This window comes from Streptomyces sp. NPDC002602, from assembly GCF_042889445.1.
In the GTDB taxonomy this organism is placed as follows: Bacteria; Actinomycetota; Actinomycetes; order Streptomycetales; family Streptomycetaceae; genus Streptomyces.
The window spans coordinates 546,692-604,362 of sequence record NZ_JBIAQX010000003.1 but is presented as its reverse complement, the minus strand read 5'-3'; the positions used below and the strand labels follow the sequence as shown (position 1 = coordinate 604,362).

General features: G+C 72.8%; 44 protein-coding genes and 1 pseudogene (2 of these 45 running past the window's edge). 27 read left to right on the top strand and 18 right to left on the bottom strand.

Features of this window, described 5'->3' with window-relative positions; translation table 11 throughout:
* The 4 genes from ACFYW3_RS12050 to ACFYW3_RS12035 all read right to left on the bottom strand — a co-directional run.
* Window positions 1-732, bottom strand: partial view of an LCP family protein gene (locus ACFYW3_RS12050; RefSeq protein WP_389386183.1) — the 5' portion only. Its footprint begins 423 nt before the window's first position; 732 of the gene's 1,155 nt are visible here — the first part of the coding sequence; its start codon is at window positions 730-732; its stop codon lies beyond the left edge, outside the window.
* Window positions 623-2,290 (bottom strand): sensor histidine kinase, encoded by a 1,668-nt coding sequence (locus ACFYW3_RS12045; RefSeq protein WP_389386182.1) that lies wholly within the window; start codon window positions 2,288-2,290, stop codon window positions 623-625. Before ACFYW3_RS12045 ends, ACFYW3_RS12050 begins: the two co-directional genes overlap by 110 nt.
* Complete coding sequence (locus tag ACFYW3_RS12040; protein ID WP_351754484.1) at window positions 2,283-2,963, bottom strand: response regulator transcription factor; 681 nt, start codon at window positions 2,961-2,963, stop codon at window positions 2,283-2,285. The genes ACFYW3_RS12045 and ACFYW3_RS12040 overlap by 8 nt, the downstream gene beginning before the upstream one ends.
* Before the next feature lie 109 nt (window positions 2,964-3,072).
* On the bottom strand, window positions 3,073-3,570 hold the full coding sequence (locus tag ACFYW3_RS12035) for a hypothetical protein (RefSeq protein ID WP_351754482.1): 498 nt from the start codon (window positions 3,568-3,570) through the stop codon (window positions 3,073-3,075).
* Between the two features lie 321 nt (window positions 3,571-3,891).
* Here ACFYW3_RS12035 and groES point away from each other — a divergent pair, with 321 nt between their 5' ends.
* On the top strand, window positions 3,892-4,200 hold the full coding sequence (gene groES / locus ACFYW3_RS12030; protein ID WP_053682586.1) for a co-chaperone GroES: 309 nt from the start codon (window positions 3,892-3,894) through the stop codon (window positions 4,198-4,200).
* Between the two features lie 145 nt (window positions 4,201-4,345).
* On the top strand, window positions 4,346-5,974 hold the full coding sequence (gene groL / locus ACFYW3_RS12025; protein ID WP_053682585.1) for a chaperonin GroEL: 1,629 nt from the start codon (window positions 4,346-4,348) through the stop codon (window positions 5,972-5,974).
* A 128-nt stretch (window positions 5,975-6,102) separates the two neighbouring features.
* On the opposite strand, the gene ACFYW3_RS12020 is transcribed toward groL, so the two are convergent.
* Together ACFYW3_RS12020 and ACFYW3_RS12015 are read right to left on the bottom strand one after the other, a co-directional pair.
* A complete protein-coding gene (locus tag ACFYW3_RS12020) occupies window positions 6,103-6,804 on the bottom strand; it encodes an ester cyclase (protein WP_389386181.1) in 702 nt (233 codons plus the stop codon).
* A 120-nt stretch (window positions 6,805-6,924) separates the two neighbouring features.
* Complete coding sequence (locus ACFYW3_RS12015) at window positions 6,925-7,698, bottom strand: SDR family oxidoreductase (protein ID WP_351754479.1); 774 nt, start codon at window positions 7,696-7,698, stop codon at window positions 6,925-6,927.
* Window positions 7,699-7,962: 264 nt separating this feature from the next.
* Between ACFYW3_RS12015 and ACFYW3_RS12010 the strand changes: the two genes are divergently transcribed.
* Window positions 7,963-8,862 carry a LysR family transcriptional regulator gene (locus ACFYW3_RS12010; protein WP_351754477.1) on the top strand — a complete coding sequence of 300 codons (900 nt, stop codon included), beginning with the start codon at window positions 7,963-7,965 and terminating at the stop codon, window positions 8,860-8,862.
* A 180-nt stretch (window positions 8,863-9,042) separates the two neighbouring features.
* Here the strand turns inward: ACFYW3_RS12010 and ACFYW3_RS12005 are convergent, their stop codons facing one another.
* Window positions 9,043-9,369, bottom strand: a complete 327-nt coding sequence (locus ACFYW3_RS12005; RefSeq protein WP_030230767.1) for a WhiB family transcriptional regulator — start codon at window positions 9,367-9,369, stop codon at window positions 9,043-9,045.
* A 380-nt stretch (window positions 9,370-9,749) separates the two neighbouring features.
* On the opposite strand from ACFYW3_RS12005, the gene ACFYW3_RS12000 reads away from it, so the two are divergent.
* From ACFYW3_RS12000 to ACFYW3_RS11985, 4 genes are all read left to right on the top strand, one after another.
* Window positions 9,750-10,361 carry a response regulator transcription factor gene (locus ACFYW3_RS12000; RefSeq protein WP_003948568.1) on the top strand — a complete coding sequence of 204 codons (612 nt, stop codon included), beginning with the start codon at window positions 9,750-9,752 and terminating at the stop codon, window positions 10,359-10,361.
* 264 nt (window positions 10,362-10,625) lie between these two features.
* A complete protein-coding gene (locus ACFYW3_RS11995; RefSeq protein ID WP_078999499.1) occupies window positions 10,626-11,255 on the top strand; it encodes a sigma-70 family RNA polymerase sigma factor in 630 nt (209 codons plus the stop codon).
* 154 nt (window positions 11,256-11,409) lie between these two features.
* Window positions 11,410-12,915, top strand: a complete 1,506-nt coding sequence (gene guaB / locus ACFYW3_RS11990; protein ID WP_351754475.1) for an IMP dehydrogenase — start codon at window positions 11,410-11,412, stop codon at window positions 12,913-12,915.
* Between the two features lie 182 nt (window positions 12,916-13,097).
* On the top strand, window positions 13,098-14,222 hold the full coding sequence (locus ACFYW3_RS11985; RefSeq protein WP_351754474.1) for a GuaB3 family IMP dehydrogenase-related protein: 1,125 nt from the start codon (window positions 13,098-13,100) through the stop codon (window positions 14,220-14,222).
* A 76-nt stretch (window positions 14,223-14,298) separates the two neighbouring features.
* Here the strand turns inward: ACFYW3_RS11985 and ACFYW3_RS11980 are convergent, their stop codons facing one another.
* Both ACFYW3_RS11980 and ACFYW3_RS11975 read right to left on the bottom strand, forming a co-directional pair.
* Window positions 14,299-14,772: a hypothetical protein gene (locus ACFYW3_RS11980; RefSeq protein ID WP_389386180.1), complete on the bottom strand. Its 474-nt coding sequence runs from the start codon at window positions 14,770-14,772 to the stop codon at window positions 14,299-14,301.
* Window positions 14,773-14,962: 190 nt separating this feature from the next.
* Window positions 14,963-16,192 (bottom strand): nucleotide sugar dehydrogenase, encoded by a 1,230-nt coding sequence (locus tag ACFYW3_RS11975; RefSeq protein WP_351754472.1) that lies wholly within the window; start codon window positions 16,190-16,192, stop codon window positions 14,963-14,965.
* 251 nt (window positions 16,193-16,443) lie between these two features.
* Between ACFYW3_RS11975 and ACFYW3_RS11970 the strand changes: the two genes are divergently transcribed.
* From ACFYW3_RS11970 to ACFYW3_RS11935, 8 genes and pseudogenes are all read left to right on the top strand, one after another.
* Window positions 16,444-18,150 carry a glycerol-3-phosphate dehydrogenase/oxidase gene (locus tag ACFYW3_RS11970; RefSeq protein ID WP_053682577.1) on the top strand — a complete coding sequence of 569 codons (1,707 nt, stop codon included), beginning with the start codon at window positions 16,444-16,446 and terminating at the stop codon, window positions 18,148-18,150.
* Between the two features lie 148 nt (window positions 18,151-18,298).
* Window positions 18,299-21,394 carry a protein kinase gene (locus ACFYW3_RS11965; RefSeq protein ID WP_389386179.1) on the top strand — a complete coding sequence of 1,032 codons (3,096 nt, stop codon included), beginning with the start codon at window positions 18,299-18,301 and terminating at the stop codon, window positions 21,392-21,394.
* 117 nt (window positions 21,395-21,511) lie between these two features.
* Window positions 21,512-24,391: a protein kinase gene (locus ACFYW3_RS11960; RefSeq protein WP_389386178.1), complete on the top strand. Its 2,880-nt coding sequence runs from the start codon at window positions 21,512-21,514 to the stop codon at window positions 24,389-24,391.
* 125 nt (window positions 24,392-24,516) lie between these two features.
* Complete coding sequence (locus ACFYW3_RS11955; RefSeq protein WP_389386177.1) at window positions 24,517-26,169, top strand: protein kinase; 1,653 nt, start codon at window positions 24,517-24,519, stop codon at window positions 26,167-26,169.
* A gap of 126 nt (window positions 26,170-26,295) precedes the next feature.
* Complete coding sequence (locus ACFYW3_RS11950) at window positions 26,296-27,927, top strand: succinic semialdehyde dehydrogenase (RefSeq protein WP_351760622.1); 1,632 nt, start codon at window positions 26,296-26,298, stop codon at window positions 27,925-27,927.
* 25 nt (window positions 27,928-27,952) lie between these two features.
* Window positions 27,953-29,734 carry a GMC family oxidoreductase N-terminal domain-containing protein gene (locus tag ACFYW3_RS11945; protein ID WP_389386176.1) on the top strand — a complete coding sequence of 594 codons (1,782 nt, stop codon included), beginning with the start codon at window positions 27,953-27,955 and terminating at the stop codon, window positions 29,732-29,734.
* 189 nt (window positions 29,735-29,923) lie between these two features.
* On the top strand, window positions 29,924-31,594 hold the full coding sequence (locus tag ACFYW3_RS11940; RefSeq protein ID WP_389386175.1) for a peptidase: 1,671 nt from the start codon (window positions 29,924-29,926) through the stop codon (window positions 31,592-31,594).
* A 49-nt stretch (window positions 31,595-31,643) separates the two neighbouring features.
* Window positions 31,644-31,964, top strand: a pseudogene (locus ACFYW3_RS11935) (pentapeptide repeat-containing protein); the annotation flags it as partial.
* Window positions 31,965-32,007: 43 nt separating this feature from the next.
* Here the strand turns inward: ACFYW3_RS11935 and ACFYW3_RS11930 are convergent.
* Window positions 32,008-32,265: a chorismate mutase gene (locus tag ACFYW3_RS11930; RefSeq protein WP_053682571.1), complete on the bottom strand. Its 258-nt coding sequence runs from the start codon at window positions 32,263-32,265 to the stop codon at window positions 32,008-32,010.
* A 294-nt stretch (window positions 32,266-32,559) separates the two neighbouring features.
* On the opposite strand from ACFYW3_RS11930, the gene guaA reads away from it, so the two are divergent.
* The 4 genes from guaA (at window position 32,560) to ACFYW3_RS11910 (ending at window position 36,999) form a co-directional block, all read left to right on the top strand.
* Window positions 32,560-34,146, top strand: coding sequence for a glutamine-hydrolyzing GMP synthase (gene guaA / locus ACFYW3_RS11925; protein WP_053682570.1), 1,587 nt, complete (start codon window positions 32,560-32,562; stop codon window positions 34,144-34,146).
* Between the two features lie 127 nt (window positions 34,147-34,273).
* The gene (locus ACFYW3_RS11920) at window positions 34,274-35,071 is read left to right on the top strand and encodes a class II aldolase/adducin family protein (RefSeq protein ID WP_389386174.1); all 798 of its coding nucleotides are present in this window, start codon (window positions 34,274-34,276) and stop codon (window positions 35,069-35,071) included.
* Window positions 35,072-35,187: 116 nt separating this feature from the next.
* A complete protein-coding gene (locus ACFYW3_RS11915; RefSeq protein ID WP_351760609.1) occupies window positions 35,188-36,453 on the top strand; it encodes a hypothetical protein in 1,266 nt (421 codons plus the stop codon).
* Between the two features lie 42 nt (window positions 36,454-36,495).
* Window positions 36,496-36,999 carry a DoxX family membrane protein gene (locus tag ACFYW3_RS11910; protein WP_389386173.1) on the top strand — a complete coding sequence of 168 codons (504 nt, stop codon included), beginning with the start codon at window positions 36,496-36,498 and terminating at the stop codon, window positions 36,997-36,999.
* Here the strand turns inward: ACFYW3_RS11910 and ACFYW3_RS11905 are convergent.
* A complete protein-coding gene (locus ACFYW3_RS11905) occupies window positions 36,945-37,169 on the bottom strand; it encodes a hypothetical protein (RefSeq protein WP_351760607.1) in 225 nt (74 codons plus the stop codon). The two genes, ACFYW3_RS11910 and ACFYW3_RS11905, sit on opposite strands and share 55 nt — an antisense overlap.
* Entirely contained in the window at window positions 37,156-38,442 is a 1,287-nt protein-coding gene (locus tag ACFYW3_RS11900; RefSeq protein WP_351760604.1) for a PspC domain-containing protein, read from the bottom strand. The genes ACFYW3_RS11905 and ACFYW3_RS11900 overlap by 14 nt, the downstream gene beginning before the upstream one ends.
* Before the next feature lie 131 nt (window positions 38,443-38,573).
* Between ACFYW3_RS11900 and ACFYW3_RS11895 the strand changes: the two genes are divergently transcribed.
* On the top strand, window positions 38,574-39,878 hold the full coding sequence (locus ACFYW3_RS11895) for a PspC domain-containing protein (protein WP_351760602.1): 1,305 nt from the start codon (window positions 38,574-38,576) through the stop codon (window positions 39,876-39,878).
* A complete protein-coding gene (locus ACFYW3_RS11890; protein ID WP_267796806.1) occupies window positions 39,875-40,594 on the top strand; it encodes a response regulator transcription factor in 720 nt (239 codons plus the stop codon). Before ACFYW3_RS11895 ends, ACFYW3_RS11890 begins: the two co-directional genes overlap by 4 nt.
* A gap of 153 nt (window positions 40,595-40,747) precedes the next feature.
* Here the strand turns inward: ACFYW3_RS11890 and ACFYW3_RS11885 are convergent, their stop codons facing one another.
* Together ACFYW3_RS11885 and ACFYW3_RS11880 are read right to left on the bottom strand one after the other, a co-directional pair.
* Entirely contained in the window at window positions 40,748-41,824 is a 1,077-nt protein-coding gene (locus ACFYW3_RS11885; protein ID WP_389386172.1) for an NlpC/P60 family protein, read from the bottom strand.
* 98 nt (window positions 41,825-41,922) lie between these two features.
* Window positions 41,923-42,276 (bottom strand): hypothetical protein, encoded by a 354-nt coding sequence (locus tag ACFYW3_RS11880; protein WP_351760596.1) that lies wholly within the window; start codon window positions 42,274-42,276, stop codon window positions 41,923-41,925.
* A gap of 100 nt (window positions 42,277-42,376) precedes the next feature.
* Here ACFYW3_RS11880 and ACFYW3_RS11875 point away from each other — a divergent pair, with 100 nt between their 5' ends.
* Complete coding sequence (locus ACFYW3_RS11875; RefSeq protein ID WP_389386171.1) at window positions 42,377-42,760, top strand: ArsR/SmtB family transcription factor; 384 nt, start codon at window positions 42,377-42,379, stop codon at window positions 42,758-42,760.
* 103 nt (window positions 42,761-42,863) lie between these two features.
* Window positions 42,864-45,455: an ATP-dependent DNA helicase gene (locus tag ACFYW3_RS11870; RefSeq protein WP_389386170.1), complete on the top strand. Its 2,592-nt coding sequence runs from the start codon at window positions 42,864-42,866 to the stop codon at window positions 45,453-45,455.
* Window positions 45,456-45,612: 157 nt separating this feature from the next.
* On the opposite strand, the gene ACFYW3_RS11865 is transcribed toward ACFYW3_RS11870, so the two are convergent.
* A complete protein-coding gene (locus tag ACFYW3_RS11865; RefSeq protein WP_389386169.1) occupies window positions 45,613-47,262 on the bottom strand; it encodes a peptidoglycan DD-metalloendopeptidase family protein in 1,650 nt (549 codons plus the stop codon).
* Window positions 47,263-47,652: 390 nt separating this feature from the next.
* Window positions 47,653-48,522: an esterase/lipase family protein gene (locus ACFYW3_RS11860; protein ID WP_389386269.1), complete on the bottom strand. Its 870-nt coding sequence runs from the start codon at window positions 48,520-48,522 to the stop codon at window positions 47,653-47,655.
* Between the two features lie 496 nt (window positions 48,523-49,018).
* Between ACFYW3_RS11860 and ACFYW3_RS11855 the strand changes: the two genes are divergently transcribed.
* A complete protein-coding gene (locus ACFYW3_RS11855) occupies window positions 49,019-49,423 on the top strand; it encodes a cobalamin B12-binding domain-containing protein (RefSeq protein WP_053682557.1) in 405 nt (134 codons plus the stop codon).
* Window positions 49,424-50,484: 1,061 nt separating this feature from the next.
* Here the strand turns inward: ACFYW3_RS11855 and ACFYW3_RS11850 are convergent.
* A complete protein-coding gene (locus tag ACFYW3_RS11850; protein WP_389386168.1) occupies window positions 50,485-52,044 on the bottom strand; it encodes a DUF5691 domain-containing protein in 1,560 nt (519 codons plus the stop codon).
* A gap of 246 nt (window positions 52,045-52,290) precedes the next feature.
* Window positions 52,291-53,634, bottom strand: a complete 1,344-nt coding sequence (locus ACFYW3_RS11845; RefSeq protein WP_351760585.1) for an SWIM zinc finger family protein — start codon at window positions 53,632-53,634, stop codon at window positions 52,291-52,293.
* 134 nt (window positions 53,635-53,768) lie between these two features.
* Here ACFYW3_RS11845 and ACFYW3_RS11840 point away from each other — a divergent pair, with 134 nt between their 5' ends.
* The 3 genes from ACFYW3_RS11840 to ACFYW3_RS11830 form a co-directional block, all read left to right on the top strand.
* Window positions 53,769-54,875, top strand: a complete 1,107-nt coding sequence (locus tag ACFYW3_RS11840) for an AAA family ATPase (RefSeq protein WP_351760582.1) — start codon at window positions 53,769-53,771, stop codon at window positions 54,873-54,875.
* A complete protein-coding gene (locus ACFYW3_RS11835) occupies window positions 54,872-57,133 on the top strand; it encodes a DUF5682 family protein (RefSeq protein WP_389386167.1) in 2,262 nt (753 codons plus the stop codon). The genes ACFYW3_RS11840 and ACFYW3_RS11835 overlap by 4 nt, the downstream gene beginning before the upstream one ends.
* A 173-nt stretch (window positions 57,134-57,306) precedes the next feature.
* Window positions 57,307-57,671, top strand: the start of a protein-coding gene (locus ACFYW3_RS11830) for a VWA domain-containing protein (RefSeq protein WP_389386166.1). The gene runs 853 nt beyond the window's last position; the window shows 365 of its 1,218 coding nt (coding positions 1-365); its start codon is at window positions 57,307-57,309; its stop codon lies beyond the right edge, outside the window.

The following is a 57,671-nucleotide window of genomic DNA, read 5'->3' as shown; positions in this document are numbered from 1 at the left end:
CGCCTGCTGTCGCTTCGTCCGGTCCAGGTCGCCGCCCGGGAGTCCGTGCCGCTGCCGCACGAAGGCCAGGGACTGCTGCCCGTTCAGCGTCTGCGGGCCGGCGGGGAAGTCCGCACCCGAGTACCTGTCCTTCACCGCCTTGTTCAGACACACCGGCACCCCGCCCAGGGCCTCGGCCAGGTGGTGGAAACCGGCCAGGTTCAGCTCGGCGAAATGATCGACCGGCACCCCCAGGAAGGTCCGTACGGTCTCGATCTCGGTCTTGCGTCCCGCCTCCCGGCCCTCCCGCTCCAGCCGCCGCCGGTCCTTGACCCCCTCGCCCGCGAGCTGCTCCTCGCGCAGCGCCTTCGCCCGCCCGTAGGCCTCCTTGATCTTGGCCTTGCCGGCGGCCGTGCCCGGCGCCCGGCCCGGCATCCCGTGCAGTTCCACGTAGTCGTCGCGCGGGATCGAGAACGCCCGGGCCCGACTTCCGTCGCCGGGTACGTGGAGCAGGATCAGGGTGTTGGTGTTGTAGCCGCCGATGTCGGAACCGCCCGCGTGCAGCTTGTCGAGGATCGATTCCGGGAGCGGCTCGCCGTTCTGGTCGCGGCGGCTGTCCAGCCCCATGAGCAGGATGTTCGTGTCACCGTGCGCCGACTTCCGCGCTCCCTCCAGGGCCTTGGAACTGCCGATGCTCGACGACAGGTCCCGGTAGACGTACCAGGCGGTGCCGCCGGCCAGGACCGTCAGCACACAGCCGGCGGTCAGCAGGGTGCGGCCGAGGCGGCGCCGCCTCGGCAGGCGGCGGCTGGTCTTCCTGCGGTGCGCGCTCATGCCTGTCGATGCTGGGGGAGCCACGCTGAAGGAAACCTGAGGGTCCTGAAGCCGCCTTCAGGCCGGGCCGGGCGCGGGACCGGGGACGCCGCCTCTCAGGCCGGCCGGACCCGTGCCCCGGGCCGGACCCGTGCCCCCCGCCGGGGATCCGGAGCATCAGGCGGGCGCCACCGCCCGGCGCGATCCCCGCCCGGACGTCACCGCCGTGGGCGCGGGCGATCTCGCGGGCGATGGGCAGGCCCAGGCCCGTGCCGCCGCTCGCCCGCCCGCGGTCCGCGTCCAGCCGGACGAACCGCGCGAACACCCGCTCCCGGTCCGCCTCCGCGATTCCCGGGCCGTCGTCGGACACCTCCAGCACCCGCCACGCCCCCTCCGAGGCCGCCCGTACGACGACCCCCGCACGGGCATGGCGCAGCGCGTTGTCCACCAGGTTGGCCAGCGCCCGCTCCAGCCGCGCCGGATCCCCGTACGCGGGTACGGCCGCCCCGGCCTCCAGCCGCACCGGCACCCGGGGCGCCGGCCTGCGCGCCACGTCCTCCGCCGCCAGCAGTGCCAGGTCCAGCGGTTCGGACCGGGGCGGCGGACCCCCGTCGAGGCGGGCCAGCAGCAACAGGTCCGCCGCGATCCGCTGGAGCCGCTCGGTGTCGGCCAACGCGGCCGCCACCGACGCCCGGTCGGGCCGCTCCAGGGCCACCTCCAGCCGGGACCGCACGGCCGCGAGGGGGTTGCGCAGCTCGTGCGAGGCGTCCGCCGTGAACTGCCGCTGCCGGGCGTCGGAACGCTCCAGCCGGGCGAGGGTGTCGTTGACGGTCCGGGCGAGCCGCGCGATCTCGTCGGCCCCGCCCGGATCCGGGACCCGGCGACCCGGCTCGCTCGCGGTGACGGCCGCCAACCCGGTGCGGATCGCCGTGACCGGGCGCAGCGCCTGCCCCGTCACCCACCAGGCCAGCGCCGCCGCGAAGGCGATCAACGGGGGCGCGCCGGCGAGCAGCCCGACCCCGATGGCCCGCGTCGCGTCGTCCACGTCGCGCAGGACGGTCATGGCGTACACGGTGTACGGGCCCCCGCCCCCGGGCGGCCCGGGGGAGCGGACCACCACCGCCGCGCCCCGCTCCGAACCGGCGGGCCCGACGGGCACCACGGCCGATCGGGAGTCCTCCCCGGCCGCCGGGCGCAGCCCGTCGAGGTCCGGGGCGCCGCGCGGGTCCCGGTTGCCGGCGACGGTCCGCCCGGCCGCGTCCCGGACGAGGACCAGGTCCACCCCGCCCTCGGGTGCGGCCAGTCGGCCGCCGGGCGGCAGGGTCCGGGTGTCGAGCTGCGCGACGACCTTCCGTGCGGCCAGCTCCGTGCGCCCGGTGGTGTTGTCGAGCAGGTTGGCCCGCAGCAGCGTGTAGAGCCACAGCCCGCCGGCGCCGAGCACCGCGGCCATGGCGAGGGCGGCGGCCGCGGCAGCCCTCGCCCGGAGGGTCCTAACCACCGTCGGGTGCCATCCGGTAGCCGGTCCCGTGCACGGTGAGGATCGAGCGGCGCCCGAACGGCGCGTCGATCTTCCGGCGCAGCGAGGACACGTACACCTCGACGATGTTCGGGTCGATGGCGTGCGGGACGTCCCAGACCTCGTCGAGGATGTCCTGCTTGGCGACCGCCCGGCCCGGCTGCTGCATCAGGCAGGCGAGCACGCCGAGCTCGCGCGCGGTGAGTTCGATGTCCCGCTCGCCGCGCCGGCAGCGGCGACCGGACGGATCCAGGACGAGATCGCCGGCCCGCAGGACGCCGACCCGCGGGGTGGCGGCGCGGCGGGCGAGCGCGCGCAGCCGCGCGGCCAGCACGACGAACGAGAACGGCTTGGTGAGGTAGTCGTCGGCGCCCGCGTCGAGCCCGTCGGCCTCGTCGTGCTCGCCGTCCTTGGCGGTCAGCATCAGCACGGGCGTGCGGTCGCCGTGGGCGCGCATGCGGGTGCAGATCTCGTGGCCGCCGAGGCCGGGGAGCATCAGGTCGAGGAGCACGGCGTCGTACGGCCCGCCGGTGAGCGCCAGGTCGAGGCCGCGGTGTCCGTCGTGGGCGACCTCGACCCAGTGCCCGTCGGCGGACAGGCCGAGCCGCAGGGACTCGGCCAGCCCCTCTTCGTCTTCGACCACCAGGATGCGCACGGCCCAAGCGTCACATATCGGTCGCCGGAGCCGATGTCGGGCCCGGAGCCCGGAGCCCGGAGCCCGGAGCGCGGGGCCCGACCCGACACGAGGTCGCGTCGCGCGGACCTCAGACGGCCGGCGTCGGCGCGGTCGCGGAACCGGGCCGGACCTCCGGGCCGCGACGGGCGGTGCGGGCGAGGGTGCGGAGGTTCCAGAGGCCGAAGCCGAGGACGATCAGGCCGGTGACGCCGGGGACGACCGACTTCTTCAGGTCCCGGGATACGGCGCCCGTCGCGTCCGGACCGTCGACGAGGGCCTTGACCGGCTCGGTCGGGGCCTTGTCGAAGGTGGTGTCGACGGCCAGGTCGGCGATGGTGAAGGAGTTGTCCGCGGCGGTGAAGGAGCCGCTGCACAGGACGGAGCGCTTGCCGCTGTCCGGGTCGTAGAGCTTGCAGGAGCGTGCGGTGAAGGAGCCCTCGACGCCCGTCAACTGGGTCGCCATGCGCGGGATGACGAAACCGGTGAGGAGCAGGCCGCCGACGAGGGCGGTCAGGATGGCGAAGGAGCGCTTGAAGCCGGCGGCGCGTATCGCCGCGCCCCAGCCCACCCCCGTGGTGTTGTTCATGGTCGGCACCTTAACGCCCGCCGAACGCCTGCCCGAAGGAGCGAGTCGGGTGACTTCCGAGGGGGTCGGGCGCAAGGGCCCCGCCCCCCCCGCGCACAGGGCCGGCCCGTCCCCGGCGGCCGGCTCGAAGCGCGCCTCGCCGGGAGGCAAATTGGCACTCCGCTTGACCGAGTGCTAATCGCCGGAATAGTGTCGCACCTGGCACTCGCCCCTGGTGAGTGCCAACACAGCGACAGGCAGGTCCGGCACCCGCGACGACGGATCGACCTGGTCGCCACCTCAGACAGTTAACCCCGGATCTCCGAAGGGGGAGGTCGGATCGTGACGACCACCAGCTCCAAGGTTGCCATCAAGCCGCTCGAGGACCGCATCGTGGTCCAGCCGCTCGACGCCGAGCAGACCACGGCTTCCGGCCTGGTCATCCCGGACACCGCGAAGGAGAAGCCCCAGGAGGGCGTCGTCCTCGCGGTCGGTCCGGGTCGCTTCGAGGACGGCCAGCGTCTCCCGCTGGACGTCAGCGTCGGCGACATCGTGCTGTACAGCAAGTACGGCGGCACCGAAGTGAAGTACAGCGGCGAGGAGTACCTCGTCCTCTCGGCTCGCGACGTACTCGCGATCGTCGAGAAGTAAGTCGAACGAAGCAGGCAAGAGGAGCGATCCTCTTCCTCTTCACCAGTTTTGCTTTGAGCTGCGCCCCTGGTCACCCCGCTGATTGCCGGGCGGCGAGGGGCGCAGTTCGTTGAACCCGAGTTATCGAGAGGGCTGAACCGCTTCCATGCCGAAGATTCTGAAGTTCGACGAGGACGCCCGTCGTGCCCTTGAGCGCGGCGTCAACAAGCTTGCCGACACGGTCAAGGTGACGATCGGCCCCAAGGGCCGCAACGTCGTCATCGACAAGAAGTTCGGCGCCCCCACCATCACCAACGACGGTGTCACCATCGCCCGCGAGGTCGAGCTGGACGACCCGTACGAGAACCTGGGCGCGCAGCTCGTGAAGGAGGTGGCGACCAAGACCAACGACATCGCGGGTGACGGCACCACCACCGCCACCGTGCTGGCCCAGGCGCTGGTCCGCGAAGGTCTGCGCAACGTCGCCGCCGGCGCCTCCCCGGCCGCCCTGAAGAAGGGCATCGACGCCGCCGTCAAGGCCGTGTCCGAGGAGCTCCTCGCGACCGCGCGTCCGATCGAGGACAAGTCCGACATCGCCGCCGTGGCCGCGCTCTCCGCGCAGGACACCCAGGTCGGCGAGCTCATCGCCGAGGCGATGGACAAGGTCGGCAAGGACGGTGTCATCACCGTCGAGGAGTCCAACACCTTCGGCCTGGAGCTGGAGTTCACCGAGGGCATGGCCTTCGACAAGGGCTACCTCTCGCCGTACATGGTCTCCGACCAGGAGCGTATGGAGGCCGTCCTCGACGACCCGTACATCCTGATCAACCAGGGCAAGATCTCCTCCATCCAGGACCTCCTGCCGCTGCTGGAGAAGGTCATCCAGGCCGGCGCCTCGAAGCCGCTGCTGATCATCGCCGAGGACGTCGAGGGCGAGGCGCTCTCCACCCTCGTCGTCAACAAGATCCGCGGCACCTTCAACGCGGTCGCCGTCAAGGCCCCCGGCTTCGGTGACCGTCGCAAGGCGATGCTCCAGGACATGGCCACCCTCACCGGTGCCACCGTCATCGCCGAGGAGGTCGGCCTCAAGCTCGACCAGGCCGGTCTGGACGTACTGGGCACCGCGCGCCGCGTGACCATCTCCAAGGACGACACCACCATCGTCGACGGTGGCGGCAGCTCCGAAGAGGTCCTCGGCCGCGTCAACCAGATCAAGGCCGAGATCGAGTCCACCGACTCGGACTGGGACCGCGAGAAGCTGCAGGAGCGCCTGGCGAAGCTCGCCGGTGGCGTCTGCGTCATCAAGGTCGGCGCCGCCACCGAGGTGGAGCTCAAGGAGAAGAAGCACCGCCTCGAGGACGCCATCTCGGCGACCCGCGCCGCGGTCGAGGAGGGCATCGTCTCCGGCGGTGGCTCCGCCCTCGTCCACGCCGTGAAGGTGCTCGAGGGCAACCTCGGCCTCTCCGGCGACGAGGCCACCGGTGTCTCCGTGGTCCGCCGCGCCGCCGTCGAGCCGCTCCGCTGGATCGCCGAGAACGCCGGCCTCGAGGGCTACGTCATCACGGCGAAGGTGGCCGAGCTCGACAAGGGCCAGGGCTTCAACGCCGCCACCGGCGAGTACGGCGACCTGGTCAAGGCCGGCGTCATCGACCCGGTCAAGGTCACCCGCTCCGCGCTGGAGAACGCCGCTTCCATCGCCTCGCTGCTGCTCACGACCGAGACCCTGGTCGTCGAGAAGCCGGCCGAGGAAGAGGGCGACGCCGGTCACGGCCACGGTCACGGCCACAGCCACTGAGGTTGAGCCGCAGGGCGCCCGCCGCTTCGGCGGGTCCCCGCTGATCCGAGGGAAGGCCCCGGTCACCACCGCCCAGCGGTGGTGACCGGGGCCTTCCCCGTGTCCGGGTCCTTCCGGCTTCGGACGGCCTACGAGGCGTCCGTCATGCCCATCTGCCGCATGAGCCCCGGCGCGTCGTAGTACCACCAGCCCTCCGCCACCTGGCCGTTCTCGATGCGGAAGGTGGTGCAGCCCGACATCGTGACGTCCTTCCCGGTCGGCGGGACGCCCATGAACTCGCCCTTCTGGGTGCCGGTCCAGGTCCACAGCGTGGAGACGCAGTCGCCCTCGGCGATCTGACGGTGCAGGTCGAACGAGAAGTCGAACGCGTCGCGCCACATGCCCATCGTCCGCTTCATGCCCTGCCGACCGTCGCCCGTGCCGGGCGCCGCCATGATGTCGTGGTCGACGTAGTCGGCCGCGACGCACTCGTCGACGACCGCGAAATCACCCTTCTCCGCGACGTCCTCGAAGATCCGGTTCACGACGAGCTTGTCGAGGTACTCGTTGCGGACCACGTCCAGGTTCATGAACTTCGGCATGCCCTCGCAGAGGGCCACCATCTCCTGGAACATCCCGTCCGTCTCCGGGAGTCGGGAGTTCCTCATGGCGTCCTCGTACGAGGGGAACTCGACGAGGTCGAGGTAGTGCGTCCGCGCTTCGCGGTCCCGGCCGATCATGGTGTGCGTGACCGTGCGACGACCGCTCGCCCGCTGCGCCCAGCGGTCGATGAGGTCGTTCATCTCCTCGAACCGCGTGGTTTCGTAATCGATTACCTGTACGAATGTCATGGCGTCGCCTCCCGCACTGGATGGGACAGGTCCAGTTTAGGGAGATTTCACCCGTTTGGTGGGTTTGGTTGGTTCAGATGTGTCCCGTCGAGGCGGCCGTCCACGTCACCGCGGGCCGTGCTACTGCGGGCCGTACTTGCGACCCGTACGGGAGGACATGCCGCCGAGCAGCCCGCGCGGAGTCAGCTTCACCACGCCCATCAGCGCCTTGTAGCGGGGATCCGGGATCGAGACGGTCTTGCCGCGCGCCAGGTCGGCCAGCGCCGAGGCCACCAGCTTGTCGGCGTCCAGCCAGAGCCAGCCCGGGATGTTGTCCGTGCCCATGCCGGCCCGCTCGTGGAACTCCGTGCGCACGAAGCCCGGGCACAGCGCCATCAGGCGCACCCCGGAACCCGCCAGGTCCTTCGCCGCGCCCTGGGTGAACTGCACGACCCAGGCCTTGCTCGCCCCGTACGTGCCGCGCGGCAGGAAGGCGGCGACCGAGGCCACGTTGATCACGCCCCCGCGCCCGCGCGAGCGCATCGACTCCCCGGCGGCCGAGGTCAGCCGCAGCACCGCCTCGACGTGCACCTTCACCATGGTCAACTCGTCGGCCATGGAGACGTCGAGGTAGCGGCCCTTGTTGCCGAAGCCCGCGTTGTTGACCAGCAGGTCCACGGGGTGGGTGCGGTCGCCGAGGCGGGTCTCGACCGCCGCGATGCCCTCGTCGGTGGAGAGGTCGGCCGTCAGCACCTCGGCCTCGATGCCGTGGCGGTCGTGCAACTCGGTGGCCTGCTCCGCGAGTCGCTTGGTGTCGCGGGCCACCAGCACGAGGTTGTGGCCCTGGGCGGCGAGCCGCCGGGCGAAGGCGGCGCCGATGCCCGCCGTGGATCCCGTAATCAACGCAGTCGTCATGTGCGCAACCTAGTCGTCGCCGCGGGGCCCTGTCGTCAGGGTCCCGTCCGGTTCGTCGCACCCCGCGTCAGGGCCCGCCCGTCGTAACGGAGTCGGGCCGCGCCCCGGTGGAACCGTGTCGCGGCCCGTCCGCCGCCGGCGCCCGTCGAGCCGTGCCGCGTTCAGGTCGACGCCGATCGGGCGCATGCGGACGCACCGGCCGAGGTCCTCAAAGAGTCGACCGAATATTGGCGCCACAATCAAAGATGCCCTTATGCTCGAAGAGTGATCGAAGCACGTCATCTCCGGGTCCTGCGCGCCGTCGCCGGGACCGGCTCCTTCTCCGCCGCCGCCCGCGAGCTGGGCTGCACCCAACCGGCCGTGTCCCAGCAGATGAAGGCGTTGGAGCAGTCCGCCGGCACCCCGCTGCTGATCCGCACGGGTCGGGAGATGCGGTTGACCCAGGCGGGTGAGGCCCTGGTCCGACACGCGGCCGGAATCCTGGCCGGCCTGACCGCCGCCGAGGAGGAGGTCGCGGCCATCGCCGGGCTTCGCGCCGGCCGGGTGCGGCTGGTCTCCTTCCCCAGCGGCAGTTCCACACTGGTGCCGACCGCGCTGGCGGCCATGCGCGCCGAGCACCCGGGCACCCGGATCTCCCTGGTCGAGGCCGAGCCGCCGCGTTCGGTCGAGATGCTCCGCGAGGGCGACTGCGACGTGGCGCTGGCCTTCCGGTACGGGGGCTCGTCGACCTCCGCGGCCGAATGGGAGGACCTGGTGGTGCGCCCGCTGCTCACCGACCGTCTCGTGGGGCTGGTCCCCGAGGGGCACCGACTGGCCGGGGCCGAGCGGGTGGGCATCGCCGAACTGGCCGACGAGCCCTGGATCGCGGGCTGCCCGCGCTGCCGCCGGCACCTGGTGGAGGTCTGCGAGGACGCGGGTTTCACCCCGCGCATCGACTTCGCCACCGACGACTACCCGGCCGTGGTCGGCCTGGTGGGCGCGGGGCTCGGCGTGGCGGTGCTGCCCGAGCTCGCCGTGGAGTCGGTACGGGCCAAGGGCGTGAGCACCGTGGCGGTGGAGCCCGCCGTGGAGCGGGAGGTCGTGGCGCTGACCCTGACCGACCTGGCGAGGGTCCCCGCGGTGGCGGCGACGCTGACCCAACTGGAGCGGGCCGCGACGCGTTGACGTACGGCAGGCGCCCGACGGCCGTGGGCGGGCCGCGGGGCCCCCGCCGGGCGGTCCGTCGGGCCTGCCGTACGGCGGTACGGCCGGGCGGGTGACGGACCGGGCCCGGGGGGTCCGTGACGCGCACGTGAGCGTCACGGATTCGAGGAAACGTTCCTTCGGGCGTTTCGCGCGAACCGGCTAGTGCGGTGCGATCGGGCCGATCGTGCTCGACGCGGGGATCAGGCGGTGCCGGGCTCGACCCATCAGCTCTTCGCGTTCGTCCTCGGTGAGGCCGCCCCACACCCCGTAGGGCTCGCGGACGGCGAGGGCGTGCGCGGCGCATTCCGAACGGACCGGGCAGCGCATGCAGACCTCTTTAGCCGAGGCCTCGCGCGCGCTCCTGGCCGCGCCCCGCTCGCCTTCCGGGTGGAAGAAGAGGGAGCTGTCGACCCCGCGGCAGGCAGCCAGCAGCTGCCAGTCCCAGAGGTCGGCGTTCGGTCCGGGGAGGCGGGAGAAATCTGCCATTGGTAGTCCCTCTTGGTGCCGGTACTGAGGCGGATACGGTCCATGTCTCCACACCTACTGTCGGAGTAGATGTAAATATGACTCATTGGGAATCTAGCCTCAGACACGTGCCAAACGGAAGGAAAGCCGCCAAATAGGGCATAGCTCCAGATGGAGGACAGGCCGTCCGCGCCTCCGACGTCGTGATCGCTTCCTCACGTAGAGTGCCGAAGGTGTCCGTCCGACCCGTAACTCTTTCGAGTGACCATCGTTGAGAGTGCGAAGGCGGTTGAACCAATAAGTTCTCGGACAGGTGTCCGGGGGCATCGACCGCACAGGTGACGATACGTACCAGCCTGGAGGCTCAAGGTGACGCGCATCAGCAGCTGCGGAGGGCGGTCATGACATCCGTCCTCGTCTGCGACGACTCCCCGCTTGCCCGAGAGGCGCTCCGTCGCGCGGTTGCCACCGTGCCCGGCGTCGAGCGTGTGACGACGGCAGCCAACGGCGAGGAAGTCCTCCGCCGCTGGGGTGCCGACCGCTCCGATCTGATTCTGATGGATGTACGGATGCCCGGCCTGGGCGGTGTCGAGACGGTCCGTCGGCTGCTCTCGGCCGATCCCGGCGCCCGCATCATCATGCTGACGGTCGCCGAGGACCTGGACGGCGTGGCCCTCGCGGTCGCCGCCGGCGCCCGGGGATACCTGCACAAGGACGCCTCGCGCGCCGAACTGCGGGCCACGGTCACCCAGGCCCTCGCCGACCCCACCTGGCGACTGGCCCCGCGCCGGCTCCGCTCGGCCGAGATGGGCGCCGCGCCCACGCTCACCGCGCGCGAGATCCAGGTGCTGGAGGGCATGAGCCACGGCCGGTCCAACGCGGAGATCGGGCGAGAGCTCTTCCTCTCCGAGGACACGGTCAAGACGCACGCCCGTCGGCTGTTCAAGAAGCTGGGCGCCTCGGACCGGGCGCACGCCGTGGCGCTCGGGTTCCGATGGGGCCTGGTCCGCTGATCGCGGACCGTTGAGAGTGTCCCGCCCGGACCCGGTGCGAAACCGGGGATTGGCGGGGCACAATCCGGGGGACGTGTCGCTTCGTGCGCGATGCCGCATCCTTGAGGGTGTGCCGCATTCTCGAAGATGTGGCCTAGGGACCATTCGGGCCGAGCGGAGGGGAGGGCGCAGGCGATGAGTTCTGGCGCACCCGCTCATAACGCTTCGACGTACAACAAGGACCACGGTGCCGCGAATGCACCCGCGCCAAGGCACCATGGATTGATGCGCGACGACGAGGCCCCGGGCTCACCCGCGGCCACAGGCTCCACCGGCACCGCCAAAGGCGGCGGAGCCGGGGCCGTCAGCGCTCTCGTCCGCCGGGCCGTGGACGGCGACGAGCAGGCCACGCACGATCTGCTGGCCTTCGTCCACCCCCTCGCGATCCGCTACTGCCGCACCCGGCTGTCGCGCCTTCCGGGTGACGCTCGCCACTTCGTCGAGGACCTGGCGCAAGAGGTCTGTGTCGCCGTCCTGATGGCGCTGCCGCGCTACCGGGACACCGGACGACCCTTCGAGGCCTTCGTCTTCGCCATCGCGGCGCACAAGGTCGCCGACCTCCAGCGGGCCGCCATGCGGCATCCGGGGAGCACGGCGGTCCCGTCGGACGAGATGCCCGAGCGGCCCGACGACTCGCTCGGCCCGGAGGAGCGGGCGCTGCTCAGCAGCGACGCCGCCTGGGCCAAGAAGCTGCTGGCCAACCTGCCCGAGAACCAGCGCGAACTGCTCGTGCTGCGGGTGGCCGTCGGCCTGACCGCCGAGGAGACCGGGCAGATGCTCGGGATGTCCCCCGGAGCGGTGCGCGTGGCCCAGCACAGGGCGCTCAGTCGGCTCCGGGCACTCGCGGAGCAGTAGAGCGCCGACCGCGCGGTCCGGGGCGGGGTCCGGCAGGGGAGTCCAGTAGTAGGAAACGACGAAACTTCTGCTTGACCTTGGTCGTGGAATGAGACGCGTCGCGATCCCGTTAGCATGGACATCCGCGCTGAGCAAGACCATTTGGGAAGGTGTCATGACTGTGAACGCCGATGGAGTGCCCGACAAATTCGCCACACTCGGCCTCACGTATGACGACGTGCTGCTGCTCCCCGGCGTGTCGGACATGGCGCCGGACCAGATCGACACCTCCTCCCTCATCTCCCGCAACGTCCGCGTCAACGTCCCGCTGCTGTCCGCGGCCATGGACAAGGTCACCGAGGCGCGGATGGCCATCGCGATGGCCCGCCAGGGCGGCGTCGGCGTCCTGCACCGCAACCTCTCCATCGTCGACCAGGCGAACCAGGTCGACCTCGTGAAGCGCTCCGAGTCCGGCATGGTCACCGACCCGATCACCGTGCACCCGGACGCCACCCTCGGCGAGGCCGACCAGCTCTGCGCCAAGTTCCGCATCTCCGGCGTCCCGGTCACCGACGGGGCGGGCAGGCTCCTCGGCATCGTCACCAACCGCGACATGGCCTTCGAGTCGGACCGCAGCCGCCAGGTGCGCGAGGTCATGACCCCGATGCCGCTGGTCACCGGCAAGGTCGGCATCTCCGGCGTGGACGCCATGGAGCTGCTGCGCCGCCACAAGATCGAGAAGCTGCCGCTGGTCGACGAGGCGGGCATCCTCAAGGGCCTGATCACGGTCAAGGACTTCGTCAAGGCGGAGAAGTACCCGAACGCGGCCAAGGACAAGGAAGGCCGGCTGCTCGTCGGCGCGGCCGTCGGTGTCGCGGGCGACGCGTACGAGCGGGCCCAGGCCCTGATCGAGGCGGGCGCCGACTTCATCGTCGTCGACACCGCCCACGGCCACTCCCGTCTCGTCGGCGACATGGTCTCCAAGATCAAGTCGAACTCCTCCGTCGACGTCATCGGCGGCAACATCGCCACCCGCGACGGCGCCCAGGCGCTCATCGACGCCGGCTGCGACGGCATCAAGGTCGGCGTCGGCCCCGGCTCCATCTGCACCACCCGCGTCGTCGCCGGCATCGGCGTCCCGCAGGTCACCGCGATCTACGAGGCCTCCCTGGCCGCCAAGGCCGCGGGCGTCCCGGTCATCGGCGACGGCGGCCTCCAGTACTCCGGCGACATCGCCAAGGCCCTGGTCGCGGGCGCCGACACGGTGATGCTGGGCTCCCTGCTCGCGGGCTGCGAGGAGTCCCCGGGCGAGCTGCTCTTCATCAACGGCAAGCAGTTCAAGTCCTACCGGGGCATGGGCTCGCTGGGCGCGATGCAGTCCCGCGGCGAGCAGAAGTCCTTCTCCAAGGACCGCTACTTCCAGGAGGGAGTGGGCGGCGACGACAAGCTCATCCCCGAGGGCATCGAGGGCCAGGTCCCGTACCGCGGCCCGCTCTCCGCGGTCGTGCACCAGCTCGTCGGCGGCCTGCGCCAGTCGATGTTCTACGTCGGCGGCCGCACGGTTCCCGAGCTGCAGGACCGCGGCCGGTTCGTCCGGATCACCTCGGCGGGCCTCAAGGAGAGCCACCCGCACGACATCCAGATGACGGTCGAGGCGCCGAACTACTCCCGCAAGGGCTGAGCGGCCCGCGCACACGCGTGAACTGGGCGGTTCCGGTCGATCCGGGCCGCCCTTCACCATTCCCGGAAGCCGGGATTCCGTCCGAGCCCGGGCGGACCGCGTCCGTACGGCGGTCACCGGAACGCGGGCCCCCGGGGTTCGGGGATACTGGACGGGCAGACCCAGAGGAAAGGCCACCACACGTGACTGAGATCGAGATCGGGCGCGGCAAGCGCGGCCGCAGGGCGTACGCGTTCGACGACATCGCCATCGTCCCGAGCCGGCGTACGCGGGACCCGAAGGAGGTCTCGATCGCCTGGCAGATCGACGCGTACCGCTTCGAGCTCCCCTTCCTGGCCGCCCCCATGGACTCCGTGGTCTCCCCGCAGACCGCCATCCGGATCGGCGAGCTCGGCGGCCTCGGCGTGCTGAACCTCGAAGGTCTGTGGACCCGGTACGAGGACCCGCAGCCGCTGCTCGACGAGATCAACGAGCTGGACCAGGAGGCCGCCACCCGCCGCCTCCAGGAGATCTACGCCGCGCCGATCCAGGCCGACCTGATCCGGCAGCGCATCAAGGAGGTGCGCGACTCCGGCGTCGTCACCGCCGCCGCGCTGTCCCCGCAGCGCACGGCCGAGTTCTCCAAGGTCGTCGTCGACGCGGGCGTGGACATCTTCGTGATCCGCGGCACCACGGTGTCGGCCGAGCACGTCTCCGGCGCCGCCGAGCCGCTGAACCTCAAGCAGTTCATCTACGAACTGGACGTCCCGGTCATCGTCGGCGGCTGCGCCACCTACACCGCGGCCCTGCACCTCATGCGCACCGGCGCGGCCGGTGTGCTGGTGGGCTTCGGCGGCGGCGCCGCGCACACCACGCGCAACGTGCTCGGCATCCAGGTCCCGATGGCCACCGCCGTCGCCGACGTGGCCGCGGCCCGCCGCGACTACATGGACGAGTCCGGTGGCCGCTACGTGCACGTCATCGCCGACGGCGGCGTGGGCTGGTCGGGCGACATCCCGAAGGCCGTCGCCTGTGGTGCGGACGCCGTGATGATGGGCTCCCCGCTGGCCCGTGCCACGGACGCGCCCGGCAAGGGCAACCACTGGGGCATGGAGGCCGTCCACGAGGACGTGCCGCGCGGCAAGAAGGTCGACCTCGGCACGGTGGGCACCACCGAGGAGATCCTGACCGGCCCGTCGCACTCCCCGGACGGCTCGATGAACATCTTCGGCGCGCTGCGCCGCTCGATGGCCACCACCGGCTACAGCGAACTCAAGGAGTTCCAGCGGGTCGAGGTCACGGTCGCGGACTCGCAGCACAGCCGCTGACCGGCCGCCACACCTGTACGCCGGAGGGCCGGCACCCCGCTCGGGGTGCCGGCCCTCCGGCGTGTGTGGGCCGGTGTCAGTCGCTGACCTTCTTGGCAGCGCCGAAGGCGACGAAGCCGCCGATGCCGAGGAAGAGGTAGTCCATGGCCTCGGCCGACTCCTTCCAGATGTCGTTCAGGGCGCCGATGCCCGGGTCGCTCAGCACGTCGGCGACGCCGATGTGGGCGTAGTCGGCGAGCGCGAGCGCGACGAAGAACAACTGGCCGAGGTAGACGGCGCCGATCGAGAGGATCGCGCTGACCACGGGGAGCACCGGGTTCCTGCCGCCGACCTTGCCCGCGGCGAGGCCGACGAGGAGCCCCACGCCGACCGCGGCGTAGCCGACCTGGCGATCGATGGCGTTCATGATGCCGCCGTACGCACCCGCGGCGGCCAGGGCGACGACGACGGCCGCGAGGATGCCGAGGCCGAGGTTTCCGACGCGCGCCGGGGCCGGGGCGGGCGCGGCGGTGTAGGAATCGGGCGCGGGCGGCTGGAACTGCTGGCTCAAGAGAAATCCCCCCAGGGAAAACGGCACACGTCTGGGTCAACCGGTGTCCACCGGCGACGTATGCGCGAGATAAGAACGCCGCAGGTTAACAGCGGGCCCTGACATTCGGCGGGGGGTTTATCGGCGGGACCCCGTCCGCCGGCCCCCGGAGCGGCCGGCGAGGGCCGCTCCGGGGGCCGGCGGACGGGCGTCAGAGACGGTGCGCCGCGCCGATCGGGCTGGCGCCCCGGGTGTCCAGCAGGAGCTGCGCCTTGACCGCCAGGCCCTGCAGGTCGTAGGTGCGGTGGTGCTGGAGCAGGATCGTCAGGTCGGCGTTGGCGGCGGCCTCGTACAGCGAGTCGGCGCGCGGGACGGGCCTGTCGCGGACCCGCCAGGCCGGGATGTACGGGTCGTGGTAGCTGATCTGGGCCCCGAGATCGATGAGCCGGCTGGCGATCTCGCGCGCCGGCGAGCCCTCCTGGTCGGCGAGGTCCGGCTTGTACGTCACCCCGAGCAGCAGGACCCGGGCGCCGCGGGCGGACTTACCGTGCTCGTTCAGCAGGGCGGCGGAGCGCTGGATGACGTACTGCGGCATCCGGTTGTTGATCTCCTGGGCCAGGCCGACCATGCGCAGCGGGTGACCGGGGGTGCGGGTGGTGTGGGGGAGGTAGTTCGGGTCGAGCGGGACGCCATGGCCGCCGACGCCGGGACCGGGGCGGAACGCCTGGAACCCGTACGGCTTCGTCTCGGCGCACCGGATGACGTCCCACAGGTCGACCCCGAGGTCGTGGCAGAGGACGGCCATCTCGTTCATGAGCGCGATGTTCACGTGCCGGTAGTTGGTCTCCAGCAGTTGCACGGTCTCCGCCTCGCGCAGGCCGCGGGCGCGCACCACCTTCTCGGTGAGGCGGGCGTAGAAGGCGTGCGCGGACTCGGTGCAGGCGGGGGTGAGGCCGCCGATCACCTTGGGGGTGTTGGAGATCCCGTGCGTCCGGTTGCCCGGGTCGTGCCGGCTGGGGGAGTAGGCCAGGTGGAAGTCCCGGCCCGCGCGCAGCCCGGATCCGGCTTCGAGGATCGGGCGCAGGTAGTCCTCGGTGACCCCCGGGTGGGCGGCGGACTCCAGGATGACGGTGGTGTGCGGGCGCAGCCGGGCGGCGAGCGCGCGGCCCGCGTCGCCGACCGAGGTGAGATCGAGCGCACGATCGGCGCCGAGCTGGGTAGGGGCGCAGATGACGGCGGTACGGACCCGGCCCAGTTCGGCGGGGTTGGTGGTGACCCGGAAGCCGGCCGCCGACATGCGGCGGATCTCGGCGGCGGTGAGGGTGCTGTCCGTGGTCGGACCGCTGTCGAAGCCGACGGTCTCGATTCCGGCGGCGACGGCCGCCTGAGCGAGAGGGAGGCCGAGGTGGCCGAGTCCGATGACGGCGAGATCTGCGGGCATGGAGGTGCCGTCCCTTCCCTTCCCTTGCATGAGGGGGCTGGGCGCGCAAGTCCTGTGGAGGGCTGGAGCAGGCGCAATGTCAGACTAGGCGTATATATGACAGATATGTCGCATTGTGAGGTGGTGGCTGCCGTTGTGTTGTCCACAGGCGGTGGCCGATGTGAGTACGGAAGGTCAGAATCAACAGCGGGGAATGTGAGCGGGATCACCCGCATCGAGCGGGGATCCCCCCGCAGCAACGGGAGGCAGCCGTGAGGACAGCGACACTGGGACCGGTTCAGCGGGCCGAGGCACTTGCCCGGATGGCCGAACGGGAGCTGGACGTGCTGGTCGTCGGCGCGGGAGTGGTCGGCGCCGGCACCGCGCTCGACGCGGCCACCAGAGGCCTGTCCACCGGGCTGGTCGAGGCGCGGGACTGGGCCTCGGGCACGTCGAGCCGCTCCAGCAAGCTGATCCACGGCGGACTGCGCTACCTGGAGATGCTCGACTTCGCCCTCGTCCGCGAGGCCCTCAAGGAACGCGGGCTGCTGCTGGAGCGGCTCGCGCCGCACCTGGTCAAGCCGGTGCCGTTCCTGTACCCGCTCCAGCACAAGGGCTGGGAGCGCCTCTACGCCGGCTCGGGCGTGGCCCTGTACGACGCGATGTCCTTCTCCAGCGGGCACGGGCGCGGGCTGCCGACCCACCGGCACCTCTCGCGCAAGCACGCGCTGCGGGTCGCCCCGGCGCTGCGCAAGGACGCCCTGGTGGGCGCCCTGCAGTACTACGACGCCCAGATGGACGACGCCCGGTACGTCACCACATTGGTCCGAACGGCCTCCGCGTACGGGGCGCAGTGCGCCAACGGCGCGAGGGTGGTCGGCTTCCTCCGCGAGGGCGAACGGGTGGTCGGAGCGCTGGTGCGGGACGTGGAGGGCGGCGGCGAGTACGAGATCCGCGCGAAGCAGGTCGTCAACGCCACCGGGGTGTGGACGGACGACACCCAGGCCCTGATCGGGGAGCGCGGCCAGTTCCACGTACGGGCCTCGAAGGGCATCCACCTGGTCGTCCCGAAGGACCGGATCCACTCCTCCACCGGGCTGATCCTGCGCACGGAGAAGTCCGTGCTGTTCGTCATCCCCTGGGGACGCCACTGGATCGTCGGCACCACGGACACGGACTGGGACCTCGACAAGGCGCACCCGGCGGCGTCCAGCGCGGACATCGACTACCTGCTGGAGCACGTGAACTCGGTGCTGGCGGTTCCCCTGACGCGCGACGACGTCCAGGGCGTCTACGCGGGCCTGCGGCCCCTGCTGGCCGGCGAGTCCGACGCGACCAGCAAGCTCTCGCGCGAACACACGGTGGCACACCCGGTGCCGGGGCTGGTCGTGGTGGCGGGCGGCAAGTACACGACGTACCGGGTGATGGCCAAGGACGCCGTGGACGAGGCGGTGCACGGGCTGGACCAACGGGTCGCCGAGTGCGTGACCGAGGACGTCCCGCTGGTGGGCGCGGAGGGGTACCGGGCCCTGTGGAACGGCCGTGCCCGGATCGCCGCGCGCACGGGCATCCACGTGGCGCGGGTGGAGCACCTGCTCAACCGGTACGGGTCGCTGACGGAGGAACTGCTCGACCTGATCGTCGCGGATCCGGGGTTGGCCGAGCCGCTCACGGGGGCAGAGGACTATCTGCGCGCGGAAGTCGTCTACGCGGCTTCGCACGAAGGGGCCAGGCACCTGGACGACGTGTTGACGCGTCGGACGCGGATCTCGATCGAGACCTTCGACCGGGGCACGCGATCGGCGCGGGAGTGTGCGGAATTGATGGCTCCGGTGCTGGGCTGGGACAAGAAGCAGATCGAGAACGAGGTCGAGCACTACGAGAAGAGAGTGCAAGCGGAACGGGAATCGCAGCGCCAACCGGACGACCTGACGGCGGACGCGGCCAGGCTGGGAGCTCCCGACATCGTTCCGTTGTAACTCCGGGATGCGGAGGGGGGAACCGTTGCCCCGGGGCGCCCGTCCGTTGCGGAGTGAGCAACAATGAGGTTTCTGCCGGGGCGGGTTACCGTGCCCCTCGGCGGCTGCCGGGGCAGCCGGGCAGGCTGCACGATCGCAGAGGGGACGCATGTCGAAGCCGGAGCACACCGAGTCGCCGGATTCCGCGGGTAAGGCGCCGAGCGCCGAACCGAGCACCGAGCCGGCGGGTGTGAAGCCGAGCCCGCGCAAGGCCGAGCCCGCGGCGGAACCCGAGGGTGTGAAGCCCGAGGGTGTGAAGCCCGACGCCGCGAGGCCCGGCGCGAGGCCCGGCGGCGCCGCGAAGCCGAAGCCGAACCCGGCCGGGGCCGCCGCCGCGAAGGCGGACACCCCGGCGGGTGACGGGTCGCGGGGCGCGAAGCCCGCCGCGGCGAAGCCGGGTCCGTCCGGGGCGAAGTCCACCCCGGCACGGCCGAGCCTGGCCAAGTCGCCCGCGCCGAAGGCGGAACCCGCGGACGCCGTGCCGGTGGACGGGTCCGAGCCGAGCGCATCCGAGCCGAGCGCATCCGCGCGGGCCGGGTCCGCGCGGGCCGGGTCCGCGCCGGGTGCGGGCGCGCCCGCCACCCCGGCGGCGAAGCCCGACCTCGCCAAGGCCACCCCCACCGCCGACGCGGAGTCCGACGGGCCGCGGGACGCGAAGTCCACCGCCCCGGCGGACGCGAAGCAGGCGACCCCTGCCGACGCGAAGTCCACGACCCCGGCGGACGCGAAGGCCGCCGCCCCGGCGGACGCGAAGCAGGCGACCCCTGCCGACGCGAAGTCCGCGACCTCGGCGGACGCGAAGTCCACCGCCCCGGCGGACGCGAAGTCCACGATCCCCGCCGCCGCGAAGCCCGTCCCGAAGCCGCGTACGGCCAAGGCCGTGCCCGCGAACGCGCCCGCCGGCAGGCCCGCGTCGGGTGGCGAGAAGTCCGCGTCCTCCGCCGCTTCCGACCCGGCCACGGCCGCTCCCGCCGCGAAGGCGGGATCCGCGTCGGCCGTCAAGGTGGCCTCCGTCGAGCCCGAGGACGCCAAACCCGAGGACGCCAAGCCCCAGGGCGCCAAGCCCGAGGCCGCCAAGCCCGCCCCGGCGAAGCCGGACCCGGTCAGGACTGGCGCCGGGAGGTCCGAGGTCGTGCCCGCACAGCGGACGCCCGAGGGCGCGAAGAGCGCCGCGGCCACCGCGGAATCCGGTCAGGACGAAGGGCGGTTGCTCGCCCGCCGGTACCGGCTCGGGTCCGTCCTCGGCAAGGGCGGCATGGGCACCGTGTGGCGCGCCGAGGACGAGATCCTCGGGCGGACGGTCGCCGTCAAGGAACTCCGCTTCAGCATGGGCGTGGACGAGGACGAGAAGCGCCGCCTCATCACCCGTACCCTCCGCGAGGCCAAGGCGATCGCGCGGATCCGCAGCGGCGGCGCCGTCACCGTCTACGACGTCGTGGACGAGGACGGCCGCCCGTGGATCGTCATGGAACTCATCGAGGGCCCCTCCCTCGCCGAGTTCGTGCGCGAGCGCGGCCCGCTGACGCCCCGCCGCGCGGCCGAGGTCGGCCTCGCCGTTCTCGACGTACTGCGCGCCGCCCACGACCAGGGCATCCTGCACCGTGACGTGAAGCCGTCCAACGTGCTCATAGCGGACAACGGCCGTGTCGTGCTCACCGACTTCGGCATCGCGCAGGTCGAGGGCGACCCCTCCGTCACCTCCACCGGCATGCTCGTCGGCGCCCCCTCCTACATCTCTCCCGAGCGCGCCCGGGGCCAGAAGCCCGGCCCGCCCGCCGACATGTGGTCGCTCGGCGGCCTGCTGTACGCCTGCGTCGAGGGCGTGCCCCCGTACGACAAGGGCTCCGCCCTCGCCACCCTCACCGCGGTGATGACCGAGCCGGTGGAACCGCCCAAGAACGCCGGTCCGTTGACCGAGGTCATCTACGGCCTGCTGGTCAAGGACCCGGCCGGGCGGCTCGACGACGACCGCGCCCGGGCGATGCTGAAGGCGGTGCTCGACGCCCCCGAGCCCGCGCCGGCGATGCCCCCGGCCGTCGAGGAGACCAAGGCGATCTCCCTCGCCGACGCCAAGGAGGCGGCGGACAGGATCGCGGCCGAGAAGGCGGAGAAGGCCGAGGCGGAGAGGGCGGAGAAGGCCGAGGCCAAGGCCGCCGCCGAGCGCGTCGCCGCGGCCAAGGCAGCCGAGAAGGCGGAGAAGAGGGAACGCGAGCGGCGCGAGCGTGAACAGCGCGAGCGGGCCCGGGCGGCGCTGAAGTCCGCCCGCAAGGCCGCCGCGGCACAGGCCGCCGCCGCGGCTGCCGCCGCCTCGACGGCGTCCGCGGCCGAGGCTCCGTCGTCCCGTCCCAAGCCGATCCCGGCGTCGCTCACCGATGTCATGTCGCGACGCACCATCGCGCTCGCCATCGCCGGTGTGGTCGTCGTCCTGGCGGTGATCGGCTCGCTGATCGTGTGGGCGTTCAGCGGCGACGACGACAAGGGCAAGGACAAGGCCGGCCCCAAGCCGTCCGTCTCCGGGTCGGCGAACCCGGGTACGGCCGTCGGCGCGTCGGCGGGATCCGCCGGCAACGCGTCCTCGAACGGGGGATCCGGCGGCGGCAAGAAGAGCGGCGAGCCCAGCCCGGCGCAGAGCCAGGGGCAGGGCCAGGCCCAGACCCAGGGCCAAGGGCAGGGGCAAGGCCAGGGACAAGGCCAGGGCCAGAACACGGGCCAGACACAGGGTCAGGGCGCCAGCCCGGGCACCGGGCTGCCGGCCGGCTACGCGAAGGTCACGGACACCCGGTTCCACTTCTCCATGGCGATGCCCGAGGGCTTCCACCAGACCGACACGGCCGGCGAGAACTCCGGCGGCATATACAGCCGCGACGGCGGTTTCCCGCGCATCCAGGTCGACTTCACCGACAGTCCGACGGGCGACGCACGACTCGCCTGGTCCCAGTTGGCCCCGGCCGTCCAGGGCAGCAGCACGGGCTACCACCTGATCCGGTTGGACGGCGTGGACTACCGCGGCTATCCGACCGCGGCGGACTGGGAGTTCGAGCGCGAGCAGAAGGGCATCAAGGTCCACGTGCTGAACCGCGGCTTCAAGGTGGACGGGAAGCACGGCTACGCCATCATGGTCAGCTGCCCGGCCGACCAGTGGGACGGCCCCGAGTGCACGCAGATGCGCAACACGGCATTCGAGACCTTCCAGCCCCTGGGCTGAGACCGGTCGTCCCCCTGGCGGGGGCGGGCCTTGCCAGGCCCGGGACGCGGGCGCCCCGGGCGACGTATCGTGTCCGCGGGAACGATGGGGTTGGGTACCGCACTCGGGGGAGGCGATGTGGAGGACTACGCGGGTCGGATCCTGGCCGACCGGTACCGCCTGCCGCTGCCGCCGTCGGACGAGTACGAGCCGGTGGAGACCCGGGCCTTCGACACGCGCAGCGGTCAGGAGGTCCTGGTCCGTCAGGTGCCGTTGCCGGAGATCGTGGACGCGGAGCTGCTGGACGGGACGCGCGGTCCGGCGACGGGGCGCCGGGCGCCCGGCGAACTCCCGGCCGTGCGCCGGGCCATCGCGGCGGCGCAGGCCGCCGCCTCGGTACCCGACCACGCGCGCCTCGACCAGGTCTTCGACGTCTTCGCGGAGGGCGGTTCGCTGTGGATCGTCAGTGAACTGGTCCCCGCCCGCCCGCTGGCGGCCCTGATCGCCGAGGAGCCGCTGAGCCCCTACCGGGCGGCGGAGGTCGCCGCCGACGTGCTGACCGCGCTGCGGGTGCTGCACGCGCACGGCTGGACCCACCGCAACATCACCGCCCGGACCGTGTTGATATGCGATGACGGCCGGGTCGTCCTGACGGGGCTCGCGGCGGGCGCCGCGGAAGAGGCCCTGTGCGGCTACGACCCGGTGCCCGAGGGCGCCGGGATCGGTACGGAACCCTCCGTGTCCGGGCCGATCGACCGGTACCCGGCGGGCCATGAACCCGCACGCCGGGAAGCAGACTTCGGTCGGCGGTCGACCGACCCGTTCGGCCGGATTCCCGGACCCGGCGGGCCGTCGGCCGCCCCGGAGCCCACGCCCGAGTTCGCATCCGAGCCCACGCCCGAGTTCGCATCCGAGTCCGAGTCCGAGTCGCTGTCCGAGCCCCGGACGCTTCCGCCCGTGCGGGAGTCCGGTGGCATCGCGTACGCACCGCTGGTGGCCCCGGGGTACGACACCGGGCCGCGGTACTCCGACCACATCACCCCGGAGCGACCTCCGATCCCCGTGCTTCCGGCGCTCCAGGCCGGTTCCGCGGCGACCCCGGACCCCTCCGCCGAACGGCCCGACCTCAAGGCCGCCGCGCGGGCCGGCACCATCGCCGCCTACCGGGCCGGCGCGCGGGCGGCCGCGGCCAAGGTCGAGGAGGAACGCAGGGCGGGCACCGGCGCCGCACCCGAGCCGCGCCCGGAGGGTTCGAACCTGCCCCAGGGGTACTCGTACCCGTACGGGGGCCCGGCCGCCGCGCCGGCCGCGCCCTGGCACGGGGCCACCCCGCGCCACCGGCCGGACCAGGACACGACCGCCGAGCGGGAACCGGCCCCCGACCGGGACTCCACGTACGAGCCTGCGGCCGGGCAGGACCCCGCGTATGGGCCGGACACCGGGCAGGACCCCGCGTACGGGCCGGACACCGGGCAAGGCCCCGCGTACGGGCCGGCGGCCGGGCAGGACCCCGCGTACGGGCCGGACACCGGGCCTGAGCACGCCCCCGCGCCCGCCGCGGAGTCGTCGGGCGCCGCGAACATGCCCGCGCTGCCCGCGCGGCTCGCCCTGCCCCAGGGGTACCACCAAGCCGAACCCCCGGAGCCGACCGGCCCCTTCCCGGCCGTGCGGCCCGGCGAGGCGCGGCCCGGGGCCGGGGTCGCCGTGCCCCGCCCGGCCCCTCCGCGCCCGACCCCGCGCTCGGTCCCCGAGCCGGTCCCGCCGGTGGCCCCGCAGCCCGTCGGCGTCGTCGGCTGGTCCGGCGCCCGCATCGGCGGTGGTGGCCCCAAGACCGGCCTGGACGCCGAGCGCGCGCGGCAGACCCGGATGGCCGTCGTGGGAGCCGTCACCGAGCGCTGGGCGCCCGAGCAGGCCGGCCCCGTGCACGGACACTGGCAACTGGCCGCGCCCGTCGGACCCGCCACCGACCTGTGGGCGCTGGGCGCGCTCCTGTACCGCGCCGTCCAGGGGCACGCCCCGTACCCCGAGGAGAGCGTCCCCGACCTCGTGGAGATGGTCTGCTCCGAGCCCCCGGCCTTCGCCGAGGAATGCGGCCCGCTGCGCCCGATCGTCGAGTCGCTGCTGCGTCAGGACCCCACCGAACGACCCGACTTCGAGGAGCTGCGCGGCTGGCTGCGTTCGCTCGTGCGCTCCGCCCCCGAACCCGACGGCGCCTTCGGGATGCTGCCGATGTCGGACCCGGACCCGACGCGGCTGCCCGTGGTGCGCAGGCGCGGCGACGTGCACGGCCGCCACCGCAGCGCGGACGCCCCGCGCCGCACGCCGCGCTCCCTCGGGCGGACCCTGCTGGTCGGCGTCCTCGCGTTACTGGCGGCGGCGGTGGGGTACGCCCTGCTGTTCATGCCCCGCTCCGCGGACCAGCGGGCGCAGGGGGAGCCGGGCGGTTCCACTCCCCGGGCTCCCGCCTCCACCGCGCCGCCCACGTCCGGCCAGGGCCCGGGCCGGACACCCTCGGGCACCCCGGAGTCCAAGCCCGCCTCGCAGAGCAATGCCCCCGTGCCCGCTCCGCCCGGCTACACCACCCAACAGGACCCCGAGCACTTCCAGATGGCGGTTCCCGACGGCTGGGAACGGCGCGGCATCAACGAGGCGGGCCAGGTCCGGTACGTGGACGGGCAGTTCGTGTTGACCGTGGTGCCGGGACGGGACAAGGTCGAGGGCGGTAGGCCGGATCCGCTCACGTACCAGAAGGACAAGGAGCCGGAGCTGTCCCCGTACCGCAATTCCAGTTGGGCGAGCGGTGGGGACGTCAAGTCGACCACGGTGGGCCGACAGGTCCGGGTCACCGGGCGGTACACGTGGATCGACTCGGCGGGACGCAGCGTGGTGGCGCGGAACTTCGTCGTCGCGTTGGGTGGGGTCTATCACGTGGTCCTGGTGACCGGGCCGCAGGACGAGGAAGGAAGGGTCACCGAGGTCTTCGAGAAGGCCACGGGGAGTTACACATCAGGGGGTTGACAGAGCGCTGACGGCATGTCAATGCGGCGATTGCGTCACAGTGCTGTCTCACCGCGCCCGCGCGGTGTCGGCATCGCGCGCAAGCTCCGTAATCTGGCCCGAAGTGCACAGAGCGGCGAGGTTTCGTGGAACAGCAGACAGGTGCGGGTGCGGTGCTCGCGAGCCGGTACAGGCTCGTCGAGCCCATCGGCCGCGGCGGCATGGGCAAGGTGTGGCGCGCGCATGATGAGTTGCTGCACAGGACCGTGGCGGTCAAGGAGCTGACGGCAGGTCTGTACGTCGCCCAGGCCGACCGGGAGGTCATGCATGCCCGGACGCAGAAGGAGGCCCGGGCCGCGGCCCGGATCCAGCACCCGGCGGTCGTGACCGTCCACGACGTGTTGGAGCACGACGACCGTCCGTGGATCGTCATGGAGTACATCGACGGGCCCTCCCTCGCCGAGGCGGCGAAGGCGGCGGGCCGCATCGAGCCCCGCGAGGCCGCCCGGATCGGGCTGCACGTGCTGGGCGCCCTGCGGGCCGCACACGCCGTGGGGGTGCTGCACCGGGACGTGAAACCGGGCAACGTCCTGCTCGCCAAGGACGGACGGGTCCTGCTCACCGACTTCGGCATCGCCGCGATCGAGGGCGACTCGTCCATCACGCGCACGGGTGAACTCGTCGGCTCCATCGACTACCTGGCCCCCGAACGGGTCACCGGCGGCGCCCCCGACCCGTCCTCCGACCTGTGGTCGCTCGGCGCCACGCTCTACACCGCGGTCGAGGCCCGCTCGCCGTTCCGGCGCACCTCGCCCATCTCCAGCCTCCAGGCCGTCGTCAACGACGAGCCGCCCGCGCTGCGTCAGGCCGGGGCGCTCGGCCCCGTCATCACGGCGCTGCTGCGCAAGGATCCCGCGGAGCGGCCCTCGGCTTCGGAGGCCGAGCGGATGCTGATCGAGGCGATGGAGGGCCGGGAGCCGAAGTCGGCGCAGGCGTACGTCCCGACGCGTGCGATGAGCGCGGAGGAACGGGTTCCCGCCGCCCGGGAGGCCGGCGGGGGCGAGGAGTCGGCCCCGGAGCCCCCGAAGCGACCCCCGACGGCCGGCGAACCCGGCGGCACGACCGTCCTTCCCGAGCAGTCGTCCCCCGCCCCGGTCCCGTTCCCGGGCCGCCTCAAGCGGGCGGCGGCCCTGGCCCTGGTCGCGGCGTTGCTCGGCGGCGGCGGGGTCTTCGGGGTGCTCAAGTACACGGAGGGCAGGGCCGAGGGCGAGGACAAGAACGTCAGCGCCCCCGACCAGGGGCAGTCCGGCGGCGACGCCGAACAGCAGGCGGCGGCCACCCCGCCCGCGGGCTGGAAGAAGGTCGTCGACCCGGCGGGCTTCACGCTCTTCGTCCCGGAGGGCTGGGAGCGCCAGATGAACGGCACGCAGATCGACTACACCCCGGACAACGGCAACCACTTCGTGCGGATCGCCTTCGACCCGACCCCGGACTACGACAATCCGTACGTGCACCTGCAGGACCTGGAGAAGCAGCTCAAGCTGCGGTCGGACTACAAGCGGCTGAAGCTGGAGCAGAACGGCTTCCGGGACACCGTCCGCGCCGCGATCTGGGAATTCACCCTGACCGAGAAGGGCACGCACGCCGGTCCGCGCCGGGCCATCGAGCAGATGTACGTGGCCCCGGACGACACCGAGTACGCGGTCTACATGTCGAGCCCGGCCGCCGACTGGGCGAAGACCCGGCAGCAGTTCGACACGGTGCTCAGCGGCTGGCAGCCTCCGCCCAAGGAGGAGTGACGGGGGTCCGGGGGCCCCGGCGCGGGTGCCTTGTCCGGCCATCCTGCCAGCGATCACTGGCGGAAATGTCAAAATCCGGTTACCCACGGGTACCCAAAGGCCCGCAGGCGGAATACGCTCACCGCCATGACGGACTCGCAGGCCCCCGCCGCCCCCCTCCGCGCCGCACCGCAGCCCACCAACCCGGTGGCCGCCGCCCCGGCCGGCGCCCGTACCGCCGCCGACGTGGTGACCCCCGACCTGGTCGCCCGGCTGACCCGCGGCGTGATCGGCTCCGGTCGCACCGCCAACCACACCCCCTTCACCGGGGACGAACTGGCGGACCTGCCCGAGGCCGGGCCCGAGGACGTGGCCGAGGCCTTCGCCCGGGCCCGCGCCGCCCAGCCCGCCTGGGCCGCCGTCTCCGCACGCGGCCGGGCCGCCGTCCTGCTGCGCTTCCACGACCTGGTGCTGGCCCGGCAGGCCGAGGTGCTCGACCTGATCCAGTTGGAGACCGGCAAGGCCCGGCTGCACGCCCACGAGGAGGTGCAGGCCGTCGCGGTCGCCGCCCGCCACTACGGCCGCAAGGCCCCCTCGTACCTGCGTCCCAAGGGCCACACCGGCGCCATCCCCACCCTCACCAAGGTCACCGAACTGCGCCAGCCGCGCGGGGTCGTCGGCCAGATCGCCCCCTGGAACTACCCCCTCGAACTGTCCGTCGGCGACGCGCTGCCCGCCTTCGTCGCGGGCAACGCCGTGGTCATGAAGCCCGACACGGAGACCGCGCTCACCGCCCTGTGGGCCCGCGACCTGCTGATCGAGGCCGGTCTGCCCGCCGAGGTCTTCCAGATCGTCCTGGGCGAGGGGCCCGTCGTCGGCCCCGAGGTGGTCCGGCACGCCGACTACGTCTCCTTCACCGGCTCCACCCGCACCGGCCGCGAGGTCGCCCGGGGCGCGGCCGATCGCCTCGTCGGCGTCACCCTCGAACTCGGCGGCAAGAACGCCATGCTCGTGCTGCGCGACGCCGACGTGGAGAAGGCGGCGGCGGGCGCCGTCCGCGCCTGCTTCTCCTCCGCCGGACAGTTGTGCATCTCCATCGAACGGCTCTACGTCCACGAGTCGATCGCGGACGCGTTCGTCGAACGGTTCGCCGCCCGCACGAAGGCCATGCGGCTCGGCAACTCCCTCGCGTACGGCGCCGACATGGGCTCGCTCGTCGGCGAACGCCAACTGGAGACCGTCCAACGGCACGTGGACGAGGCCGTCGCCAAGGGCGCCACCCTGGTCGCGGGCGGTGTCGCCCGCCCCGACATCGGCCCGCTGTTCTACGAGCCCACCATCCTCGACGGCGTCGAGACCCCCATGGCGGTCTGCGGCGAGGAGACCTTCGGCCCGGTCGTCTCGATCTACCGGTTCACCGACGAGGACGAGGCCGTGGCGCAGGCCAACGCCACCGCCTACGGACTCAACTCCAGCGTCTGGACGAAGGACGCGCGCCGCGGCCACGCCGTCGCCGCCCGCCTGCGCACCGGCACCGTCAACATCAACGAGGGCTACGCCCCCGCCTACGGCAGCGCCCAGGCGCCCATGGGCGGCATGAAGGACTCCGGCCTCGGCCGCCGGCACGGCTCCGAGGGCATCCTCAAGTACACCGAGGCGCAGACCGTCGCCCACCAGCGGCTGCTCCCGATGGCCCCCTCGCTGGGCATGGACGACGAGAAGTACGCGGCGTTCATGACCCGCAGCCTCAAGGTCATGAAGGCGCTCCGATTCCGTTAGGCACGACCGCCCGGGAGGCAACGCAGTGTCGTACGACTACGACGTGATCGTCATCGGATCGGGCTTCGGAGGGTCGGTCTCGGCACTGCGGCTCACCGAGAAGGGCTACCGGGTCGGCGTCCTGGAGGCAGGGCGCCGCTTCACCCGCCAGAGCCTGCCGAGGAACAGCTGGGACCTGCGGAACTACCTGTGGGCCCCGGCACTCGGGCTCTACGGCATCCAGCGGATCCACCTGCTCGGCAACGTGATGGTGCTCGCGGGCGCCGGCGTGGGCGGCGGCTCGCTGAACTACGCCAACACCCTCTACGTGCCGCCCGCCGCCTTCTTCGAGGACCGGCAGTGGGCCTCCATCACCGACTGGCGCGAGGAACTCGCCCCGTACTACGACCAGGCCAAGCGGATGCTCGGGGTCCGGCTCAACCCGACGACGACCCCCTCGGACGTCCACCTGAAGGCGGCCGCCGAGCGGATGGGCGTCGCCGACTCCTTCCACATGGCCCCGGTCGGCGTCTTCTTCGGCGACGGCGAGGACGCCGAGGGCCGGCACAGGGCCAGGGCCGGCGAGGAGGTCGCCGACCCCTACTTCGGCGGCAAGGGCCCCGCCCGCAAGGCGTGCACCGAGTGCGGCGAGTGCATGACCGGCTGCCGGCACGGCGCGAAGAACACCCTGAACGAGAACTACCTGCACCTCGCCGAGCGCGCCGGCGCCGTCATCCACCCCATGACCACCGTCACCGCGATCTCCGAGCACCCCGACGGCGGCCACCGGGTCCGCACCGTCCCCACAGACCATCGCCGCCGCGGCAAGGCCAAGGTGCTGCGCGCCCGGTTCGTGGTCGTCGCGGCCGGCACGTACGGCACCCAGACCCTGCTGCACACGATGAAGGACCGGGGCGAGCTGCCCCGGCTCTCCGACCGGCTCGGGGAACTGACCCGCACCAACTCCGAGGGCCTGGTCGGCGCCCAGACCGACGACCGGCGCTACCGCAAGCGGCACGGCGAGGGACGCCGGGCCGACTTCACCCACGGGGTGGCCATCACCTCGTCCGTACACCCCGACGCGAACACCCACATCGAGCCCGTCCGCTACGGCAAGGGCTCCAACGCCATGGGGTTCATGACCATCCTCCAGGTGCCCTACGGCAAGCACCGGGTCCGGGCCTGGTTCGCCCGGACCGCCAGGCACCCCGTGCAACTGGCGCGCTCGCTCTCCAACCGGCGCTGGTCCGAGCGGACGATCATCGGGCTCGTCATGCAGTCCCTGGACAACTCCCTCACCACGTACCGCAAGCCCGGCGGGATCGGGAAGGGACTGCTGACCGCCCGGCAGGGCCACGGCGCCCCCAACCCGGTACAGATCGCGGAGGCCACCGAGGCCGCGACCCTGCTCGCCGAGGAGATCAACGGGTTCGCGGGCAGCAACGTCGGCGAGCTGATGGGCACCCCGCTGACCGCGCACTTCCTCGGCGGCTGCCCGATCGGCGAGAACCCGGGCGAGGGAGTCGTCGACCCGTACCACCGGCTGTACGGTCACCCCGGCATCTCGGTGGTCGACGGCTCGGCGGTCTCCGCCAACCTCGGGGTCAACCCGTCGCTGACGATCACGGCGCAGGCCGAGCGGGCCATGTCGTACTGGCCGAACAACGGCGAGGAGGACCCGCGGCCCGCCCAGGGCGCCGGATACGTCCGCCTCTCGGCCGTGGAACCGGTCCGGCCGGCCGTCCCGAAGGACGCCTTCGGCGCGCTGCGACTGCCGTTCCTCGCCGTTCCGGAAATTCCTCCGAGGCAACCGGAACCGGAGCACTGAGGCCGGATCCGAGCCGGGTACGACAGCGGCGGACACCGCGCTCCCCCTCCGAGCGCGGTGTCCGCCGATGTACATGAGTGACCGGTGGTCGGCCCGGAAGGTTGTAGCGGAACCGGCCCGACACGACTGTGGTGTCCATCACATGGTCAACGAGGCAACCGGCCCGCACCCCGGACGGTCAACGGGGGCATGAGAAAGCGCATCTCCCTCCTGGCCGCCTGCGGCCTGGTGGCCGTGGGCCTGGCCACCACCCCCGCGCACGCCGCGGACCCCGCCTTCCCGGTGAGCGGCCCCACCGCCCTCCCGCTCCCGATGTCCCCGGCGACCGGCAGCCCGAGGGAAGAGTCGCTCGTCTTCACCCTCGACGTCCCCCAGGCCGGCGGCGCCGCCGGCTTCGGCGGGGAGGCCGTCCTCACCGTCGACCTGACCAAGGTCGCCGGCATCGCGACCGTCCGGGAGGACGCGCACGGCGCCAAGGAGAAGTGCACGACCGGCGCCACCGCGCTCGTCTGCACCGTGCGCGGCACCCTGCCGCGCGTCGAGCTGTTGGTCGCCGCCGCCAAGAACGCCAAGAACGGCGCCACCGGCGAGATCACGGTCACCGGGAAGACGACCGGGGCCACCATCACCCCGACCACCACGAAGCTCACCGTCGGCGGCCCGGACCTCGTCATGCGGGAGATGGCGCTCAAGAGCGACCCGCGGCCCGGCGAGAGCCAGCCGCTGCCGCTCGTGTTCACCAACGCCGGCACCCAGGCCGCCAAGGGCGTGGTGCTGGAGCTGGAGACCACCCGCGGCATGAGCCTCGTGGAGACGTACGACAACTGCCGCACCCGCACCGTCGCCGACATCACCACGGCCCTGTGCTCGGTCGACGGGGACTTCGAGCCGGGCGAGACCTACGAACTCGCCGGGGAGAGCCCGCTGCACGTCAAGGCCAACCCGAACGCCTACAGCGACCGGCTCGGCTACGGCATCCACCCGGCCGGCGACGAGCCGAAGGCCGCGCAGTGGGACGGCAAGACCGCCTCGGGCAAGCGCCTGGGAGTCGCCAAGCGGGCCGCGAAGGCCGCCGCGAACGCCCGCGCCGTCGACCTGAACCCGGGCGACAACCGGCGCGCCTTCGACTTCCACGTCCGCAACACGGCCGACTTCACCGCGCCGGCCGTGACCCTCGAAGGCGACTCGGGCGACACCCTCACGACCGCGTTCGTCTTCGAGAACAAGGGCCCGGCCTGGATCCGCGGCGCTCGCGCCGGGGACTCCGCGGCCCGCACCGTCATCGTGATGCCCGACGGCGTACGGGTCGTCCGCAAGCCCGACGGCTGCACCGCCACCACCGCCACCGGCGGCGAGCGCGCCGAACAGCTCGGCGCGCCCCGCTACGTGTGCGCGCTCGGCGACACGGTCCGCGAGAACCAGCGGGCCGTCTACCCGTTCGACCTCAAGGTGGAGAAGACCCTGGTCAACGCCAAGGGCTCCATCACCGTCGGGGACTGGGGCGCGACCGCGCCGCGACCGCACGCCTTCGACCCGAACCCCGCCAACAACACGGCCGTCCTCGTGGTGAACGCCCAGGGCGGCGGCACCGGCTCGCGCCCGACCCCGCGCCCCTCCACGAGCGCCGGCACCCCCTCGCCGGGCGCCTCCGCGACCCCGACGGCGACCGCGTCGGCCACGGCCGCCGGCGCCAAGGGCACGGGCGCCGGCTCGGGCACGGGCACCACCGCCCACGGGAGCGGCAACCTCGCCTCCACCGGCGTCACCGCCGGCCCGATCGCGCTCGGCGCCGCCGCCCTGATCGCCGCAGGCGGCGCGCTGTACGTGGCGGTCCGCCGCCGGGGCCCCGCGCGTACGTAGGTCCAGGGCGCACGCAGGTCCCGCGCGGCCTTTTCACGCGCGGCTTTCTCACGCGCGGCTTTCTCACGCGCGGCTTTCTCACGCGCGGCTTTCTCACGCGCGGCTTTCTCACGCACGGCTTTCTCAGGAGCACAGCAGAACGGCCGGCCCGGGGCGTCCCCCGGGCCGGCCGTTTTCTCACGTGGTGACCGGACTGCTGTCCCCTGCCGTCCGGTCACGTGAAGGAGCGAGGTCCCACGACGCACGACCGTCGGGCCGTACGTCTCATCGCTCCGGCAGAGCCACGCGTGGTGGTGCGGACCCGCGCCTGGCCGGCGCGGACACCCCCTCAACGAGGGGTGCCGGGGCCGGTCACGGTCCGGACGAGTGACGAACACCCGCCCGCGACGGGGTCCGCGCGCCCCGCGCCCGCCTCAGACACGACCTCGGCACAGCTCCAACAGGGTCATCGCGAGCTGGGTGCCGGGCTTGCCGAGGGCGTCGCTCCAGTGCGAGAGCACCTCCATCTCGCGTGAGAGGTGCACCCGACGGCCGCCCGAGCCGATCCGGGCGTCCTGGATCACCGTCGAGACGGCCATCCGTTCCTGGATCAGGCCGATGATCCGGTCGTCGATGGCGTCGATCCGCTCGCGGGAGTCGGTGATGAGCTGCTCGGGGGTGGTGACGGACATGAGGTTCTCCTGTGGGTGTGGGGCCCGACAGGGGCGGGAACGCCAGAGCGCCCCGGTCCTGTCGGACCGGGGCGCTCTGGGAAGTCAGCGGCTCAAGCGAGCATCACGATGACCCATGGCGACCGGACCGACCGGTGCCATAGGTAAAGAGGAAGCTCAGCTGCTCGCGCATGAACGGATTATGACCTTCCACCCCGCTCCCGGCCAAACGGGTTCGGATGGTGAGACGAAGCGGCCCACCCGTCCCCCGTTAGAATCGACAAAACACACCCTCTTCCGCCGGAAGGCCTGCCCGTGCCTGAAGCACACACCGCCGCCCACGACAGCGCCCCGGACACGGTTCTCGTCGTCGACTTCGGTGCCCAGTACGCCCAGCTCATCGCCCGTCGCGTCCGCGAGGCCCGGGTCTACAGCGAGATCGTGCCCGGCACGATGCCCGTGGCCGAGATGCTCGCCAAGAACCCCAAGGCGATCATCCTGTCCGGAGGCCCGTCCTCGGTGTACGAGGAGGGCGCGCCCACCATCGACCGCGCCCTGTTCGAGGCCGGCGTCCCCGTCTTCGGCATGTGCTACGGCTTCCAGCTGATGGCGGTCACCCTCGGCGGTCAGGTCGACAACACCGGCGCCCGCGAGTACGGCCGCACCCCGCTGGCCGTCTCCAAGTCGGGATCCACCCTCTTCGAGGGCACCCCCGACAACCAGTCGGTGTGGATGTCCCACGGCGACGCCTGCTCCGCCGCCCCCGAGGGCTTCACCGTCACCGCCTCGACGAACGTCGTCCCGGTCGCGGCCTTCGAGAACGACGAGAAGAAGCTGTACGGGGTCCAGTACCACCCCGAGGTCATGCACTCCACGCACGGCCAGCAGATCCTGGAGCACTTCCTCTACCGAGGTGCCGGCCTGGCCCCCACCTGGACCACCGGCAACATCGTCGAGGAGCAGATCGCGGCCATCCGCGAGCAGGTCGGCGACAAGCGCGCCATCTGCGGCCTCTCCGGCGGCGTGGACTCCGCCGTGGCGGCGGCGCTCGTACAGAAGGCCATCGGCTCGCAGCTCACCTGCGTGTACGTCGACCACGGTCTGATGCGCAAGGGCGAGACCGAGCAGGTCGAGAAGGACTTCGTCGCGGCCACCGGCGTCCAGCTGAAGGTCGTCGACGCGCAGGAGCGCTTCCTGAACGCGCTGGCCGGCGTCTCCGACCCGGAGACCAAGCGGAAGATCATCGGCCGCGAGTTCATCCGCGTCTTCGAGCAGGCCCAGCTGGAGATCCTCCAGGAGGACGGCCCGGCGGTGGCCTTCCTGGTCCAGGGCACCCTGTACCCGGACGTCGTCGAGTCCGGCGGCGGCAGCGGCACCGCGAACATCAAGTCCCACCACAACGTCGGCGGCCTCCCCGACGACATCGAGTTCGAGCTCGTCGAGCCGCTGCGCCAGTTGTTCAAGGACGAGGTCCGGATGGTCGGCCAGGAGCTGGGCCTGCCGGACGAGATCGTCCAGCGCCAGCCCTTCCCCGGCCCCGGCCTCGGCATCCGCATCGTCGGCGAGGTCACCAGGGAGCGGCTCGACCTGCTCCGCGAGGCCGACGCCATCGCCCGCCACGAGCTGACCGCCGCCGGACTCGACCGGGAGATCTGGCAGTGCCCGGTCGTCCTGCTCGCGGACGTCCGCAGCGTCGGCGTCCAGGGCGACGGCCGCACCTACGGCCACCCGATCGTGCTGCGCCCCGTCTCCTCCGAGGACGCGATGACCGCCGACTGGACGCGCATGCCGTACGAGGTGCTCGCCCGGATCTCCACCCGCATCACCAACGAGGTGCGGGACGTGAACCGCGTGGTCCTGGACTGCACGAGCAAGCCCCCGGGCACCATCGAGTGGGAGTAGTCCCCGCCCGGCCCCGCCGGACCTGACGAAGCCGCCGTTCCCCTCGGGGAGCGGCGGCTTCGGCGTTCCCCTGGCCAGTTCAGGGGGGTGCCGGTACCTTGCGCCGCGAGTCGACGCCGACCGAGGAGTGGCCATGCCCGACCAGCAGCCCGCCCTGGAACCCGTTCCCGCCGACCGGCTGCGCTTCGAGCTGCCGCCCCGGCACCCGGACCCGGCCGACGAGCGCGCCCACCGCAAGGAACGGCTCGCCGGCGCGCTGCGGCTGTTCGGGCGCCTCGGGTACGAGGACGGCGTCGGCGGCCACGTCACCGCGCGGGACCCCGAGTTCGAGGACCGCTACTGGGTGAACCCCTTCGGTCGGGCCTTCGCCGGGCTGGGCGCCGAGGACCTGCTGCTGGTCGACGGGGACGGCCGGGTGCTGCTGGGGGAGCGGCGGGTCAACCAACTGGCGTTCGCCGTGCACGCGGCCGTGCACCGGGCCCGGCCCGAGGTGGTGGCGGTGGTGCGCACCCAGGCCCCGTACGGCAGGGCGCTGGCCGCCCTCGGCGAGCTGCTGGCCCCCGTGACCCGGGAGGCCTGTGCCTTCTACGAGGACCACGCGCTCCTCGACGAGTACGCCGGGGACGGTGACGGCGAGCGGATCGGCCGCGCGCTCGGCCCGTACAAGGCGCTGATCCTGCGCAACCAGGGGCTGTTGACGGTCGGGGACTCCGTGGACGCGGCGGCCTGGTGGTTCATCGCGGCGGAGCGGGCCGCGCAGGTGCAGCTGATCGCCCGGGCGGCCGGGAAGCCGGTGCCGGTCGACCACCGCGCCGCGGTCGCCACCAGGGAGCGGTTCGGGACGGACCTCGCGGCCTGGGTGAGCTACCAGCCGCTCTGGCAGACCGTCGCGCCGCAGGACCGTTCCGCGCCGCCGGAAGGGTGACGTCAACATCATGAACGGTTAATCACCTGCTCTGACATCGTGCGCAATCCGGAGCACTGCCGCAGTGGTGCACAATTCGCTGGCATCGCACCGGAGTTCAGAGAGGCGGCACGCACGTGGCTGTCCAAGAGATCCCCAGAAGTACCCACGGTGGCACCTGCACCTGCGACGACTGCCCCCACGGAGCCAGGGAGGGACACCGCCGGGCGGTGGCCGCCTTCCTGGAGAAGCGCGAGGAGTTCGCCGCCGGCCAAGGCCTCCCGGCCGCCGTGTCCCGATCCGCCGGCGCCTCCCGCCAGTGGGTCTCCGACGAACTGACCCTGTCCGCCCGCACGGTCGCCGACCGGGGCCGAGAGGCCGGGCACTCCTGGCTGTACCTGCTGTCCCGGCGGGCCGTCCTCGCCCTGTGGATCGCCGCCGGGGTGCTGCTGCTGGTCCAGGTCGGCACCGCGCTGGGCGCCGGCTGGTCGTCGGCGCGCACCGCCGGACTGCTGGCCGCGCTGGTGCTGGTGGCGCTGCTCACCGTCGGGTCCCGGGCCCAGTCGCTGCGCGGCGGACTGCTGGCCCCGCTGGTCGGCGAGGACAACCGGCTGTCCACCTCCAAGGCCGTGCCGAGCGCCTGGCTGATCCTGATCGCCTTCTCCGTCCTGCTGCCCGCACTGCGGCTCGCCGTCTCCTCGCCGGGGCCCGAACGCGACGCCCTGTACGCGGGGCCGGCGCTCGGGCGGGCGCTGCCGTTGCTGGCGGTGCTCGCGCTGACGTCGGGGGTGGCGGTGCTGGTGCGCCGGGTGGTCTCCGTACGGATCATGGGGCAGCGGCTCCAGAAGTTGCCCGCCGACCGGCCCTCGGGCGCCGACCTGTTGACGGACGACGCGGGCCGGGGGAGCCTCGCGGACGCCCAGTACGTGCTGGTCTCCACGGTGGTGCTGGCCTTCGCGGCGGTGTCGCTGGCCCGCTTCCCCGACCGGCTGCCCCGACTGCCGTGGGCGCTGGCCCTGCTGGTGGCCCTGTCGGCCGCCGTGTACCTCGCGGCGAAGTACGCGGAGGGCAGCCGCCCGCTGGTGCTGTCGGTGGTGCGCAGACGGGAGCCCGGGGACCTGGACTCGGCCGTCCGCCCCGGGGACGACATCGAGATCCGGGGCGTCGGCTTCGTGCCGCCCGGCGCGCAGACGCCGGAGATGCTGGCCCGGCTGGTGGTGCGGATCGGAACGGTCCACGTGCACGTGCCGTTGGTGCCGGTGGCCGGCGGGTTCACCAATCCGTCCGACGCGGTGCTGACCGTGCCGGTGCCGGCGGAGGTGGAACCGGGGCGCGTCGACGTCTCGGTGGTGACCGCCGCCGGAGTGGAGTCGAACCGCTGCGGCATCGACGTGGCGGAGTGAACGACGACGGGGTAGACATGGGGCGTGACCCGAACTGACGGCGTGACCCGAACTGACGTCCCTTCCGGCGCCGCCCCCGGACTGCGGGAACTCGCCGCCCGGCACGCCCTCCTCCCCCTGCGGATCTTCCTCGGCGTGACCTTCGTCTACGCGGGTCTGGACAAGCTGACCGACTCCGCGTTCCTCTCCGCCGGCGGCGACGGCTCCATCGGCGAACTGATGCGCGGGGTCCGCGACACCTCCGCGATCCCCGCCCTGGTGGACCTGTCGTTGAGGGCGCCCGTCGGCTTCGCCGTCACCCTGGCCGTCGGCGAGCTCCTGGTGGGCCTCGGGCTCCTGGCCGGACTGCTGACCCGGATCGCCGCCCTGGGCGGTGCGTTGATCGCCCTCAGCCTGTGGCTCACGGTCTCCTGGGCGGTCACCCCGTACTACTACGGCAACGACCTGATCTACCTGATGGCCTGTACCCCGCTGATCCTCGCGGGGGCGCCCTACCTGTCGCTGGACTCCGCGATCCGCTCGCGCCGGTCCCGACGCACCGCGTAGGTCACCACCCCGACGACGGCCGCGAGCGCGAGGCCGCCCGCGGCCATCGGGACCACGGCGAGCCAGGGCAGGTCCACCTCGCCGGCCGCGTCCAGCAGGCGCAGCGTGCCCGCGGTGAGCAGGACCAGCCCCGCGATCAGCCGTCCCGGCTGGAACTCATGACGCCGCACGGGCCACCTCCACCTGTCCCACACCCGCTTCGAGGTGCAGCTCGATCGTTCCACCGGCCTCGGTGCCGGCGGCGGGGGGCAACGTCTGGGACCGGTGTTCCCCGCCGGTCTTGACGCGTACCTGCCCGCCCCTCTCTCCGGGCAGCCGCAGGTCACCCAACCGGATCGTCATGTCCGACCGCGCGGTGACCTCGCGGGGCACGACCACCTTCAGCCGGCCCGCGTCGATGGAGGCCCGGACGGACAGCGTGGCGCCCTTCGGCACGTCCAGCCGGCTCAGGTCCAAGGTCGCCAGCCCGGTGCCCGCCTCGTACGAGGGCCGTACGTCGGCCACCGCGGCGGGCCGCCAGGAGACGTCCCGCCAGTCCGTGCCGATCTCCTTCGGCAGCGAGCCCGCCGCCGCCAACAACCCGGCGGTCATCAGGGACAGCAGGATCGTCCCGAAGCCGGTCCGGCCCTTGACCGAACTGACGGCCAGCCCCAGCCCGAAGACGACCAGCGCGGCGGCCAACCCGACCGTGAGGGCGTGCGAGAGCGTGCTGCCCTCCCACACCGAGGCGGTGGCGACCGCCCCGCCGAGCAGCGCCAGCACGAACACCCGCCCGCCGATGCCGCCCCGCCCGACCGCCCGGGACACGGGCGCGGCAGGCGCCTGCTTCCCGCCGGCGGGGGCGTCCACGTCCGCCGGACCCCACAGGTACCCGGTGGCCCCCACCGGGCCGGTCGTACCGTCCTTGACCAGCGGGTCCCGCCACCAGGAGGGGCTGCCGGGCGCGGGCGGCGCCTGCGTCTCGGGCGGCGGCACCGCACGGTGCGCGGGCGGCGCCTCCGCCTCCGGCGCGCCGCCGGCCCGCCGCCGGGACCAGTACGAGGCCCCGCCGAGCGCCAGGATCACCAGGATCGAGAACACCCCGAGCCCGCCGTTGTCCACCATCGTCAGGAACAGCGCGCAGCCCACCAGCGCCGCGAACAACGCCGCCAGGGTCGCCCCCTCCACCCGGCCCGTCAGCAGCTTCTTCGCCTCGGACTCCTCGTCGCCGTCCTGGGGGAGCAGCAGCCAGGCGAACCCGTAGAAGATCAGGCCGACGCCCCCGGTGACGGCGAGGACGGCCAGCACGATCCGGAACACCACCGGGTCCAGGTCGAAGTACCGGCCGAGTCCCGCGCACACGCCGGCGAGCACCTTGTCGCGCCTGCCGCGGCGCAGCGGAGGGTGTTCGGGAGGGGCGGGAGCCCCGGAATCCGTCGGCGGGGCCTCGTGTACTTCGGTCATGGGTCCATGGTGACGGGCCGTCCACCCCCGAGGCATCCGGCCCGACCCTGGGACAACCCTGATATCCCCCCGATCGAAGTGGGGGGCTGCCCTGATGCCCCGCGCCCGCCGACCGTGTGACCATCAGTGCCATGCCCGCAGCAGCCGCCCCCCGCATCCCGCACGTACAGGAGACCCCGCCGGGCTCCGAGGCACCGCACCGCAAGCTCTACCGCAGCGCCGACGGCCGGATGCTCGGCGGGGTCGCGCGCGGACTCGCCGGGCACCTCGGGCTGCCCGTCGTCTGGGTCCGTCTCGCGTTCCTCGGCCTGTTCATGTGGGGGGACGGCCTCGGGATCCTGCTGTACGCCGCGTTCTGGGTCTTCGTACCCCTCGGCATCGGCGGCCGCACCGGACACCGCTCCTACTTCGAGACCCTCGCCGACGGCGGCCGGCGCCTGCGCAAACCCGACAAGGGGCAGGTCACCGCACTGATCGCGCTGTGCGTGGGCGCGGGCATCTTCTTCTCCCAGCTCCGGGTCGGCGGCGCCAACGGCCGCTACGTCTGGCCCACGTTGCTCGTCGGCGCCGGCGTGGTGCTGGTCTGGCGGCAGGCCGACAACGCCCGCCGCGCCCACTGGAGCGCCGCCGCCGGACGGCACGGCCGGCTGCTCCAGGCGGCCAGGGCGCTCGCCGGGGTGGCGCTGGTCTGCGTGGGCCTGACCGTGTTCATCGTCGTACGGGGCTCCGCCGCCCAACTCGGCAACGTCCTCACCGCCACCCTCGCCGTCCTCGTCGGCGTCGCCCTGCTCGCCGGCCCCTGGCTGATCCGGATGACCCAGGACCTCTCCGAGGAACGCCTGATGCGCATCCGCGCCCAGGAACGCGCCGAGGTCGCGGCCCACGTCCACGACTCGGTGCTGCACACCCTCACCCTGATCCAACGCAACGCCGAGGACGTCGGCGAGGTCCGCCGCCTCGCCCGCGCCCAGGAACGCGAACTGCGGAACTGGCTGTACAAGCCCGAGGGCACCGGCAAGGACGAGGCCGAGGAACCCACCACGCTCGCCGACGCCGTGAAGCGGACCGCCGCCGAGGTCGAGGACCACCACGGCGTCCCCATCGAGGTCGTCGTCGTCGGCGACTGCCCGCTCGACGAGAAGCTGTCCGCCCAGATCCAGGCCGCACGCGAGGCGATGGTCAACGCCGCCAAGTACGGTGGCGAGGGCGGACCGGTACAGGTGTACGCGGAAGTCGAGGGCCGCACCGTGTTCGTGTCCGTACGGGACCGCGGCCCGGGATTCGACATCGACGCGGTACCGGACGACCGGATGGGCGTACGAGAATCGATCATCGGCCGGATGCAGCGCAACGGCGGGACCGCGCGACTGCGGTCCGCGCCCGACGGCGGCACGGAAGTCGAGCTGGAGATGGAGAGGGCGGCGAACGCAGCATGACCGAGGACAACGCGAACACCGGCGCGCCGACCGGGGGAGCCCCCGACGCCGGCCCGGGGAGGGTCCGGGTGGTGCTCGTCGACGACCACCGGATGTTCCGCACCGGCGTACAGGCCGAGATCGGCGAGACCGCGCGGACCGGCGTCGAGGTCGTCGGCGAGGCCGCGGACGTGGACCAGGCCGTCACCGTCATCACCGCCACCCGCCCCGAGGTGGTGCTCCTCGACGTGCACCTGCCCGGCGGCGGCGGGGTCGAGGTGCTGAGGCGCTGCGCCCCCCTGATGTCGGCCGCCGAGAACCCGGTGCGGTTCCTGGCCCTGTCGGTGTCGGACGCCGCCGAGGACGTCATCGGGGTCATCCGCGGCGGCGCGCGCGGCTACGTCACCAAGACCATCACCGGCACCGACCTGGTGAACTCGATCTTCCGGGTGCAGGACGGGGACGCGGTGTTCTCCCCCCGGCTGGCCGGTTTCGTGCTCGACGCCTTCGCCTCCACCGACGCGCCGCCCGTGGACGAGGACCTCGACCGGCTCACCCAGCGCGAGCGCGAGGTACTGCGGCTGATCGCGCGCGGCTACGCGTACAAGGAGATCGCCAAGCAGCTCTTCATCTCGGTGAAGACCGTGGAATCCCACGTCTCGGCGGTGCTGCGCAAGCTCCAGCTCTCCAACCGGCACGAGCTGACCCGCTGGGCCACGGCCCGCCGCCTGGTGTGACCCCGAGGGGGTCGCTGGCCGCGGCCCTGTGATCCACGACGCGCCGGCGGAGGGGACGGGACACGTTCCGAGGGCCTCTTCGCCGGCGTGACGAGCCTGACCGGCAGGTCAAGACGCCGTGGGAGCCGGCGCGGTCGCCCCGCGGGTCCGGGTCTACGCGGGTCGGGACGCGCCCGCCCAGGGCATCGAGTCCACGGGGGCCACCCGGACCGTCGAGCCGGGACGCGGGGCGTGGATCATCTGGCCGTTCCCGATGTACAGGCCGACGTGCGTCACCCCGGAGTAGAAGAACACCAGGTCGCCCGGGGCGAGTTGGTCGCGGGAGACCCGGCGTCCGGCGTTGATCTGGGTGTAGGTGGTGCGGGGCAGCGAGACCCCGGCGGCCCGCCAGGCGGCCTGCGTCAGGCCCGAGCAGTCGAACGACCCCGGCCCGGTGGCCCCCCAGACGTACGGCTTGCCGATCGCCCCGTGCGCGAAGGCGATGGCCCGCGCGGCGCGCGAACCGTCGGCGGGCGCCGCCGCGGCGGTCCGCAGGGCGACCGGTGACACCGCGCCGCCCGGCGCGCCGGCGGCGGTGAAGGTGCCCGGCGCCGAGCGGGCCTCGTACGCCGCCCGCTCCTCCGCGGTGAGCTTCGCCAGCAACCGCTTGGCGCCGGCCAGCCTGCCCTCGACGAGGGCCTTGGTCTCGGCGAGTTCGTCCCGCCGCCCGCGCAGGTCCGCCAGCCGCCCGGAGGCCTTCTCGCGCACCTTCGCGACCTGGTCCAACTGCGCCCGTACGGAGGCCACCTCGGCCGCGGTGCGGTCACCGGTCCGGTTCAGGAACGCGGCCCGCTCCAGGTACTCCTGCGGATCCTCGGCCATCGCCAGTTGGACCGCGGGCCCCAGGCTCCCGCTGCGGTACTGCCCGGCGGCGAGCGAACCCAGGGCGGTGCGCGCGGTGTTGAGCCGGTCCGTTCGGCGGGCGGCCTCGTCGCGCAGGCCGGTCAGCTCCCGTTCGGCCTCGTCGGCCTTCTCCTTCGCCCCGTTGTGCCGCTCGGTCGCCGCCTCGGCCTCCTCGTAGAGCCGGTCCACGTCCGCCGCGACCTGGGCGGGACTCTGACGGGGCTCGGCCTGGGAGACGCCTTCGAAGACGGTGGCGGTGGCAGCGCCCGCGAGGGCGAGGGTGGTGGCCGCGGTCCGTACGGCGGGGCCGGAGAGCGGGCGCTGCCTGGGCTTTCGATGACTTGCCACGGGGGCGTCACGTCCTTCCGTTGGTCTTGGGGGAGGACGTTAAACCTGAAGGTAACGGGCCGATGACGAGATGACCCGAATCGACCGCAGTTGACCGGTCAGTGCCAGAGCAGGGCGATAAAGATATTGGCGATGGTCAGTCCGCCGACCGCGCCGAAGAGGGCCTTGTCCACCCGCTCCTCGTCCCGCTTCACGTAGACCAGCGCCAGGATCACGAAGAGGACGGCGAGCTTCACGCCTATCTTCACCTGGTTGACCGTTCCGCCGTCCATCTCCCGGAAGCCGACCAACAGCACGCCGGTCACGAGCATGGTCAGCGCGCCGTGCAGCATCGCCGGGACGAAGCGGGCGGCGCCGGCCCCCATCGCCTTCATCTGAGTGAGGAATCCGCCGAGGAGCGAGGCGATCCCGATGATGTGCAGGCCGACGAAGACCTTGATCAATACGTCCATGCCGTCGAGCGTACGGGGCGTCCCCCGAGCCGAATCCGGCAGGTCGGTTGCGGCCCGCACGGCCCGGCGAGGCCCGTCCTGGCCTGCGTAGAGTAAGGACATGGCCGCCACTCCCGCCGCTGAACCACCCCACCCCGACATCGACCGGCCGGACGTCGACCGACCGCACGTCGACCGGCTGGAACTCGACCGACCGCACGTCGACCGACCGCACGTCGACCGGCTGGAACTCGTCGACGTCCTCGCGGCGCTCGGTCACCCCGTCCGGCTGGAGATCGTGCGCAGGCTCGCCTCGGGCACGGAGGCGTTCTGCGGCGAGGTGGTACCCGACCTGCCGCGCTCCAGCGTCACGCACCACCTCAGGACGCTGTACGAGAGCGGAGTGATCACCCGCCGCCCCGCCGGACGCCGGCTCTACCTGGCCCTGCGGCGCGAGGACCTGGAGCTGCGCTTCCCCGGACTGCTGGCGCTCGTGCTCGACTGACCCGCCCCCGGGAGGGGGTCGGACGGGCCGGATACGGGCATATGCCGCCGATTTTTCGGGGCCGGGACCGGCTGTCGGTCCGGCCCCCTAAACTCGGAAGGCGATGAGCAGCCTCTTTGACGACAGTTTCCTGGCGGACCTCTCCCCCTCCGACGAGGTCCAGCCGCCGCCCGAGGATCACGCCGCCCCGGAAGCGGGCGCGGACGACCTCTTCGGCGGCCGGTTCGACGTACCCATGAGCGGGGACTCCCACTACCGCGACGGGGCGCCCAAACCGGTCATCGACCCGGCGGCGCTCCTGGACGGGCTCAACACCGAGCAGCGCGCCGCCGTGCTCCACGCGGGTTCCCCGCTGCTCATCGTGGCCGGCGCCGGCTCCGGCAAGACCCGGGTCCTGACCCACCGCATCGGCCACCTGCTGGCCGCGCGCGGGGTCCACCCGGGGCAGATCCTGGCGATCACCTTCACCAACAAGGCCGCCGGCGAGATGAGGGAACGCGTCGAGGGCCTGGTGGGCCCGCGCGCGAACGCCATGTGGGTCTCGACGTTCCACAGCGCGTGCGTACGGATCCTGCGCCGCGAGTCGAAGCGCCTCGGCTTCACCTCCTCGTTCTCGATCTACGACGCGGCCGACTCGAAGCGCCTGATGGCGCTCGTCTGCCGCGACCTGGACCTGGACCCGAAGAAGTTCCCGCCGAAGTCCTTCAACGCCAAGATCTCGAACCTCAAGAACGAGCTCATCGACGAGGACGCGTTCGCGGGCCAGGCGGCGGACGGGTTCGAGAAGACGCTGGCCCAGGCGTACGCGATGTACCAGGGGCGGCTGCGCGAGGCCAACGCCCTCGACTTCGACGACATCATCATGACCACGGTGCACCTGCTCCAGGCGTTCCCGGAGGTCGCCGAGCACTACCGGCGCCGCTTCCGGCACGTCCTCGTCGACGAGTACCAGGACACCAACCACGCCCAGTACACCCTGGTGCGCGAGCTGGTCGGCACCGGCTACCCGGACCTGCCGCCCGCCGAGCTGTGCGTGGTGGGCGACGCCGACCAGTCGATCTACGCGTTCCGCGGCGCGACCATCCGCAACATCCTCCAGTTCGAGGAGGACTACGCGGACGCGACGACGATCCTGCTGGAGCAGAACTACCGCTCCACGCAGACCATCCTGTCCGCCGCCAACGCCGTCATCGAGCGCAACGAGAACCGCCGCGCGAAGAACCTGTGGACCGAGGCCGGCACCGGCGCGGTCATCACCGGCTACGTCTCGGACACCGAGCACGACGAGGCGCAGTTCGTCGCCGACGAGATCGACCGGCTGACCGACGCGGGCGATGCCAAGGCCGGCGACGTCGCGATCTTCTACCGCACGAACGCGCAGTCCCGCGTCTTCGAGGAGATCTTCATCCGCGTCGGCCTGCCCTACAAGGTCGTCGGCGGTGTCCGCTTCTACGAGCGCAAGGAGGTCCGCGACGTCCTCGCGTACCTGCGCGTCCTGGCGAACCCGGAGGACAACGTCCCCCTGCGCCGCATCCTGAACGTACCCAAGCGCGGCATCGGCGAGCGTGCCGAGGCGATGATCGACGCCCTCGCGATGCGCGAGAAGATCACCTTCCCGCAGGCGCTGCGGCGCGTGGACGAGGCCTTCGGCATGGCCGCGCGCTCGACCAACGCCGTGAAGCGGTTCAACGTGCTCATGGAGGAACTGCGGACCATCGTGGAGTCGGGCGCGGGCCCGGCGGTGGTGCTGGAAGCGGTGCTGGAGCGGACGGGCTACCTCGCGGAGCTCCAGGCCTCGACCGACCCGCAGGACGAGACGCGGATCGAGAACCTCCAGGAACTCGCCGCGGTGGCGCTGGAGTTCGAGCAGGCCCGCGCGGCCGGCCCGCAGACCCCGGCGGTCGACGCGGGTGCCGAGGGCGGTGTCGACGCCGACGCCGACGCCGACGCTGATGCCGATGCCGATGCCCCCGCGGCCGGTCCCGGGCCGGGCACGCTGGCGGAGTTCCTGGAGCAGGTCGCGCTCGTCGCGGACTCCGACCAGATCCCCGACGAGGACACCGACGGCAGCGGCGTCATCACGTTGATGACCCTGCACACCGCCAAGGGCCTGGAGTTCCCGGTGGTCTTCCTGACCGGCATGGAGGACGGGGTCTTCCCGCACATGCGCGCGCTGGGACAGACCAAGGAACTGGAAGAGGAGCGACGCCTCGCGTACGTCGGCATCACGCGGGCGCGCGAGCGGCTCTACCTGACGCGCTCCTCGATGCGCAGCGCCTGGGGAACGCCCTCGTACAACCCGCCGTCACGCTTCCTGGAGGAGATCCCGACCGAGTACCTCCAGTGGAAGCGCACGGGCGCGACCCAGAAGCCGGCCGGACCGATGCGCGGTTCGGGCTACGGCTCGGGCTCCTCGGGCGGCTCCGGTTCCAGGAGCTCGTTCGGGACCTCTCCGGAGTCGTTCCTTTCCTCGTCCCGCACGAAGTCGGGCCCCTCGGGGTTCGCCACGCGGCGCGCCTCCGACAAGCCCGTCATCACGCTGGTGGTCGGGGACCGCGTCACGCACGACCAGTTCGGGCTGGGCACGGTCATGGAGGTCAAGGGCGCCGGCGCGGACGCCCAGGCCACCATCGACTTCGGGGACGACAAGCCGAAGCGGCTGCTGCTGCGGTACGCGCCGGTACAGAAGCTCTAGCGCGGACGGCGGACGGCGTGCGGCGTCCGCCGGCGTGCGGCGGGGCGGCCTGTGGATCGGATCGACCCGCCGCTCGACCCGTCGGCCGGGGCCGTGGGTCGGGGCCGTGGGTCGGGTTCGTGCCTCGGGATCGTGCCTCGGTGGGAGGGGGCGTGCTCTAGCTCGGGTCCAGGCCGTGGCTGCGCAGCCATGCCTGGGGGTCGATCGGGGAGCCGCCGCCGGGCCTGACCTCGAAGTGCAGGTGCGGGCCGGTGGAGTTGCCGGAGTTGCCGGAGTAGGCGATCACCTCACCGGCCTTGACCTTGCCGGACCGGATCTTGGTGCTGCTCAGGTGGCAGTACCAGGTCTCGGTGCCGTCGGGCGAGGTCAGTATGGCCATGTTCCCGTAGGCGCTGTTGAACTGGGTGCGCACGGTGCCGTCGGTGGCGGCCATGACCGGAGTGCCGTACGAGACCGGGAAGTCGATGCCGGTGTGCACCGACATCCACATGCCGCCGGCCTGGCCGAAGCCGGCGCTCAAGCCGTGCTGGGCGACCGGGACGGCGAACTTGGGGCGGGCGGCCTCCTTGGCCGCGGCCTCCTCGGCGCGCTTCTTCTTCTCTTCCAACTGGCGTTCGCGGAGGTCGATGCGCTCCTGGGTGCGGCTCGCCCGGTCGGCGAAGTCACCCGCGTCGGCGCTGAGCGCGGCCAACTGCGTGTCCAGCTTGTTGTTCGCGGCGATCGGCTTCACCGAGGCCGGGTCGGGCGCCGCCATGGTGACGGGTTCCTCGGCGGGCTTCTCGGCGCCGCCGGTGAGTCCGCCTACGGACGCGGCGGCGACTCCCGCGACCCCCATCACGCAGGCGGAGGGAACGGCCACCGTCAACAGGGCGGAACGCTTCGCCGGAGTGCGCCGACGGCTGTTGCCGCCCGCCCTCGCGGAATTCTTGACGGCGCCCTTGGCGGGAGCGCCGGCGCGGCGCGTGCCACGCGGCTCGTTCTCCGCACGGGGCGTCACGGGCATGGCCTGGGTGGGCATGTCGTGCACGGCGCCCCGCGGTTCCGGCTCGTCGTCCGGGAGCGCGTCGGAGACGGCCTCGAAGACGGCGGTGTCGGCGGCGTGCAGATCGACGTTCGGCTGCCGCTCGTTGTTCGCGTACGGGTCGGCGTTCGCGTACGGATCGGTGCTCGGGTACGGATCCGTGCTCGGGTACGGATCGGCGACGATGATCGGGACCACGGTCGTCGCCTCGTACGCGGGCTCGTAGGCGGCCTCGTACGAGAGGGAGTCCGCGGGGGCGGCCTGCGTGGTGTCGTGGCCGTACGCGTACGCGTATCCGCCGTCGGACTGCGACGGGTAGTCCTGGACACTCGCGGTGACCGTCGCCGCACCGGTGAGGTCGAACCCGTCGGCCCCGCCGTTCCACGCGGTGGCGTCGTACGCGCCGGTGTCCTGGGGGTAACCGGTGAAAGTGGACCACTGGCCGGTCTGCTCCGCGCCGCCGGACTCGTAACCGAAGGATGTCGGTTGGTAGTCGGAGCCGGCGGAGTTCCAGGCGCTCGCGTCCCACTGCCCGGTGGTGTCCTCGGGGGCTCCCTGGGTGGGGACGGTCGACAGGTAACTCTCCTGCGAGGCCCAGGCGGTGGTGTCGTACGTACCGGTGGACTCGTACGAGCCGTAGGCGTCGTAGGTGCCGGATACACCGTAGTTGTAGCCCTGGCCCTGCGTTTCGTAGGAAACGTAGGCCTGGTCACCAGCGAAATTGGTGGTGGAAAGGCCGTCGTACCCGGTTTCGGGGTACTGGCCCGACGGGGGGCGGTCGTTCACCAACTTCTCTTTCGCCTCGGCAGTGGGGGGCCTGGGTGGCCGGTGAACTCAAGGTTCACCGGAGGAGAGCAGTGGCGCGACTGTACCCGTCGGTCACAGGCAACGACAATCTTCGGCGGAGTTCGGTATCGCGGGAACCGGGCATTCGGCCGCCTTTCGGTCGCACAAAGACGCAGCCTTGGCCTTGAGTTCGAAATGTGTTCGACTCTGAGGGCGGAATGTGCAAGACGTCCGTCTCGGTGAAACCGCCCGGTGGGGAGGGTGTCGCGAAGGCCGAGCGGCTCGTCGTCACCGTGCGTCAGAGCGGACTTACCGATTCCGGTGCCTGGGGCTGATGTTCCGCCGGTTTCGTCCCGGATCCCGGTGTGTCGTGACCGTGTGGGTCGGGGCTCAGATGGCCATGCTCCGGCCCTCGGGTCCCGGGTCGGTGGCGCGGTTGACGGGATGGTCGGCCGCGCGGTCGGTGGTTCGGTCGCCGGGTCGTGAGTGGGCGGTGGTGAGGTCGTCGAGGGCTCGACGTACCGCGGCGATCACCGCGGGGTGGACCGCGAGGGCCAGGTGTCCGATGCCGGTGACCAGCACGTTCTCCGCGTCCAGGTCAGGGTGTTCGATGCGGGCGGTCCCGGTCGGTGCCATGATCGCGTCGAACTCGCTCCAGAACGCCACGTACCGGGTCCGGCAGCCGGGCGAGGGGGCGGCCAGCTCGGCCATCACCTCGGAGTCGGGTCGCATCTGGCGGACCAGTGGGTGCGCGTTCATGAAAGGGGCCACGCGGGTGCCGGCGTGCGGGGTGCCCAACGTGACGAGTGTCCGTACACGGGCGTCACCGCCCAGCCGCTGGACGTAGTACCGCGCGACCAGCCCACCGAGGCTGTGCCCCACGAGGTCCACGCGCTCCTGCCCGCTGCGCTCGCACAGGTCCTCGACGCGACGGGCGAGATGACGGGCGGTGGCGCGCAGATCCCGGGTGAAGGGCGAGTAGTTGTACGTTTCCACGCGCCGCAGACCGTCCGCTCCGAGGGCGCGCCGCAGCAGGACGAAGATCGAGCGGTTGTCGTTGAAGCCGTGCAGCAGCAGGACGGCCGGCCGCTGCCCGCAGGCCCCGGCGGCCGGCCCGGCGGCCGGGCGCTCCTCCCGTACCCCGGTGGGATACAGCAGCAGGTGCCCCGTGAACACCACGGCCTCCAGCGCGGCGGCGCGCAGGGCGGCCCCGGAGACGATCAGCGACAGGGGCAAGGACAGGGAGAGAGACAAGGACAGGGGGAGGGGCAGGGACAGGGACGGCAGGGGCACGCGGTTCGGGGCGGACTCCGGGACCACGTCCGGCACGGATCCCGGAACGGGCCTCGGCGCGGATCCCGAAACGGGCCTGGGCACGGATCCCGGAACGGGCCTCGGCGCGGATCCCGAAACGGGCCTGGGCACGGATCCCGGAACGGGCCTGGGCGCGGATCCCGAAACGGGCTTCGGAACGGATCCCGGAACAGGCCTCGGTCCGGGAAGTGGGAGAGACGGCGGCGTGCTCGACAGCCCCATGAACGGCCTCCCCTGGGCCTCTTGGGTGTGTGGCTGGGTACGCGGCCGTGATGCCGAGGTGGCCCCACCGCCGCGCCGGGCGGCTGACGGCGCGGTGGCGGGGCGACTCGGTGCGGTGAATCAATGGCGTCCCACGTGTGATTTCCCCCTCGTGGTTGACCGCGAAACGGCGGCGTGCGCGATGCTGTACTTAACGTTCGTTCACTCGGGAGGCAGTGCGATGGGTGTGACCGGTCCGATCCGTGTGGTGGTGGCCAAGCCGGGTCTCGACGGCCACGACCGCGGCGCCAAGGTGATCGCGCGTGCGCTGCGGGACGCGGGCATGGAGGTCATCTACACGGGCCTCCACCAGACTCCCGAGCAGATCGTCGACACCGCGATCCAGGAGGACGCCGACGCGATCGGCCTGTCGATCCTCTCGGGCGCGCACAACACGCTGTTCGCGCGCGTGCTGGAGCTCCTCAAGGAGCGCGACGCGGAAGACATCAAGGTCTTCGGCGGCGGGATCATCCCGGAGGACGACATCGCCCCCCTCAAGGCCAAGGGCGTCGCCGAGATCTTCACCCCGGGCGCCACGACGACGGCGATCGTGGACTGGGTCAACGGCAACGTGCGCCAGGGCTAGGCCGTCTCTTTTCGGATCGTGCCTGACCCGCGCCGCCCGGTACCGCACCTCGCCGCGTTGTCGAGGCACCCGAGGACGTCCGGTACTCGGGAGCCTCTCCGCCTTGCGATGCACGGCACCGGACGACGCGGGCTTGACCGGAAAGATCCGAAAGAGACGGCCTGGTCCGTCCCCTTCGGCCCCTGCCGAGGCCGCGGCGCTCGGCACCGCGACTGACGGCGCCTGCGGAGGCCCGCTCGGCCGGCACCGCGACTGACGGCGCGCGTCGGCGCGCCCGCGTGCGTCCAGCGCACGGGCGGCCCTCCGCCTTGCCAGGCACGGCACCGGACGCGGCGGCCCTGACCGACAAGGTCCGAAAGAGACGGCCCAGTCCGCCCCTTGGGGCCTTCCCGTGCCCGTGCCCGTCGCCGCGCCTGGCGGCGTTGTCGGGGCGCCCGTGTGGGTCCCCCGGTGCGCCGGGTACCTTCCGTGCGCGGTGAGGCCCTTCGCCCTTCCCGGTGCAACGCAGGCCGTTCGGCACGACGCAGGCTGTCCAGTACGACGCCGGCCGTCCGGTGCAACGCCGGCCGGTCCGAGAGGACGCCGGCCACCGCGAGCCCCGCGGCCCCGGCCGGCATGACCGGGGGAGCGGCCCCTGAGGCCTCCCGGCGGCCACAACCTCGGGGAGCGGCCCCTGCGACCCCAGGCGGGCACAACTTCGGGGAGCGGCCCGGCCAACTTCGCTCGGAAGGTGCCGTGCCCGCCGTGCTCGCCCCGCCCGCCGCCCCGCCGTCCGGACGAGGCGCTGCCCGGACGGGACGAAGGGCCGAGCCGCCGCGCCCGCCGAGCCGCCGCGCCCGCCGAGCCGCCGCGCCCGCCGACCGGCCGACCCGCCGACCGGCTGACCCGCCCGCCGCCCGGACGGGACGAAGGGCCGAGCCGCCGTGCCTGCCAACCCGCCGCCCCGCCGCGCCCGCCGACCGACTCGCCGACCCGGCCGGGACGGGGGGCCTGCAGGCAGGGCTTCGCCGGTCCTGTTCGGGCCGCCGCCATCAAGCGGCGGACGGCGGGCGACCGGAGGGTCAGTCGGGCGGGGTCAGTTCCGCGAGCATGGCCGCGCGCACGCGCAAGGTGGCGACCAGCCGCTGAAAGGCCTCCGCCCAGTAGGCGGCCGCTCCCGGCGACGCGTCCGGCGGGTCCTGTGACGCCGCGGTCAACGCCTCCAGCCGACCCGCTTCCGCCGGGTCCAGGCAGCGCTCCGCCAGCCCCATCACCCCGCTGAAGCTCCACGGGTAGCTCCCGGCCTCCCGTGCCCTGTCCAGCGCGTCGACCACCGCCCGTCCCAGCGTCCCCGCCCACGGCACCACGCAGACCCCCAGCAACTGGAACGCCTCCGACAATCCGTGGGCCCGCACGAACTCCGCCACCCACTCGGCCCGTTCCCCGTCGGGCAGGATCGACAGCAGCTTCGCCCGCTCCGCCAGCGACGCCGTACCCGGTCCCGCCGCAGGTGGCGCGGAGGCCGAACCGAGCAGTGCCTTCGACCACGCGGGGTCACGCTGGCGCACGGCCGCCCGGCACCAGGCCGCGTGCAGTTCCTCCGCCCAGCCCTCGGCGACCGGCAAGGCCACGATCTCCGCCGGATTCAGGCCCCCGAACCGGCCCCGCCAACAGGACAACGGCGCGGCCTCCACGAGCTGCCCCAACCACCAGGCCCGCTCCCCACGTCCCGCCGGCGGTCGCCTCACCACCCCGTCCCGGAGCATGCCCGCGTCGCAGTCGGCGGGTGGTTCCACCCCCTCGGGGCCCACACAGGCCAGTGCCCGCTCCGCCATCCGGCCGGCCAGCGCCGAACCCGTCAGCGCGGACAGCAGCTCGGCCGCCGTCGCCCGGACGTTGCGGCTCCGATCGCCCAGAGCCGACTCCAGGAACTCCTCGTCCGCCGGCGACAGCCCCACCCGCAACGAATCGAGGAACATCAACCGGTCCTCGGCCCGCTCGGTGGCCCAGGTGGTCGACAGCAGCCGGACCGCCGCCGCCGGCTCATGAGCTCGTACGGCGCCCAACAGGGCCACCCGCTCGGCGAACAGGCCCTCCTCCCAGAGGAGTTCCGTCGCCTCTCGATCCGCCGCGTCGGGCAGCTCCCCGGCGCCCCCCGCCCCGCCCCGAAGCGCGAACCGCCAGTCCGGATTCAGCCGGGCCAGCCACAGGCCCCGCGCCCCGGTCAGGGCCAGGGCCGGCGGCCGCAGATCGGTCCGGGCCCGGGCCGCGTCCAACAGCGCCGGTACGAGCGCCGCCGGCGCGCGGTAACCGTGGCGTCCGGCCGCCGCCAACCACTGCGGCAACAACTCCGTCAGATCCGGGGCGGCCCCCCGCCGCCCACCGGACCCGCCCGCGGCGGTCCGGCCCGCCAGCAACTGCGCGAGCCGCCGGCGGGCCGCGTCCGGCGGCTCGGGTCGCGGATCGTGCGCCGCCGGCTCCGGTCTCGGGGCCGCCTCGGCGGGCCGCAGCCCGGCCCGGCGCCGTACGGTCCGCACGGCCGCCGCGTCCAACAGGGCCTCCGGTGAGCCGCCCCGGCGCCGACCCGTGCCCAGCAGCGCGGCGCCGACCAGCTCGTCCCACTCCTCATGTGCCGTGTCCATGCGACCCCCTCCCTCGTGATGTCCCCGTGCTCCGGTCCCGCCCCCTCCACGGGACCGGAGCAGTACTTGGATTTGTCGCGCTAAATCGTGTTTCAGCTGGCGTGGTTGTCGTCCATCAAAGCCCCCCGGCTTTCTCGTTCACACACGACGGCGCCCCGCGCCGCCGTTCCCTCCCCGGCGCCGCCGCTCCCCCGCGTCGGTCGCCTCCTGCTCTTCCCTCCGGTCCGATCCGGGCCCCCGGCCCGGTCAGACCAGCGGTATCGGTTCGGCCGATCCCGGCTGCCAGGCCGTCAGGGGCGTGAACCCGCGATGGCCGACCTCGCCGAACACCGTCACCGGGCCCCCGCCCGACAGCGCGGCCAACTGCCACAGGCCCGCTCGGGACCCGCTGCCCGACCCCGACAGGGGTATCGGCAGGGCGGACGTCCCCTCCGAGTCCGCCAGTTGCCAGCCCGCCTCACCCGGTATCGGCACCACCGGGCTCAGCACCACCGGCCAGGACTCCAGCCAGGGGTCCACCCGCAGAGCGGCCCCGTACGCCTCCAGCGCGGCCGCCGTACCGATCCCGGCCGGCGCCCCGGTGCCCGGCGTCGCCGCCGAGAGACGCTCCCCGAGGTCGACACGCAACCCCGCGGAACCCGGGCGGAAGCGGGCTTCCGCCTCCCACACCAGTCCGATCGGCAACGCCAACCCCGGAGGTCGCCCCGGTGGACCGAAGTCCAACACCAGTGCCGGACGACCGCTCTCCTGCCCCCGCAGCCAGATCCGGCGGGTGGTGAGCCGCCCGTCCGGGGAAACCGAGTCGTACTGGGCCAACACGAGCCAGCGGTCCCGTACGACCTCGCCCTCCGCGGACACCGGCACACCCACCCGGTTCCTCGTCGTCGCGGCCAACTGCTCCGGCAGCCCGGACACCCCCAACCAGGCCTTGTTCAGCAGGTGCAGCAGCGCGAACTCCTCAAGCATCCGGGCGGGCCAGCCGGGGCCGCAACCGGGTATTGTCCCCAACTCCCGCACCCGCGCGGCCAGTCCGGGCGCCTGGGCGTCGACCATCCGCGCCGCGGTCTCCTCCCAGCCCGCGTACCCCGCCTGTTCCTGCCCGGCCAGACCTCCGTGCAGCAGATCGGTGAGCCGACGTTCCAGCTCGACGACGCCCGCGCCGACCCGGGCCGCCCTCCGCTCGGCCCGCCGGCGAGCCCCCTCCTCGTCCACCGGCCCGGCCGGCCCGGCGGCCGGCCGGGCCGCCTTCTCCGCCCGCCCGGTCAACCACTCCCGCGCCCAATCCGGCGCCGGCGCCGGGTCCCCCACCCCTTCCGCGGCCCAGAGCAGCAGCAGTCCCAGCGCGTGCTTGCACGGGAACTTCCGGCTCGGACACGAGCACGTGTACGCGGGACCCGTCAGATCCACGACCGTCCGGTACGGCCGACTGCCACTGCCCTTGCACAACCCCCACAGAGAACCGGAAGCGGAACCTCCGATCTGCGACCACGGACCCGCCCCACCAAGCTTTCCCCCCGCCTTTCTCGACACGTCGTCAGGAGCCAGAGCCAGTACCTGTTCCGCCGTCCAGCGGACCTCCCGCTCAGTCATGTGTCCCACCGTAGAGACCCCCACTGACAATCGCTCTGACCTGCAACAACCATGTTGCGGAAGGGCGTTGTCAGTGGGGTGGTGCACCGTGGTCACAGCAGTCGAAGGCGGCTGCCGAGCATTGGAGGGGGACCATGACCATGCCCGAGAACGGCACCGGTACCGAAGTGCTGCGCCCGCACGCCGAAGACGCCTTCGCGCACGAACTGAAAGCCTTGGCCGCGGCCGACGACCGGCCCCGCCCGAGCCGCTGGAAGCTCTCCCCGTGGGCCGTCGCGACCTACCTCCTCGGCGGGGAACTGCCCGATGGCACGGTCATCACGCCCAAGTACGTCGGACCCCGGCGCATCGTCGAGGTCGCCGTCACCACGCTCGCCACCGACCGGGCCCTGCTCCTCCTCGGCGTCCCCGGCACCGCCAAGACCTGGATGTCCGAACACCTCGCCGCCGCCGTCAGCGGCGACTCCACCCTCCTCGTCCAGGGCACCGCCGGCACTCCCGAGGAAGCCATCCGGTACGGCTGGAACTACGCCCGCCTCCTCGCGCACGGCCCCAGCAGGGAAGCCCTCGTACCCAGCCCCGTCATGCGCGCCATGGCCGACGGCATGACCGCCCGCGTCGAGGAACTCACCCGCATCCCCGCCGACGTCCAGGACACCCTGATCACCGTCCTGTCCGAGAAGACACTGCCGATACCCGAACTCGGCCAAGAAGTGCAGGCCGTGGGCGGCTTCAACCTCATCGCCACCGCCAATGACCGCGACCGCGGCGTCAACGAGCTCTCCAGCGCGCTCCGCCGCCGCTTCAACACCGTCGTCCTGCCGCTGCCCGCCACCGCCGAGGCCGAGGTCGACATCGTGGCCCGCCGCGTCGACCAGATGGGCCGCGCCCTCGACCTGCCGGCCGTGCCCGAGGGCCTGGAGGAGATCCGCCGCGTCGTCACCGTCTTCCGCGAGCTGCGCGACGGAATCACCGGTGACGGCCGCACCAAGGTCAAATCGCCCAGCGGCACCCTCTCCACCGCCGAGGCCATCTCCGTGGTCACCGGCGGTCTGGCCCTCGCCGCCCACTTCGGCGACGGCGTCCTGCGCTCCTCCGACGTGGCCGCCGGCATCCTCGGCGCCGTCGTCCGCGACCCGGCCGCCGACCGGGTCGTCTGGCAGGAGTACCTGGAGAGCGTCGTCCGCGAACGAGACGGCTGGAAGGACTTCTACCGCGCCTGCCGGGAGGTGTCCGCATGAGCCCCGAGGCCCCCGGGCCACTGCTGTTGGGCGTCCGGCACCACGGACCGGGCTCCGCCCGCGCGGTGCGGGCCGCGCTCGACGCCGCGACCCCGCGCGCGGTCCTCATCGAGGGCCCACCCGAGGGCGACGCCCTGCTGCCGCTGGCCGCCGAGCCCGGGATGAGACCGCCCGTCGCACTCCTCGCGCACGCCGCGGACGATCCCGGCAGGGCCGCGTTCTGGCCGCTCGCCGGGTTCTCCCCGGAGTGGACCGCCCTGCGCTGGGCGCAGGAACGCGATGTCCCCGTCCGCTTCATCGACCTCCCCGCCGCGCACACGCTCGCCGCCCCCCGGGATCCGCGGGCACCCGATCCCGACGCGGTACGGATCGACCCGCTCGCTGTGCTCGCCGAGACCGCCGGGTACGACGACCCCGAACGCTGGTGGGAGGACGTGGTCGAGCACCGGGGCAGCGGAGCCGTCCGGGACCCCCGCGCGACCTTCGAGGCCCTCGGCGAGGCCATGGGGGCCCTGCGCGAGGCGTACGGGGACGGCGGGCACCCCGGCGACCGGGTGCGCGAGGCCCACATGCGGCAGCGGATGCGCGCCGCCCGCAAGGAGTTCGGCGACGCCTACGCCGTGGTCTGCGGAGCCTGGCACGTCCCGGCCCTGCGCGCGAGGACCACCGCCGCCGCCGACAAGGCCCTGCTCACCGGGCTGCCCAAGGTCAAGGTGGAGACCACCTGGGTGCCCTGGACCCATCGCCGGCTCGCCCGGGCGGACGGGTACGGAGCCGGCGTCACCTCGCCCGGCTGGTACGCCCACCTCTTCGAGTCCCGGGACCGACCCCTCGAACGCTGGCTGACCCGGGCCGCCGGGCTGCTGCGGGCCGAGGACCGGCAGGTCGGCCCGGCCCACGTCATCGAGGCGGTCCGGCTCGCCGAGACCCTGGCCGTCGTGCGCGGACGCCCCGTAGCGGGCCTCGCCGAGACCCTCGAAGCGGTGCGGGCGGTGATGTGCGACGGCTCCGAGATCCCCCTCGCACTGATCGAGGACCGCCTCGTCGTCGGGGACGTCCTCGGCGAGGTCCCCGACGCGGCACCCGTCGTACCGCTCCAACGGGACCTCACACGAAGGCAGCGCGCCCTGCGGCTCAAGGCCGAGGCACAGCAACGGGACCTGGAACTCGACCTCCGCAAGGACACCGACACGGCCAAGTCCCTCCTGCTGCACCGGCTGCGGCTGCTCGGGATCGACTGGGGGACACCCACCGCCTCCCGGGGCAGCACCGGAACCTTCCGCGAGACCTGGCGGCTCCGCTGGGAACCGGAGCTGTCGGTACGGGTCGCGGAAGCCGGCATCTGGGGCACCACCGTCGTCGGCGCCGCCACGGCCAAGGTCGAGGCCGAGGCGGTCGCGGCGAGGGAGTTGGGCGAGGTCACGGCCCTGGCCGAGCGGTGCCTGTCGGCCGGTCTGTCCGAGGCGCTGCCCGTCGTCCTACGGGCCCTCGCGGACCGGGCGGCGCTCGCCACCGACGTGGCGCGGCTCGCCGAGGCCCTGCCCGCCCTGGCCCGTTCGCTGCGGTACGGGGACGTACGCGGCACCGACGCGACGGCCCTCGGCAGGGTCGCGGCCGGGCTCGCGGACCGGATCTGCGTGGCCCTGCCGCCCGCCTGCGCGACGGGCCTGGACGCCGACGGCGCGGCCGAACTGCGCGGACACGTGGACGGGGTGCACGGCGCGATCGCGCTGCTGGAGGTGGACGGCCTGCCCGAGCGCTGGGCGGCGGTGCTGCGGACGCTCGCCGGTCGCGAGGGCGTGCCCGGGACGATACGAGGCCGCGCCACCCGCCTGCTGCTCGACGACGGACGGTTGCCGCCCGAGGAGACGGCCCGGCTCATGGGGCTGGCGCTGTCCCCGGCGGCCGCCCCGGTCGACGCGGCGGGCTGGATCGAGGGTTTCGCGGGCGCCGGCGCGGGCGGCGGGACGCTGCTGATCCACGACGCCCGACTGCTGGGCCTGATCGACGCGTGGCTGGTGTCGGTGCCGGAGGGGGCGTTCATCGACGTACTGCCCCTGCTGCGCCGGACGTTCGGGGCGTACGAGTCGGGCGTGAAGCGGACCCTGGGCGAACTGGTCCGCCGCGGCCCCGGAGACCGGACCGGGAGGAGCCGGACCGGTGCGGGCTCCGACGGCTTCGCCGCCGAGCCGGACCTGATACGCGCCGACGCCGCGGCGGAGTTGGTCCGGCTGATCCTCGCGACGCCGGCGGGTTGACGGCGCCGATGGCGACCCCGGCGGGTTGACGGCGCGGGCGAGACGGTCGGGGGAGGGGACGGGGGCTCGGGGCGATGGGGAACGAAGCGGCAGTGGGGGACGGGGCGATGGGGAACGGGGCGGCAATGCGTGACGGGGCCATGGGCGACAGCGCGACGGGGAGGGCGGGGCACATGACGGCGACGGAGAACCTCGCGGCGGCGGGGACCGGGACGACGGAGAACACCACGGCGACGGGGACCGGCACGACGGACGCGGAGCGGCTGCGTCGCTGGCGGTTGGTGCTCGGAGGGGGCGAGGGCGACGGGACCGGCCACGCCCTCGCCGGGCGGGACGCCGCGATGGACGCCGCGCTCGGCGCCCTGTACGGCAGTCCCGGCGGCGCCGGCGGCGGCAGGCCGCAGGGCGAGCGGTCCGCCGGTCTCGGTGGGTCGGCGCCCCGGGTGGCCCGCTGGCTCGGGGACATCCGGACGTACTTCCCCGCCTCCGTGGTCCAGGTGATGCAGCGCGACGCGATCGAGCGGCTCGGTCTGGCGTC

Coding starts and splice junctions, on each gene's coding strand:
- ACFYW3_RS12035 (WP_351754482.1), bottom strand. CDS start 3,570: ATGAACAACACCACGGGGGTGGGCTGGGGCGCGGCGATACGCGCCGCC.
- groL (WP_053682585.1), top strand. CDS start 4,346: ATGCCGAAGATTCTGAAGTTCGACGAGGACGCCCGTCGTGCCCTTGAG.
- ACFYW3_RS12020 (WP_389386181.1), bottom strand. CDS start 6,804: ATGACATTCGTACAGGTAATCGATTACGAAACCACGCGGTTCGAGGAG.
- ACFYW3_RS12015 (WP_351754479.1), bottom strand. CDS start 7,698: ATGACGACTGCGTTGATTACGGGATCCACGGCGGGCATCGGCGCCGCC.
- ACFYW3_RS12005 (WP_030230767.1), bottom strand. CDS start 9,369: ATGGCAGATTTCTCCCGCCTCCCCGGACCGAACGCCGACCTCTGGGAC.
- ACFYW3_RS12000 (WP_003948568.1), top strand. CDS start 9,750: ATGACATCCGTCCTCGTCTGCGACGACTCCCCGCTTGCCCGAGAGGCG.
- ACFYW3_RS11995 (WP_078999499.1), top strand. CDS start 10,626: ATGCGCGACGACGAGGCCCCGGGCTCACCCGCGGCCACAGGCTCCACC.
- guaB (WP_351754475.1), top strand. CDS start 11,410: ATGACTGTGAACGCCGATGGAGTGCCCGACAAATTCGCCACACTCGGC.
- ACFYW3_RS11975 (WP_351754472.1), bottom strand. CDS start 16,192: ATGCCCGCAGATCTCGCCGTCATCGGACTCGGCCACCTCGGCCTCCCT.
- ACFYW3_RS11965 (WP_389386179.1), top strand. CDS start 18,299: ATGTCGAAGCCGGAGCACACCGAGTCGCCGGATTCCGCGGGTAAGGCG.
- ACFYW3_RS11950 (WP_351760622.1), top strand. CDS start 26,296: ATGACGGACTCGCAGGCCCCCGCCGCCCCCCTCCGCGCCGCACCGCAG.
- ACFYW3_RS11940 (WP_389386175.1), top strand. CDS start 29,924: ATGAGAAAGCGCATCTCCCTCCTGGCCGCCTGCGGCCTGGTGGCCGTG.
- ACFYW3_RS11930 (WP_053682571.1), bottom strand. CDS start 32,265: ATGTCCGTCACCACCCCCGAGCAGCTCATCACCGACTCCCGCGAGCGG.
- ACFYW3_RS11900 (WP_351760604.1), bottom strand. CDS start 38,442: ATGACCGAAGTACACGAGGCCCCGCCGACGGATTCCGGGGCTCCCGCC.
- ACFYW3_RS11895 (WP_351760602.1), top strand. CDS start 38,574: ATGCCCGCAGCAGCCGCCCCCCGCATCCCGCACGTACAGGAGACCCCG.
- ACFYW3_RS11890 (WP_267796806.1), top strand. CDS start 39,875: ATGACCGAGGACAACGCGAACACCGGCGCGCCGACCGGGGGAGCCCCC.
- ACFYW3_RS11880 (WP_351760596.1), bottom strand. CDS start 42,276: ATGGACGTATTGATCAAGGTCTTCGTCGGCCTGCACATCATCGGGATC.
- ACFYW3_RS11875 (WP_389386171.1), top strand. CDS start 42,377: ATGGCCGCCACTCCCGCCGCTGAACCACCCCACCCCGACATCGACCGG.
- ACFYW3_RS11870 (WP_389386170.1), top strand. CDS start 42,864: ATGAGCAGCCTCTTTGACGACAGTTTCCTGGCGGACCTCTCCCCCTCC.
- ACFYW3_RS11855 (WP_053682557.1), top strand. CDS start 49,019: ATGGGTGTGACCGGTCCGATCCGTGTGGTGGTGGCCAAGCCGGGTCTC.
- ACFYW3_RS11850 (WP_389386168.1), bottom strand. CDS start 52,044: ATGGACACGGCACATGAGGAGTGGGACGAGCTGGTCGGCGCCGCGCTG.
- ACFYW3_RS11845 (WP_351760585.1), bottom strand. CDS start 53,634: ATGACTGAGCGGGAGGTCCGCTGGACGGCGGAACAGGTACTGGCTCTG.
- ACFYW3_RS11840 (WP_351760582.1), top strand. CDS start 53,769: ATGACCATGCCCGAGAACGGCACCGGTACCGAAGTGCTGCGCCCGCAC.
- ACFYW3_RS11835 (WP_389386167.1), top strand. CDS start 54,872: ATGAGCCCCGAGGCCCCCGGGCCACTGCTGTTGGGCGTCCGGCACCAC.